The following is a 57,671-nucleotide window of genomic DNA, read 5'->3' on the forward strand; positions in this document are numbered from 1 at the left end:
GCAGATAAAAACAAAGTCGGTGTCGCTGAAAGCGCGTTTTTGTAGGCCGGATAAGGCGGAGCCGCCATCCGGCAATTGTGCCGCGGAGATAATGCCGGATGGCGCGTACCGCTTATCCGGCCTACGGTTTAGGGTTCACCGATAAAACTTATTTCAATAACGGACAATCCGGCGGCAGGCGGCACTGCAACGCATTGGGGAGCACCTCCATACGGAAATGCTCACCGCGCAGCGGTTCGCCGTCGAGGTTAAAGGTCATTTCATGGGGAGCGGTGATCTCAAACCACGCCGAATGACCGTCGATAATATGCGGATTATCCTCCTCCTGCTGGGTCAGCGTAGTGAAGAGGGCAGGGATAATCTCTTCGCCGGTAAAAATCCGCAGCTGCAACTGACCATCATTAATCAGCGCCTCCGGGCAGAGCTGCTGACCGCCGCCAGCCTGGCGACCATTGCCAATGCCGATCACCAGCGCATCGCCTTCCCAGTGAAAATCCTCGCCGCGAATCACGCAATGGTCAGACTTCAGCATATCCATACGCATCAGGCCGTGGATCAGATAGGAGACGCCGCCGAGTGCGGCTTTCAGTTTTTCTGGCGTTTCGCTGGTAATGCGCGTTCCAAAACCGCCCGTCGCCATATTGATAAAGCAGGTCTCATTATTCACTTTCGCAATATCAATCGGCACCGCTTTACCGACAATCGCCAGCTGCAAGGCTTTATCCAGCGCTTCCGGGATGGCGGTACTGGTAGCGAAATCATTAGCGGTGCCAAGGGGCAGAATACCCAGCACCGGTTTATGCTCTCCCGGGCAATTCACCAGCGCGGTAGCTACTTCATTGATGGTGCCATCACCGCCGCCAGCAATCACCGTCGCGACGCCAAGCTGCTGCGCTTCTGCAACATAACGTGCGGCATCGCCTTTTTCCCAGGTGACGCGCACCTGAATATCCATACCTTCATCGCGCAGCAAATTTATCGCTTCGCGCAGCGGCTCGTCACCGGCGCTTTTGCCGTTAAGGATCAATAAGCTTGTGGGAAATGTACTCATTCTCTTCGTCCTGACAAAAAATCCATGACGAAAGTGTATCTCAGGAAAAGCGAAGGCGTGGAAAAAGCAGATAAAGGGAGAAAAAAATAAGCCTGCGTAAGGGAGATTACGCAGGCTAAGGAGGTGGTTCCTGGTACAGCCAGCATTTATGGGTTATGTTTTTTCAGCGGAGTGCATAATAACCGCATTAAACGTGGCGGTGTGTGATCCGATTCTAAGAATCTTCGCACCGTAAGAATAACCCTGCTAAATTACTTTCCGTGCGGGTTTCTGGTTGTCTGACCAGTGAAATTACGCATCAACAGCGCGTACTCCAGAGGCATATCCTGGGGAACCGGCAGCCATACGGTATAACCATCTCCTGGTGCCACAGACATCGCTTCGCCTTTGCCGCTCTCCATCTGCTCCAGCGTAAAGTTGACGTTGCCCTGCGGCGTCATCAATTCAAGGCTGTCGCCAACGGAGAACTTATTTTTCACCCGCACCGCCGCGAGCTCGCCTTTGCGCTCGCCAGTAAACTCGCCGACAAACTGCTGGCGCTCAGAGAGCGAGTAGCCGTAGTCGTAATTCTGGTAATCATCATGGGTATGACGGCGCAGGAAGCCTTCGGTATAGCCGCGGTGCGCCAGCCCTTCCAGCGTCTCCAGCAATGAGGTGTCGAACGGTTTACCCGCTGCGGCATCGTCAATCGCTTTGCGGTAGACCTGCGCGGTGCGTGCGCAGTAGTAGAAGGATTTGGTACGGCCTTCGATTTTAAGTGAGTGCACGCCCATCTGCGTCAGGCGCTCAACGTGGGCAATCGCGCGCAGATCTTTGGAATTCATGATGTAGGTGCCGTGCTCATCTTCAAAGGCGGTCATGTACTCGCCCGGACGCTGCGCCTCCTCAATCATAAACACCTTATCGGTCGGCGCGCCAACGCCGAGGGTCGGCTCAACGTTCTGCACCGGAATTGGCTCGTGAACGTGCACGATATTACCGACCGCGTCTTCTTTTCCTTCCTGGACGTTATACTCCCAGCGGCAGGCGTTGGTGCAGGTGCCCTGGTTTGGATCGCGTTTGTTGATATAGCCCGACAGCAGGCAGCGGCCGGAGTAGGCCATGCACAGCGCGCCATGAACGAAGATCTCCAGCTCCATCTCCGGCACCTGGGCGCGGATTTCGGCAATCTCTTCCAGCGACAGTTCGCGGGAGAGGATCACGCGCGTCAGCCCCATCTGTTGCCAGAACTTCACCGTCGCCCAGTTAACGGCATTCGCCTGCACCGAGAGGTGGATCGGCATCTGCGGGAAGTGTTCACGAACCATCATGATAAGCCCCGGATCGGACATAATCAGCGCGTCCGGCCCCATCTCCACCACCGGTTGCAGATCGCGGATAAAGGTTTTCAGCTTGGCATTGTGCGGCGCGATATTCACCACCACGTAGAACTGCTTACCCAGCGCGTGGGCTTCGTTAATACCGATTTGCAGATTTTCGTGGTTGAATTCGTTATTACGCACGCGCAGCGAGTAGCGCGGCTGGCCTGCGTAAACGGCATCCGCGCCGTAAGCGAAAGCGTAACGCATATTTTTCAGCGTTCCCGCCGGGGAGAGAAGTTCCGGTTTAAACATGATGATCTCATTCTGATGACAGGTCAGATCGCCCCATTCTCATGGGGCGGCAGGGGAGTTCCCCTGAATTTAGGGCGGGAATTGTAGCGCTGCGCGCCGGGGGAGTAAACCGGCGTCTCAGTTGACGCGCAGATAGGTGCCGTCGGCGCTGACGTTATGACCAAAAGCGCAGTTGTCGATGTTGTCGGTCTTCATAGCGAGACTTTTACCATCCGGCGAAAGCGCCAGCGAGATCTTACAGGTGGTGCCTAAATCCGAAATGACGATATCGCCTTTACCCTCTTTCAGCGCCACTTTTTCACTGAACTCGCCGATATTCGGCCCGGAGTAGAGCCCCATCAGACCGTAGTAGGCGCCCTCCCAGTCAGCTTTATAGGTGTCGTTACCCTGCGATGTCAGCTTCAGGATCTGGAAACCACTGCGTCCGGAATATTGCCAGTACTCACCGGCAGGGGAGGTCGGCTTCGGCAGCGCGTCAAGTTTGTCCTGGATGCGCGACAGGTTATATTTCGACTTCTCGTCATCCGGCATGATGGTCAGCCACGCCTGCGCTTTGCGATACTCGCCCTGGCGGATCCAGGTCAGCGCGACGTTATTGTAGGCGGTGGCGATTAGCACATCATTGGGATCATTCTTGCCAAACTCGCACTGCTCAAGCCACGCCGCCTGCTGCTCAAAGGCTTCACGCGCTTTCGGGTAGTTTTTCGCGCTGTAGAAGGTCTCGCCCTGTTTTGCGTAGCCGCTGATTTTGGCGCAGTCAGCCTTAATTTGCGCTTCGGTAATCTCTGCCTGGCAACCGAAGGCCGCGAACATCAGCGCCAGCGCGCCGTAGGTATATTTCCTCACCATCCCTTCCTTATAAAAAGAGTTACGCCAGTTTGCAGGCGTCCGCCTCCCAGCGATAGCCCACGCCGTAGACCGCGCGAATAAAGGATTGCTCCTCGTCCAGCGCTTCCAGTTTGCGACGCAGGTTTTTGATATGACTATCGATAGTGCGGTCGGTCACCACGCGGTAGTCATCATACAGATGATTGAGTAATTGTTCGCGCGAGAAAACTTTACCCGGTTCGCTGGAGAGAGTTTTCAGCAGGCGGAACTCGGCGGGCGTCAAATCGAGCAGCTTGCTGTGCCAGCTCGCCTGGAATCGGCCTTCATCGACAATCAACGGGCTTTCGGCATCAAGCTGCTGCAATTCGCGCTGCGGTTTGCAGCGGCGCAGAATGGTCTTCACCCGCGCCACCACTTCACGCGGGCTGTAGGGTTTGCAGATGTAGTCATCGGCACCGATCTCCAGCCCCAGCAGGCGGTCGATCTCTTCGATCTTGGCGGTCACCATGACAATCGGCACATTGCAGAAGCGGCGGATTTCACGACACAGCGTTAAGCCATCGACGCCAGGCAGCATCAGGTCGAGCAGGATCAGATCCGGCGGCGTCTGGCGCACGTAACTGAGCACCTGATCGCCATGGCTAATCAGCGACGGCGCGTAACTTGCCGCGCGCAGATAGTCGATCAGCAGTTGTCCGAGCTTCGGTTCATCTTCAACGATCAGGATGCGCGGCGTGTTTTCATCAATAGGTAACTCTGTCATACATCTCTCGATTTTTCGCGTTCAAGCGGAAGTTCAACTGTAATGCTAACCCCGCCAAATGGCGAGTGCGCGGCATGGATAGCGCCACCGTGCGCCTCCACAATATTCAGACAGATTGCCAGCCCCAGCCCGGAGCCACCGCTGGCGCGGTTGCGCGAGCCTTCCGTGCGGTAGAAGCGCTCAAACAGGCGCTGCAACTGCTCGTCACTCACCCCAGGGCCGCTGTCGGCAAAGCGCAGCAGCAGGGTGTTATCGCGCGGGATAAGCTGGATAAGCGTTCGCCCGCCGCTGTCGGTGTAGCGCAGGCTGTTCTCCAGCAGGTTATTAAATAGCTGCATTAAGCGATGCGGATCGCCAAACACCGTCGCGCTCTCCGGCAACTCCAGCGACAGCGTCAAATTGCGGCTGGCGAAGCGTTCACGAAACGCGCCAGCGGCTATCTCCACCAGCGAGACGGCATCCACCGATTTTTTCTGATAGGCCAGCGCGCCCTCATCGGACATCGATAGCTGATGCAGATCGTCCACCAGCTTGGTCAGCGTGGCGACCTCGGCCTGCAACGAGGTGACCGACTCGGGGGTAAACTGCCGCACGCCATCCTGAATCGCCTCCAGTTCGCCACGCAGCACCGCCAGCGGCGTGCGCAGCTCATGGGAGATATCGGCCATAAAGTCGCGGCGCATCTGCTGGTTCTTCTCAAGGGTGCTGGCGAGCTGGTTAAAGTCCTGCGCCAGTCGGCCAATCTCATCCTGGCTGCCCGGTTTCACGCGGGTTGAAAAGTCGCCCGAGGCAAGTTTATGCGTACCGTCCACCAGCCGTTTAACCGGGGCCAGCAGCCCGCGCGCCAGCGGGAAGGTGGCAATAGCGGCCAGCAGCGTGGCGAGGCCGACAATCACCCAACTGGTGCGCCGCTGCTGGCGGTCAAAGTTGATATCGGTATTGCGCGTCAGCTTTTTCACCGGCGAGGCGATCACCCAGCCGACGGTGGCATTATTCACTTTTATCTGGCGCTGCGTACCATCCACCGGCACCGGGGAATGTGGGCCGACCAGCACCCGTTTTTGCTGATCCAGCACCCAGAAGCGGGTGCGCCAGCCGTGGGGCGGCATATCCGGGCGATCCGGCGGGCCTGCGTCCTCTTGCGGACCTGGGCCGCGCTCACGATCGGGGCCGCCGGGGCCGGGGCGCCCGTCATCATGCTCATTCTCCCGGTCAAAGGAGCGCAGGATCTGGAAAATCATCCGGTCATTGTGGCGCAGAAATTGCCAGTCGCCGTGCTGGGTATACTGCTCGGCGAGGGTATCCGTCAGCATCTGCAAGCGCAGGTCGTTGCCGCGCTTGATGTAGTTCATAAAGTCATGCTCAAAGCTGATGCGCACCGCCCAGTGGGTAGCGAACAGCAGCAGAATGCAGGTGGTGAGAATGGCGAGAAAGAGTTTGGCCGTGATCCCCGGCCGCCAGAACCTCATGATGTTCTCCTGTTGCGACGGGCAATCACCGCATTTTGGCTGGCGTCATCGGGCACGCGGGCAAAAAGGGCCGCCGGCAGTGCAATAATCACCGCCATCGTCAGATAAGTATAAAGAAAGACCTCGTGCGCCACGCCGCTGTCCGCCGAGAGATTCTGCTGCCCGAAGAGGCCGAGCAGCAGACCGGCGACGCTGACGCCAATACTCATCGAGAGCTGCATAATCATCGACAGCATACTGTTGCCGCCGCTTGCCAGTTCATCGGGCAGATCTTTCAGCGTCAGGGTGTTCATCGACGAGAAGCGCATCGAGTTAATCATCCCCTGGCAGAAGAGCACCACCGGCAGCAGGTAATACCAGCCAAGCAGCGCTGTCGCCATAAACAGCAGGCTGACCAGCGCGAGGCCAATAGTTGAGGCGACCAGCACGCGGCGATAGCCAAAGCGGTTAACCACCTGCACAACGATCCGCTTCATCCCCATGCTGCCGAGCACCATCGGGATCATCATCAGCCCGGCGTGGAACGGTGAAAAGCCGAGGCCGATCTGCAAAAAGACCGGTGTCATAAAGGGCAGCATGCCGCTGCCGATACGTCCGGCGAAGCTCCCTGTAAGCCCTAATGAAAAGCTGCGGGTGCGGAACAGGCGCAAATTAAACAGCGCCCGGTCATTGCCCCTTGCGTGCAGGAGATAGAAGAGGATCGCCGCTGCCCCAACCGCCACCAGACCGCCCAGTTGCCAGAGCGTCAGGCCAAGGCCGCGGCTGCCGTCGAGTGCCAGCGTCAGCGTCGCCATGCCGCCCGCCAGCAGCACGAAACCGGAAAAATCGAAGCGGCGGGTTTGCAGGGTATAGTTCGGCATCAGGCTCAGGGTGGCAATCGCGCCAATAATGCCCACCGGCAGGTTAATCAGGAAGATCCAGTGCCAGGAGGCGTACTCCACCAGAATGCCGCCGAGCGCCGGGCCAAGCAGCGGGCCGACCTGGCCTGGCAGCGTCACAAAGGTCATCGCCGCCATATAGTGGGTGCGCGGCACGATCTTCATCACCGTTAAGCGCCCGACCGGCACCATCATCGCGCCACCAAAGCCCTGCAGCACGCGCGCCAGGATCAGCTGATCGAGCGTGGCGGCCAGCGCGCAAAATAGCGACCCGGCGGTAAAGAGCACAATCGCCACGCAGAAGATATTGCGCACGCCAACCCGGTCAGCCAGCCAGCCGCTGGCAGGCAGCATCACCGCAACGGTCAGCACATAAGAGACCACCACCATATGCATATGCAGCGGGCTCTCGCCGAGGCTTGCCGCCATCGAGGGGAGGGCGGTGTTAACAATGGTGGTATCCAGTGACTGCATAAAGAAGCCAAAGGCGACTATCCATAACTGCCAGCGGATCTGTTTCGGTAACTCATTCATTCACTTACGGGCTCTCTCACTTTGCGACTAAACCGCGCGCGCAGACGATCAAAGAAGAGGTAGACCACCGGCGTGGTATAGAGCGTCAGCAACTGGCTCATCACCAGCCCGCCGACAATGGTGATACCGAGCGGCTGGCGCAACTCTGAGCCATCTCCGCTGGAGATCACCAGCGGCAGGGCACCAAACAGCGCCGCCAGGGTGGTCATCATAATCGGGCGAAAACGCAGCAGGCAGGCCTGGAAAATCGCCTCTTCGGCGCTCAGTTGCCCCTTGCGCTGCGCCTCGAGGGCGAAGTCGACCATCATAATGGCGTTTTTCTTCACAATCCCGATAAGCAGCATAATACCAATCAGCGCAATCAGGCTAAACGGCGCGCCAAACAGCTCCAGCGCCAGCAGTGCGCCAACGCCCGCCGACGGCAGGGTCGACAGAATGGTCAGCGGGTGAACATAGCTCTCATAGAGAATGCCAAGCACGATATAGACCGTGGCGATGGCTGCGAGGATCAGGATCACCTGTGAGTTCATCGTCTCCTGGAACACTTGCGCGGTACCGGCAAAGCTGCCGCGCACGCTGTTCGGCACGCCAAGCTGCGTCATGGTGCGGTCAATCGCCTCGCTGGCCTGCGAGAGCGAGACGCCCGCTGGCAGGTTAAAGGCAATGGTTGAGGCCGCCGACAACCCCTGGTGGTTAACCGACAGCGGCGCATTCGCCGGTTGCCAGTGGGCAAAGTAGGAGAGGGGAATCGACGCGCCCGCATCATTGATGATGTACATCTTATCCAGCGCGCTGACATCCTGGGTGTAGCGCGGGTCGACCTCCATCACCACTTTGTACTGGTTAAGCGGCTGGTAGATGGTGGAGATCTGCCGCTGGCCAAAGGCGTTATTCAGCAGGCTGTTTGCTGCCTGCACGCTGATGCCAAGGCGGGTCATGGTTTCCCGGTCATAGACCAGGTTCATCTCCGCGCCGTTATCCTGCTGGTCCGAGTTAACATCCGCCAGCTCCGGCAGCGCCGCAAACGCTTTGCGGATCTTCGGCTCCCACTCGCGCAGGTCGCTTAAGGAATCTGACAGCAGTGCAAACTGGTAGCTGGCATTGGCCTGGCGGCCGCCGACGCGAATATCCTGCACCGCCATCAAAAAGAGGCTCGCGCCCGGCTCTTTTGCCAGCTTACTGCGCAGGCGGTCAATCACCTCCTGCGCGGTGGCGTGGCGCTGGTCGCGCGATTTGAGGGTGATAAACATCATCCCGCTATTAACCCGCGAGCCGCCGGTGAAGCCGGTGACGTTATCCACCGCTGGATCCTCGCGGATGATCTGCATAAAGTCCTGCAACTTGCCGCGCATCGCCTGGAAGGAGATGCTCTGATCCGCCTGAATACCGCCCATCAGCACGCCGGTATCCTGCTCCGGGAAGAAGGTTTTCGGAATCGAGATATAGAGCCAGATATTGAGCGCGATAGTGCCAAGCAGCACCACGCCAACCAGCCGGGCGTGGTTAAGCACCCATTTCAGCGAGCGGGCATACTGCTGCTGGATGCGGGTTAACAGGCGACCAACGCCTCTCTCCCGCGTACGGCTATGCGGCTTATGGGCTTTGAGCAACCAGCCGCACATCATTGGCGTCAGGGTGAGTGAGATCAGCAGCGAAATGCCAATCGCCACCGACAGCGTAACGGCAAACTCGCGCAGCAACCGCCCCGGCAGCCCGGCCATCAGCAGCAGCGGCAGGAACACTGCCACCAGCGACAGGCTCATCGACAGCACCGTAAAGCCCACTTCCCGCGTCCCTTGCAGCGCCGCCTGCAACGGCTTCATCCCCGCTTCGAGATGGCGGGAGATATTCTCCAGCACCACAATCGCGTCATCGACCACAAAGCCAGTGGCGATAGTCAGCGCCATCAGCGACAGGTTGTTGAGGCTAAAACCGCACAGATACATAGCGGCAAAGGTGCCAACCAGCGACACCGGCACGGCCACCGCCGGGATAAAGGTCGCCCGACCTGAACGCAGAAAGAGGAACACCACCAGGATCACCAGCGCGACGGAGATCACCAGCGTCTGCTCCACCTCCTCCAGCGAGGCGCGGATGGTCGGTGAGCGATCCTGAGCGATTTGCAGGTCAATGGCGGCGGGAATGGTCTTTTGCAGTTCCGGCAGGCGGGCGCGAATGCTGTCCACCGTCTGGATAATATTGGCTTCCGGCAGTTTGCGGACCATCAGCAAAATCGCCGGTTTGGCGTTGGTCATCCCGGCGTTGCGCACATCCTGCACCGAGTTGGTGACCGTGGCGACATCGCTTAAGCGTACCGCAGCGCCATTTTTGTGGTGAATAATCAGCGGCTGGTACTCCGCCGCAGTTTTTAACTCATCATTGGTCTGCACCTGCCAGCGGTGCGAGCCATCCTCCAGCGCGCCCTGCGGTTTGCGCACGTTGGCATTGCTGATGGCCGTGCGCACCGCATCAAGAGAGACGCCCTGGTTAAACAGCGCCTGCGGATTGAGATCGACCCGCACGGCGGGCAGGGAGCTGCCGCCGACATCGACATCGCCGACACCGTCGATTTGCGACAGGGTTTGCGCCAGCTGCGTTGAGGCAAAGTCATACAGCTCACCCTGGGAGTAGGTATCCGAGGTGAGGGTCAGGATCATGATCGGCGCAGCGGAGGGGTTCGCTTTGCGGTAGGTCGGGCGGCTCGGCATGCCGCTCGGCAGCAGGCTCTGCGCGGCGTTGATTGCCGCCTGCACATCGCGCGCCGCGCCGTTGATATCGCGGTCGAAATTGAACTCAAGAATAATGCGCGTACTGCCAAGCGAGCTGGAGGAGGTCATCTCGCTCACTCCGGCAATGCGTCCCAGCGAGCGCTCAAGCGGCGTAGCGACCGACGAGGCCATAGTCTCCGGCGAAGCGCCGGGCAGCGAAGCGCTGACCATGATCACCGGAAAATCAACCTGTGGCAGCGGGGCGACCGGCAGCAGCCGGAAGCCGAGAATGCCGCACAGGGTGATGGCGAGCGAAATCAGGATCGTCGCCACCGGGCGGTAAATGAAGAGGGCGAAGAACTTCACTTACGCCTCCTCTTCACGCTGCGGAAAGCGCTTTTTCGCCGCCAGCGCCAGGCGGTCGAAGAGCAGATAGATCACCGGCGTGGTAAACAGCGTCAGCACCTGGCTCACCAGCAGGCCGCCGACCATGCCGATCCCCAGCGGGCGACGCAGCTCTGCGCCAACGCCGGTGCTGAGCATCAGCGGCAGCGCGCCGAGCAGCGCCGCCAGGGTGGTCATCAGGATCGGGCGAAAACGCAGCAGGCAGGCCTGGAAGATGGCATCGCGCGGCGACATGCCCGCTTCGCGCTCGGCGGCGAGGGCGAAGTCGATCATCATGATGGCGTTCTTCTTCACAATGCCGATCAGCAAGATGATGCCGATAATGGCGATCACATCCAGCTCGCTGCCGGAGATCATCAGCGCCAGCAGCGCGCCGACGCCCGCCGTTGGCAGCGTCGAGAGGATGGTTATCGGGTGGATAAAGCTCTCATACAGCACGCCGAGTACGATATACATCGCCGCTATCGCCGCAACAATCAGCCAGATGGTGCTGCCGAGCGCCGCCTGGAACGCCAGCGTGCTGCCCTGGAATTCGGTGCGGATATCGGTCGGGAAGTGGAGGGTTTTTTCGCTCTCCTGCACCGCGTCAACCGCATCGCCCAGCGAGTAACCGTCGGCGACGTTAAAGGAGATGGTGGTCGACGGGAACTGATCGAGATGGTTGATGCTTAACGGCGCATAGCGCTGCTCGATTTTGGCAATCGACGACAGCGGCACCACGCCGCCATCGCTGCTGGTCAGGCGAATATTATCCAGCCCCGCCAGACCCGGCGTCTGCGTGGTGTCATGCTCCAGCACTACCCGGTACTGGTTCGCCTGAGTGTAGATGGTGGAGATCAGGCGCTGACCAAAGGCGTTGTAGAGGGCGTTATCGACATCCGCCATGCTGATACCGAGGCGGCTGGCGCTGTCGCGATCCACGTTGACATAGGCCACCAGCCCTTTGTCCTGCCAGTCGCTGCTGACATCCGCCAGCTGCGGCATCGCCTGCAATTTACTCACCAGCTGCGGTACCCAGGTGCTGAGCGCCTCAAGGGAGTTTGCCTGCAGGGTGAACTGATACTGGGTGCGGCTGACGGTCGTATCAATGGTCAGATCCTGCGTCGGTTGCAGGTAGAGCGACATACCCGGCACATTGCCCGCCGCCTGCTGCAACCGCTCGATCACCGGCTGAACGCGATCGTCGCGCTCATCAAGTGGTTTGAGGTTGATCTGCAACCGCGCGCTGTTCAGGGAGGGGTTGGTGCCGTCAACGCCGACGAAAGCGGTGAGGCTCTCCACGGCCGGATCGCGCAGGATAATATCCGCCACCTGCCGCTGGCGCTCCGCCATGCTGGCAAAGGAGGCGGATTGCGGTGCCTGCAACGTGCCCTGAATGATGCCGTTGTCCTGGATTGGGAAGAAGCCTTTCGGAATAAAGATCCACAGCATCACCGACAGCAGCAGCGTGCCGAGGGCGACGCCAAGCGTCAGCCACGGGTGATTAAGCACCCGGCTCAGCAGACGACCGTAACCGGCAATCACCCGCTCAAAAAAGCGCTCCGAGGCGCGGGAGAAGCGGTTCTGCTTGCGCAGAGATTCCGCGCTCAGCATGCGCGCGCACATCATCGGCGTTAAGGTCAGCGACACCACAGCGGAGATAAGAATGGCAATCGCCAGCGTGACGGCAAACTCGCGGAACAGCCGCCCAACGATATCGCCCATAAACAGCAGCGGGATCAGCACCGCAATCAGCGAGAAGGTGAGCGAGATGATGGTAAAGCCGATCTCGCCTGCGCCTTTCAGCGCCGCATTCAGCGGTTTTTCGCCCTTTTCGATATAGCGCGAGATGTTTTCGATCACCACAATCGCATCATCGACGACAAAGCCGGTGGCGATGGTCAGCGCCATCAGCGTCAGGTTATTGATGGAGAAATCGAGAAACACCATCGCCGCAAAGGTGCCAATCAGCGACAGCGGCACCGCAACGGCGGGGATAATCGTCGCCGGAATATTGCGCAGGAAGAGGTAGATAATCATCACCACCAGCGCAATCGCCAGCATCAGCTCAAACTGCGTGTCGCTTACCGAGGCGCGGATATTGTTGGTGCGATCCGAGAGGACTTTCACGCTGACAGATTTCGGCAGGCTCTCGGTAAGCTGCGGCAGCAGGGCACGGATGTTATCGGCGGTATCGATAATGTTTGCGCCCGGCTGGCGCTGCACATTCATCACAATCGCCTGCTGTTTATTCGCCCACGCGCCGAGCCAGCTGTTCTCTGCACCCTGTTCAACGGTGGCGATATCGCCGAGGCGGATCGGCGCGCCGTTCTGGTAAGCGATAATCAGCTTGCGGTACTCCTCGGCGGACTGCATCTGGTCATTGGCCGAGAGGGTGACGGCGCGGGTCGGGCCATCAAGGCTACCCTTCGCCGAGTTGACGTTAGCGTTACTGATGGCGGTGCGCACGGTTTCACTGGTTAACCCCAGCCCGGCAATCGCCTGCGCGTTGAGTTTGACGCGCACCGCCGGACGCTGACCGCCGGAGAGCGTTACCAGCCCGACGCCGGAGACCTGGGAAATCTTCTGCGCCACGCGCGTTTCCACCATATCCTCCACCCGCGTCATCGGCATGGCGGAAGAGGTGACCGCCAGCGTCATGATCGGCGGGTCGGCGGGGTTCACTTTGTTGTAGACCGGCGGGTTCGGTAAGTCCGAAGGCAGCAGGCTGTTGGCGGCGTTCATTGCCGCCTGCACTTCTTGTTCGGCGACATCCAGCGGCAGGCTCAGCTGGAATTGCAGCGTAACCACTGAGGCACCGCCGGAGCTCTGCGAAGACATCTGCTTTAAGCCCGACATCTGGCCAAACTGGCGCTCAAGCGGCGCGGTAATCGCCGAGGTCACCACATCCGGGCTGGCGCCAGGGTAGAGCGTCACCACCTGAATGGTTGGATAATCCACTTCCGGCAGCGCCGACACGGGCAGAAAACGGTAGCCGATGATCCCGGCCAGCAGGATCGCCACCATCAACAGCGTGGTGGCGACCGGACGCAGAATAAAGAGACGCGAAGGGCCACCCGTCCGGCCCGGCGGTAACAGCTGCATCAGCCTTGTGCTCCTTTCGCCGGACGTTCACGCTTCGCGGGCAGGGTTTCTGCGTTGCTGGCGTCAACCACTTCGACCTGCGCGCCCTCTGTCAGACGGTCGATACCGTCGGTGACGACGCGATCGCCTGCCGATAACCCGGCGCTAATCACCACTTTCTGGCTGTCCTGGATGCCTGGCGTTACCGTGTGTTTGCTGACCTTGTTCTTATCGTTCAGCACCCAGACGAAGTTACCTTCATTACCCATTTGCAGCGCTGCGGCAGGGATCACCACCGCATCCTGCTGGGTGGCGACCAGCATACGGGCGTTAACAAATTGATTCGGGAAGAGGGCGTCGTTCTGGTTGTCGAAACGCGCTTTCAGCTTGATGGTGCCGGTAGTGGCGTCGATCTGGTTATCCAGGCTCAACAACGTACCGCTGCTGAGCTTCTGCTTATTGGTGCGATCCCAGGCTTCCACCACCAGTTTCTGCGCATTTTTCTGCGCCTGCACAACAGTCGCGATGTCGCTCTCCGGCAGGGTAAAGATGAGATCGATAGGGTGGGTCTGCGTCAGCACCACAATACCGGTGGTATCGCTACTGCTAATTTGGTTGCCAACATCGACCTGCTTCAGGCCGACGCGTCCGCTAACGGGCGCGGTGATGCGGCTCCACTCCAGCTGCAACTGGGCGCTGGCGACGGAGGCTTCATCCGCTTTTACCGTGCCTTCGGATTCGCTGACCAGCGCCTGCTGGGCATCAAGATCCTGGCGAGAGACGAGGCTGGTTTTCGCCAGTTGCTGGTAGCGGGCAAGATCGCGGCGGGCGTTGGCAAGGGTTGCTTTATCTTTCGCCAGCTGGCCCTGCGCCTGCGCCAGCGCGACGTTGAATTCGCTGGGGTCAATCTCCGCCAGCAGATCGCCAGCGTTAACCTGTTGCCCCTCCTGGAAATGGATCGCCTTAAGCTGACCCGAGACGCGGCTGCGCACGGTAACGGTATTCGCTGCGGTGATGGTGCCGAGGCCGGAGAGATAGCGCGGAACGGATTCGCTGGTGGCGGTGGCAGCCTGCACTGGTGGCAGCGCGCCGCGCATGCCGTGACGTCCGCCGCCCGCAGGCGCTTTTTGCCCGCTTGCCGTGGTGGTTGAGGGGGTGTGCGCAAAATAGTACCAGGCCGCACCTGCCAGTGCGATGACCAGTGCCGCGACAACGGTGCGGCGAAAAGTGACTCGTCCTTTCATCGTTATAGGTATCTCTTTAAATCGAATGGCGAAGTAATAGTAGTGTAGTCACCCTGAAGCGCAGAATAATGGAGGAAAAATGAAACACTGTCTGGAAACGTAGTCACGACAGATAATTTGCGTTAGGGAGATTTTGTAGCAGAAAGCGTGCCGGGTGAAGCCACCCGGCAGATAATCAACGGAAGACGACCTGCGCCCAGCGGGCCAGCCCGGCGGTCACCGAGCCGAAGTCATCACCGCCGGCAATGGTGATGCCGGGCAGCGTTTCCGCCAGCGCTTTTTTGATAATCGGTGAACGGGCGCTACCGCCGGTTAAGTAGATCACATCCGGCGTCTCATTACTGGTTGCCAGCGCCAGCTGCACCTGCTCAATAATGCGCTGTAACGGCTGGTTAAGGGCATTTTCCAGCCCCTGCTGATCGATAGCGGTGACGAGGCTGTCGCTGATAAACGGCAGTGAAGCGGTCACCTGCTGCGTGTCGGAGAGGGCGATTTTGCTCTCTTCCGCGCTGCGCACCAGCCGGTAGCCGAGGCGCTGTTTCCACACTTTCACCAGCAGAGCGACCTTTTCGGCGTCGCGCGCATCACGCAGCAGGTCGTTTAACAGGCGGCCATTTGCCGTGCTGTAAAACTCCGTCTGGGCAGGAACATCGTTGATCGCCACCGCGTTCCACCACGGCAGGATCGGCAGCGCAATGCCTTTTTCCGTCTGTCCGCCCATGCCGAGCAGCGGCATCAGGTTTTTGAACGCCAGCGCGATATCAAGATCGTTCCCGCCAACGCGGCAGCCGCTGTGGCCGAGCAGGCTGGCGCTGCGATCCGCTTTCTCGCGCCACTGCGGACCCATCAGGATCAGCGAGCAGTCGGTGGTACCGCCGCCGATGTCGACCACCAGCACGCGCTTCTCTTCATTTAATGTCGCTTCAAAATCGAGGCCAGCGGCAACCGGTTCGAACTGGAACACCACCTCTTCGAAGCCTGCACGCGTTGCGGCGCGCTCAAGGATGCCCTGTGCCTGGGCGTTAGCCTCATCGCCGCCGAGCCCCTGGAAGTTGATCGGCCGGCCAATCACCGCCTGGCGAATTGCCTCCGGCAACTGGCTCTCTGCCTGCTTGCGGATATGCAGCATCATGGCGCAGACCAGATCCTCAAACAGCGCGATCTGCTGCGGCTTCAGGCCGCTGGCACCGAGAAACGACTTCGGTGATTTAACGAAGTAGACTTCCTCCGGATCGCTCACATACTGGCGCAGTGAGGCGAGACCGAACTGGACGCTGGCGGCGTTGACCTCAATGTCCTCTTCGCGGTTGAAGCTAACCGCCCGGCGCAGCAGCGCCTGGGTTTCACTCCCCGTTGCCGGAACCTGATGGTGGCGATAGAGCCACTCGCTCACCGCTTCGCGCGTCGGAGCGCAGAGCATCGACGGCAGCAAGGTGCTGTTATTTTCCATGGTCAGCAGCTGTGGCGCGTTATCGCGCATCACCGCTACCGAGCAGTTTGCCGTACCGTAGTCAAAACCAATAAACACCGTGCAATCCCCATGCCTGTGAAGAAGGGGGGCGACTTTAGCGGAATGCGTGCAGGGCGACAACCGGAATATGAAAGCAAGGCGAAAATTCCCTGAGTTGTTATGCTTTTAGCATTATCAGCGGAGAGATGGTATGTACACACTGCACTGGCAGCCGCCCTATGACTGGGCGTGGATGTTGAGTTTCTTAGGCGCGCGCGCCGTGGCGGGCGTGGAGGTGGTGAGCGAGTCGCGCTATGTGCGCTCCTGTGCCTTTGGCGGCCATCGCGGGATTATTACCGCCGAGCCGGATGAGACAAGCGCGACGCTGAAGGTCACTTTAAGTGAGGGGCTTGAACCGGTTGCTGAACACTGTTTGCAGCGGCTGGAGAGGTTATTTGATCTCTCCTGCGAGCCGGAGCGTATCAATACGCGGCTTGGCGATCTCGCCGCCGCGCGCCCTGGCCTGCGGCTGCCCGGCTCGATCGATCCCTTCGAACAGGCGGTGCGCGCGGTGCTCGGGCAACTGGTGAGCGTGGCGATGGCGGCAAAGCTGACGGCGAAAGTCGCGCATCGTTATGGCGAAGTGATGGAGGAGGCACCGGGCTTTATCACCTTTCCCACTGCACAGCAGATTGCCGCCGCCGATGCACAGGTGCTGAAAAGCCTTGGGATGCCGCTAAAGCGCGCCCAGGCGCTGATTACCCTTGCCGAGGCTGCCTGCGACGGCACCTTTCCACTCCAGAGGCCAGATGATGTGGAGCAGGGGGTGAAAGCGCTAATGAACTATCCGGGGATTGGGCGCTGGACGGCGAACTACTTTGCGCTGCGCGGCTGGCAGGCGAAAGATATCTTCTTAGCGGATGATTATGCGATTAAGCAGCGTTTCGCCGGGATGACGCCCGCGCAGACGCGCCGTTATGCCGAGCGCTGGCAGCCGTTTCGCTCTTACGCGCTGTTGCATATCTGGTTTACGCAGGCGTGGTCGCCCGAGCCGTAATGCAATGCCCGATGGCGCTTCGCTTATCGGGCCTACGGGAAGTGTGCATACGGTTGCGGGACGGGGTTTTGTAGGCCGGATAAGGCGTAGCCGCCATCCGGCAGTTAGTTGATGGCGAAATAACTGGTGTTGAGCATCAAATCGAGCGGGTGCGCCTGGGAGATGGTATCGCCATAAATCAGGTCAATGCCGATCCCTGAGAGGGTATCCATCATCATCGGCTGATGCGTCGGCCCGGCAATGCTCTTCAGCCCAAGGCGCTGCGCATGCCCCTGAATAATGGTCACCATCATCTCATCCATCAAATTGCCGTGCACGTTAGAGACCAGCTCCGGCTCCAGCAGCAGATAATCAGCCATATGTGGTGTAATGCGCTCGAAAACATCGAGATCGTGCCCGACACGGCTGAGGATAATGCGACACCCTGCATGGCGCAGACGTCTGAGGTTTTCAATCCGGGCATGGCCTTCGCGCACCAGCGCATCTGCCGGGATCACCAGATGCAGCAGACGCCCCGGCATCGGGCCACTCTCAAGCATAGATAACAGTTCATCCACCAGGCTACTGCTTGCCAGACCGTGCACGGAGAGGGGCAGGGCGACGCCCAGCCCTTTGGCGGTGATGGCGGCGGCATGCTTATTGAAAAACTCATGGAAGACACGCTGGTCGAGGGCGCGAATCAGCTCCGGCTCGTGGAGCCCGGCGCGAAACGCGTGCTCCTCCATCACTTCCCCTTCGCTGGTCCACAAGCGCAAAGAGAGCAACCAGAAGTTGCACGCTTCCGGCACCCGCGGCGAGGCGACGCCGCGCGCAATCATTAACAGATGATTCTCTTTGATGATGCGCCACTGCTCCTCCAGCGACATCATCGAGCGCTCATGCTGCATCAGCCCCTGCTTCGGTTCATAGACCGTCACCCGACCGCGACCGCTGTGCTTCGAGGCATAACAGGCGATATCGGCCTGCGACATCACCTCGGAAGCCTGATGGTTATACTCATCGATAATCGTGATCCCGGCGCTGGCGCCGATGCGGTGCTCGCGCCCCTCCCAGCTAAAGCGATAATCATTGATCGCTTGAATCATACGACCAGCGATATAACGCGCGCTTTCGACATTACACTCCGGCAGCAGCAGGCCAAACTCATCGCCGCCCAGGCGGGCAAGAATATCCGTTGAGCGCAGCAGGCTGAGCATCAGCGTTGAGATCTCGCGCAGCAGCGTATCGCCAGCGGCATGCCCGGCGCTGTCATTGACCGCTTTAAAGCGGTCGAGATCGATAAACACCAGCGCATGACGTTGATGGTACTCCTGCACCGTCGACAGCAGGCGTTTGAGGTTCGCCTCGAAACTGACGCGGTTCGCCAGGTGGGTGAGGGCATCGTGCGAGGCGCTGTAGCTCAGCTGGCGCAGCATTTTGCGCGACTCCGTCACATCCTGGATAACCAGCACCGAGCCGATATTCTGCCCATCGAGGGTGCTGAGCGGGGTGATGGTGTAGTGAATGTCGAAGCTGCCGCCCGCGCGGCAGTGCAATACCACGTCCTGTTCAATATCCGTGCGTGACATATCGCCGCTGTGAATATTTTCCAGTACCGGGCCGCTATCGCCAAAAGTGATGTGCAGCACCTTCAGCAGAGGCTGACCCATGGCGCTCTCCTGCGACCAGCCGCTCATCTTCTCGGCGACCGGGTTCATAAAGGTGACTTTCATTTCGACATCGGTACAGAGCACCGCTTCGCCGATGGAGTCGAGAGTGATATGCAGCCGCTCCTTCTCCTGATAAAGCGCTTCGTTAAGCTGCTTTACCTCCGTCATATCCATACTGACGCCGAGCAGCCGTTCGACCTCGCCCTGCTTATTGAGCACGCGGTTGGCCAGCGAGCGAATATGGCGGATACCGTCTGTCACGGCAATGCGGAACTCAAGCTTGAATGCGATGCGCGACGCCAGCGCGTCACGGATCACCCGCTCGGTTTCCGGGCGGTCTTCCGGCACAATCCTTTCGTACCACAGCTGCCAGGTTGGTTTGAGATGCGCAGGCACTTCATACATCTCGAACATCCGTTTATCCCAACTGATGATGTCCGGCTCCAGCTCCCACTCCCAGATACCGATGCCGCCCGCTTCATTAGCGAGGGTGATGCGCTCCATCAGCCGTCTGTTGACCCATTCGGTCTGCTTGAGGTCGTTAATATCTTCAACCTGGGCAATAAAGTAGAGCGGAGTGCCGTTGGCGTGACGCACCACCGAGACCGCCAGCAGCCCCCACACCAGGTCGCCGTTGCGCGTGTAGTAACGTTTTTCCATCGAATAGCTGGCAATTTCGCCGCGCGACAGCTGCTGCAACTGGGCCATATCCCGGGCCAGATCTTCCGGCCAGGTGAGCTGCTGGAAGGTCATCAGACGCAGCTCCTCCTGGCTGTAGCCGAGAAACTGGCACAGGGCTTTGTTAGCCTGTAACCACTGGCCATCGGTACCGACCAGCGCCATGCCAATCGCCGAATACTCCATGGCGTTACGAAAACGCGCCTCGCTCTCGATGATGTGCTTGCGCTCGGTGCGAAAGGCGTACATCACCATGGTCATGACATGCACCGGCAAAAGGATCATCAAAAAAGGCAGCCACGGCGCATTTATCATCACGCCGCTTTTCGGCGAGTTCACGATGTTAGGATCGATAGCGAGCACCAGCGACGCCACCATTACCGTTGCAAGGTAAATTAAGAAGGCCTCCATGCGCGGCAGACGCACCGCGCTCCACATCAACAGCACAATCACGGCGGTGAAGGGCCACGGCAGATAGTGCAGCGCCAGCCAGCTCAGCAGCAGCGTCAGGGCCAGGGTGACCAGGCTTTCCAGCAGGAGTTTGGGGTTACGATGGCGCAGCAGATAGTGGGGTTTGAAGAGCAGACCGAGCGGCACCAGCGCCAGCGCACCGATCGCTTCCGATAACATCCAGATAATAAAGGTGCGCAGCAGATTATCCGTCGGTACCAGCAGGCAAATCAGCACGCCGCCAATCAGCGGCGGTATCAGCACGCTGCCAATGGCAAGGCGTAACCAGTCGGCAAGATTTTTAAGCGGATTATAGGAAGGCAGCAGTTTGCGCAGCAGGATCGCGCCTGCAACGGCTTCAACAATATTGACCAGCGTATAACGCAAATCGACAAACGACGGCGAAAAGAGCGTAATGGTGGCAGCGACATTACCCAGCGCGCAGGCGAGGGCGATGCCCGGCCACATCTTGCCGGCATGGCGGTAAAAGGCCACGGTCATGATCGCGGTGGGGAACCAGAGCGGCGCAATGATGGTGCCAAATCGAATCAGCTCAAGGGAGAAGAGCGTGAAGATAAAAGAGAGCAGTCCAAGACTTATTAGCCGCAGCACGGGATGTGGTGTGGTAACCAAAACGTGTTGGTATTGTTTTTTCATTACCGCTTTATCCGCAACCCTGTGCCGTCCGACACGGCGGCCGACGAATGAAATGAGAATTTCGGATTATGCTAGTACAAACAATTTACAATTCCTATGGCGTGCGCTCATAAATTGACATCATAGGGTTATTAATTACTTAGTGAATGCATAAAACGCGCCCGGTGCGTCATTTTTACCCACCTTGCTGAGAAAAAAAGCGCGCAGATTGGCGAAAAATGCCGCCATTTTTGCTTATCGCCCAGAGCCGCGCTTTCGACTGGTATCGCGGCGGTGAAATCCCTATAATTGCCGCGTTTGACGCCAAGGCGTCTTCCTTCCTTTACATCCAGGTTAATCAGGTCCCTAAATTTATGACTGATCAGTCACATCAGTGCGTCATCATCGGCATCGCCGGCGCATCTGCTTCAGGTAAAAGTCTTATTGCCAGTACGCTTTACCGCGAGTTACGCGAGCAGGTGGGTGATGAACACATTGGCGTTATTCCCGAAGACAGCTACTACAAAGATCAAAGCCATCTGTCGATGGAAGAGCGTGTTAAAACCAACTATGACCATCCGAGCGCGATGGATCACAGTCTGTTATTCCAGCATCTTCAGTCGCTTAAACGCGGCGAATCCATTGAATTACCGGTCTACAGCTATGTTGAGCATACCCGCACCGCAGAGACCATTCGTATCGAAGCCAAAAAAGTCATCATTCTGGAAGGGATCCTGCTGCTGACCGACTCACGCCTGCGCGATGAGATGAACTTCTCTATTTTTGTCGATACGCCGCTGGATATCTGCCTGATGCGCCGCATCAAACGTGACGTGAATGAGCGCGGGCGTTCGATGGATTCGGTGATGGCGCAGTATCAGAAAACCGTGCGTCCGATGTTCCTGCAATTTATCGAACCCTCCAAGCAGTATGCCGACATCATCGTGCCGCGCGGCGGCAAGAACCGTATCGCTATCGACATTCTGAAAGCCAAAATCAGCCAATTTTTTGAATAATACATGTTAGGCTGTCAAACTCAGTGTTAACTACCCGTCCCCTGAGGCTTTTTCAGGGGCGTGTCGCACCAAAGGAGAATGTGCCATGCGTCTTTGTGACCGCGATATCGAAGCCTGGATGAATGAGGGCCGACTCGCAATTAACCCGCGTCCGCCGGTAGAACGAATTAATGGCGCGACGGTGGATGTCCGTCTGGGCAACAAATTCCGCACATTCAGTGGTCATACCGCAGCATTTATCGATCTGAGCGGGCCGAAACAGGAAGTGACCGCCGCCCTCGATCGGGTGATGAGCGATGAGATTGTCCTCGCCGATGGCGAAGCCTTTTTCCTCCATCCGGGCGAGCTGGCGCTGGCAGTGACCTATGAGTCCGTTACCCTGCCTGCGGATCTGGTTGGCTGGCTCGATGGCCGCTCGTCGCTGGCGCGATTAGGGCTGATGGTGCACGTTACCGCGCACCGTATCGATCCCGGCTGGTCTGGCTGCATCGTGCTGGAGTTCTATAATTCAGGAAAACTGCCGCTGGCTCTGCGCCCCGGCATGCTGATCGGCGCGCTGAGCTTCGAGCCGCTCTCTGGCCCGGCCGAGCGCCCATACAACCGCCGCGAAGATGCGAAGTATCGCGATCAGCAGGGCGCGGTTGCCAGCCGTATCGATAAAGACTGAGCAAGTTATCTCTGCAGAGGACGCCATGAGAAGAGTGTTAACCACGCTGATGATTCTGTTGGTCGTGCTGATTGCCGGCCTGTCAGCGTTGGTGTTGCTGGTCAACCCCAACGATTTCCGTGCTTATATGGTGCGGCAGGTTGAAGCGCGTAGCGGCTATCACTTACAGCTTGATGGCCCCTTGCGCTGGCACGTCTGGCCGCAGCTCAGCATTCTCTCAGGGCGCATGACGTTAACCGCGCCGGGCGCGCAGACGCCGGTAGTTAAAGCAGACAATATGCGTCTCGACGTCAATCTCATACCTCTTCTCTCCCATCAGTTGCATGTTAAGCAGGTGATGCTAAAAGGCGCGGTGATCCAGCTGACGCCCGAAACCCAGGCCAAAGTGGATAAAGACGCGCCTGTCGCACCACGTGAAAACACGCTTCCGCAGGCGGAAGAGGATCGCGGCTGGTCCTGGGATATCGGCAGTCTGCAGGTAGCGGACAGCGTGCTGGTGTTACAGCATGAGAACGATGAGCAGATGACGGTGCGCGATATCCGGCTGCAGATGGAGCAGGACGATCAGCACCAGGCGGCGCTGGAGTTCTCCGGGCGCATAAACCGTAATCAACGTGATTTAACCCTGGCGCTGCGCGCGAATCTCGACGCGCGCGACTATCCACACAACCTCTCTGCGGTGGTGGATAGCGTCAAGTGGCAGCTGCGCGGTGGCGATGTGCCATCGCAAGGTATCGAAGGTGAAGGCGAGTTGCAGGCGCAGTGGCAGGGCGACCAGCAACGCCTGGCGCTAAGCGCGCTGAAGCTGCGCGCCAATGACAGTGTTCTTACCGGGCATGGCAGCGTGACTTTTGGCACCCTGCCGGTGTGGGCGCTGGATTTGCAGTTCGATAATCTCAATCTCGATAATCTGCTGCCGCCGCAAAATAGCGCAGCGGATAGCAGCGCACCGGATCAACAGGGCCAGGCGCAAAGCCGTCCGCCGCGTCCGGTGATCGCTAACAGCGCCGATGTGCCGCATTTTAATGGCCTGCGTGATTTCACCGCCCAGGTGGGGATAACCGCAAAAGCCGTGCGCTGGCGCGGGATGCAGTTTGCCGATGTCAGCGGCCAGTTCAACAATGACGCTGGCCTGCTCTCCATTCCGACCCTGCAGGGCAAAATGGGCGCCGGGCAGATCTCTCTTCCGGGGCAACTGGATGTGCGTCGCGATGCATCGCGGGCGGTGTTCCAGCCGCGCCTCGACAATGTTGAGATTGGCGACATTCTGAAAGCCTTTAATTATCCCATCGCGCTTACCGGCAGCCTCTCAATGGCGGGCGATTTCTCCGGCCCGAGTATTGATGCTGAAGAGTTTCGCCGTCTGTGGCAGGGCGAGGCGCACGTTGAGCTGAAAAATAGCCGCATGGAAGGGCTCAACTTCCAGCAGCTGGTGCAGCAGGCAGTGGCGCGCAGCACCGATGTGCAGACGCAGGAAAAATATGATACGGCGACGCGGCTCGATAGTTTCAGCAGCGATCTGGCGCTGAAAGCGGGGCAGATGACGCTGAGTAACATGCAGGGCAACTCGCCGCTTATTGCCCTCACCGGTGAAGGCAAAATGGATCTGGTGAAAGAGCAGGCGGATACCCGCTTTAATATTCAGGTGCTGGGCGGCTGGCAAGGGGAGAGCGAGCTTATCGACTTCCTGAAAACGACGCCAATTCCGCTGCGTGTTTATGGGCCGTGGCAGGCGCTCAACTACACCCTGCAGGTGGATCAGCTGCTGCGTAAGCATCTGCAGGATGAGGCGAAACGCCGCCTGAGCGACTGGGCCGATCGCAACAAGGATAAACAGAGTAGCAAAGATGTGAAAAAGCTGCTCGATAAGATGTGAGTGTAGCGCCATCGGGCGACATGCCTGATGGCGGCTACGCCTTATCAGGCCTACGGCGATGGTGCAGGGTGAAACGCCTGATGGCGGCTACGCCTTATCAGGCCTACGACGATGATGCAGGGTGAAATGCCTGATGGCGGCTACGCCTTATCAGGCCTGCGGCGTTGGTGCAGGGTGAAATGCCTGATGGCGGCTACGCCTTATCAGGCCTACGGCGATGTTGCAGGGTGAAATGCCTGATGGCGGCTGCGCCTTATCAGGCCTACGGGCGTTATGAGGGTATTAAAGAACGCCTTCTAAGGCCAGGTGCTGGAGCAGCATAATGGTTTTGCCATCGGCAATCTCTCCGCTGCGGATAGCGGCCAGCGCGTCGGTAAAGGTCATCTCTACCACTTCAATATCTTCTCCTTCCTCGATCAGACCACCGCCGTTACCGGTACGGCGGCTCTCGTCATATTCGGCGATAAAAAAGTGCAGCTTCTCACTGACCGAGCCAGGGCTCATCCAGGCTTCGAATACCTTTTCGACCCGCTCAAGACGGTAGCCGGTCTCCTCTTCAGCCTCCTGCTTTATGCGCGTCTCCGCATCCAGCTCATCCAGCAGCCCGGCGGCGGCTTCCAGTAAAAAACCTGCATGATTGTTCACGAACAGCGGTAAGCGAAACTGCCGGGTTAGGATCACGCTACGTTTACTGCGGTTGTATAACAGGATCGTTGCGCCATTGCCGCGGTCATACACCTCCCGGCTTTGACGCTGCCACTCCCCGTTGCGGCGGCGAAAGTCGAAAGTGTATTTCGTCAGCTTTCCCCAATCCTGCGACAGCGGGATCGCCGTGATAATGCGTGCTTGTGCCTGTTCTGTTTGCATGGATGCTCCTTTGTGCGTTTTCAGGCATCATATCGCGCGCAATCGTGCATAAACAAGAGATTTCGTGCAGCGCATCGTCAGCGAAGGCCTTGGCAATCCATGTAAAAGCGAGGAAGAAAAGAGGGGAGGGGTGAGCCGGGGCGAACCCCGGCTGGTTTACACTTCGTAATCCGGAGAGATATCGCTTGCCGTCGGGATAAGCTGCACTTTCTGCACCCGGTGACTCTCGACCTCGAGGGTTTTGAGGCGGAAATCGCCAATCGTCACCTCTTCACCAGGCGCGGGAATACGCTGCAGATGCTCCATCAGCAGGCCGGCGATGGTGTGGTAATCGCGTTTATCATCCAGCGGCAGCGGCACATACTGCACCAGATCTTCCAGCGGCATATGGCCGTTAGCGGTCCAGCTGCCGTCGCTGTTTTTCTGGATATCATGGCGGGCGTCAATCTCCTCCACTTCGTTGGGCAGGTTACCGGCGATGGTCTCCATCACATCACTTAATGTCACCACCCCTTCGACCGAGCCGAACTCATCGACCACGAAAGCGAAGTGGGTACGGGCATTGCGGAACTGTTCCAGCGCCTGCAACAGCGGCAGCCCCTCAGGGAAGACCAGCGGCTGGCGCACCAGCACGCGCAGATCCAGCGGTTCGCCATGCAGGGACTGCTGCAACAGATCGAGAATATGCACCACGCCGAGCAGCGACTCCTCCTGCTCGCCGCCGGTCACCACAATGCGGGTGTGCTGGTTTTTATCCAGCAGGGCGCGCACCTCCGCTTCCGGCGCGTTGAGATCGATATGTTCGATATCGTGACGCGAGGTCATGATGCTGCTCACCGTGCGCTGATTGAGGTTCAGCACGCGCTCAATCATCCGCCGCTCCTGCGGATTGAAAATCTGCGCATCGTCGCTGTCGCGCAGCATCGAGGCGGTTTGCGCATCCAGCTCCGCGTCCTCTTTACGCCCGCTGAGCAGGCGCATCACGGCTTCGGTGGTGCGCTGGCGCAGCGTATGGTTGGCAAACAGGAAACGGCGGCGGTTAAAGATAGCCAGCTGATTGAGGGACTCAATCATTACCGAGAAGCCAATCGCCGCATAGAGATAGCCTTTCGGGATATGGAAGCCAAAGCCTTCCGCTACCAGGCTAAAGCCAATCATCAGCAGGAAGCTGAGACAGAGGATGACAATAGTCGGGTGATTATTGACGAAGCGGGTGAGGGCTTTGCTCGCCAGCAGCATCAGTGAGATGGCGATAATGACCGCGGCCATCATCACCGCCAGATGATCGACCATGCCGACGGCGGTGATCACCGAGTCGAGAGAGAAGACCGCGTCGAGCACCACGATTTGCGCGACCACCGCCCAGAATTTTGCACCGCGCCGCTGGCTGGGGTTGTCACTGTCTTTCCCTTCAAGCCGCTCGTTCAGCTCTACCGTGGCTTTAAACAGCAGGAACAGGCCGCCGAACAGCATGATGAGATCGCGGGCGCTAAAGCTTAAACCGCGCACGGTGAAGAGCGGTTGCGTGAGCGTCACCAGCCACGAAATGGAGGCCAGTAGCACCAGGCGCATCAGCATAGCAAGGATTAAACCCGTCACGCGGGCGCGGTCGCGCTCTGCAGGGGGAAGTTTTTCCGCCAGGATGGCGATAAAGACCAGGTTATCGATACCGAGCACTAACTCAATGACCACCAGTGTGATCAGCCCGGCCCAGATTGATGGATCAGCAATCCACTCCATTGTTAGCGTAAAACCTTATATAAGTTGAGCGTTGTGAAGAGGAGATCATGGGTAACTTTCCGCATGAATGCAATGCCGCCTGCGATTAATCTTATTTAATAAGATATTTAAGAGTTATTTAATTACATTCCCGCACGGTGATTATGTTTATTTGTTGCTGTTTAAGGTGCGAATTTAGGAACTATCGTATGGGGCGGGCTGTATCCCTATGTTGTCAATATAAGTTAATTCCTAAAAACCTGAAAACCCGACGTTAATATTATTCTTAAAAAAGCTTCTGTCAGGAGATGCCGCCTTGCCTGCCTTAGGCTTAGCTGCAACAATTCCATCGGCATCTTTCAAATATACCTGCGATGTTAATTTCCGCGTTGTTATTCGATGCGGAAAAGGATACCCGCCGTATTTAGTGCGCGCCGCAGCTGGCGCCCTGACGAGGATGTAAAGGATGACTATCAACGACATATCGATGATCAGTGCATTGGTAACTGGAAGCCAGGGGCGGTAGCATGCCTGTTGGCATGACTGCAGCCGGATTATTCTGTAATGTCATGGGGTTGGATAAATGCTTTTTAGGACTGATGCTAGTTATATTCCTGGTGAATTAACTGCATTCTGATTCTGTGTACTGCTTGAGCGCTTATTTAAATCGCACAGGATAATTACTCTGCCATAGTGATAATTAATCAATGATGAAATCTAAAATGAAATTGATGCCATTATTGGTGTCCATAAGCTTAATGAGTGGCTGCACCGTATTCCCGGGTAGCAATATGTCAACATCGGGAAAGGACGTGATTAAACAGCAGGATGCTGACTTTGATTTAGACAGTATGGTGAACGTTTATCCATTGACCCCGCGTCTGATTGAGCAGTTACGCCCACGCGTAAACGTTGCTCAACCTAACATGTCGCTGGATCAAGAGATCTCCTCTTATGAATACCGCGTTGGTCCAGGCGACGTCCTGAGCGTCACTGTGTGGGATCACCCGGAATTGACCACCCCTGCCGGTCAGTATCGCAGCTCCAGCGATACCGGTAACTGGGTGCAGCCGGATGGCACCATGTTCTACCCCTATATCGGCAAAGTCCGCGTGGTGGGTAAAACCCTGGCCGAAATACGTAGTGATATTACCAGCCGCTTAGCGACCTATATTGCCGACCCGCAGGTGGACGTTAATATCGCCGCGTTCCGCTCGCAAAAAGCCTATGTCTCTGGCCAGGTTAATAAATCAGGCCAGCAGGCGATCACCAACGTGCCGCTGACCGTGCTTGACGCGATCAACGCCGCGGGCGGTCTGACCGATCTTGCCGACTGGCGCAACGTCGTGCTGACCCACAAAGGCAAAGAGGAGCGCATCTCTCTGCAGGCGCTGATGCAAAACGGCGACCTCAGCCAGAACCGTCTGCTCTATCCGGGCGACATTCTGTTTGTTCCGCGCAATGACGATCTGAAAGTGTTCGTGATGGGCGAAGTGAAAAAACAGAGCACCCTCAAAATGGACTTCAGCGGCATGACGCTGACCGAAGCGCTTGGCCAGGCAGAAGGTCTCGACCTGACCTCCTCCAACGCCAGCGGTATCTTCGTCATCCGTCCGATCAAGAACGGCGAGGGCGGTCGCGGCAACAAGATTGCCAACATCTACCAGCTTGATATGTCGGATGCCACGTCGCTGGTGATGGCCACCAACTTCCGCCTCCAGCCTTATGACGTTGTTTATGTCACCACCGCACCGGTATCGCGTTGGAACCGTCTTATCAACCAGTTGCTGCCAACCATCAGTGGCGTTCGCTACATGACGGATACGGCCAAAGATATTCATACGTGGTAACAGGCATGTTCAACAAAATTCTGGTGGTTTGTGTGGGGAACATTTGTCGTTCCCCGACAGCAGAGCGGCTACTGAAAAAATACCACCCCGGGCTCACGGTTGAGTCCGCCGGGTTGGGCGCACTGGTCGGGCACAGCGCAGATGCCAACGCCACGGCCGTGGCGGCAGATAACCAACTCTCGCTGGATGGGCATGTCGCACGCCAGATCTCCGGGAAATTGTGTCGCGAATTCGATCTGATTCTGGTCATGGAGAAGCGACACATCTCCCGCTTGTGCGAACTTACCCCCGAGATGCGTGGAAAGGTCATGTTGTTTGGCCACTGGGATAACGAACGGGAGATCCCCGATCCGTATCGCAAAAGTCGCGAAGCTTTTGAAGCCGTTTACACCTTACTTGACCAGTCTGCCCGCCTTTGGGCGCAGGCATTGCAAGCTCAGCAGGGATAATAATGACAGAGAAAACACACCATTCGCATTCTGCTACGTCGGCAGTGGGCAATGACGAAATCGATATTGGCCGTCTGCTCGGCACAATCATTGAGGCTCGCTGGTGGGTGCTGGGCATTACCGCGCTATTTGCCCTCGCCGCGCTCGTTTACTGCATGTTCGCCACGCCCATTTACAGCGCCGATGCGCTGGTGCAGATCGAGCAGAATACCGGCAGTTCGCTGGTGCAGGATATTAACAGCGCGCTGAGTAACAAACCGCCGGCGTCAGAAGCGGAAATTCAGCTGATCCAGTCCCGCCTGGTGCTGGGCAAAACCGTTGACGATCTCGACCTCGACATCTCGGTGGTGAAAAACACCTTCCCGCTGTTTGGTGCTGGCTGGGATCGCCTGATGGGACGGCAGAATGAGACCGTCAAAGTCACCTCATTCGAACTGCCGAAAGGGTGGGCGGATCAGACCTTCACTCTTAAAGTGCTGAGCCCGAAAACTTATCTGCTGAGCAGCGACGGCGGGTTTGAAGCGCGCGGTGAAGTGGGCAAACCGTTGAGTAAAGAGGGCGTCACCATGATGGTGAGCGCTATTCAGGCCTCTGACGACAGCGAGTTTACCGTCACCAAGTTCTCGACCCTTGGCATGATCAACAATCTGCAAAACAACCTGACGGTTGTGGAGAACGGTAAAGACACCGGCGTGCTGAGCCTCAGCTACACCGGCGAAGATCGCGATCAGATCCGTGCCATTCTCAACAGCATCACCCGCAACTACCTTGAGCAGAATATTGAGCGCAAATCAGAAGAGGCGGCAAAAAGCCTGATCTTCCTTGATAAGCAGCTGCCGGAAGTGCGTCACAACCTCGATGTCGCGGAAGATAAGCTCAACGCCTATCGCCAGACGAAAGACTCCGTCGACCTGCCGCTCGAAGCCAAATCTGTGCTCGACTCGGTGGTCAACATTGATGCGCAGTTGAACGAACTGACCTTCAAAGAAGCGGAGATCTCCAAGCTCTACACCAAAGCGCACCCGGCGTACCGCACGCTGCTGGAGAAACGCCAGGCGCTGGAAGATGAGAAGGCGAAGCTCAATAAACGCATTACGGCCATGCCGCAGACGCAGCAGGAAATTGTGCGCCTGACCCGCGACGTTGAATCTGGTCAGCAGGTCTATATGCAACTGCTGAACAAACAGCAGGAGCTGCGTATCACTCAGGCGAGCACCGTGGGCGATGTGCGCATCGTTGACCCGGCAATCACCCAGCCTGGCGTGCTGAAGCCGAAAAAAGCGCTGATTATTCTCGGCAGCATTATTTTCGGTCTGATTATCTCCGTCGTTGGCGTGCTGCTGCGTTCCCTCTTCAACCGCGGTATCGAAAGCCCGCAGGTGCTGGAAGAGCACGGTATCAGCGTCTATGCCAGCATCCCGCTCTCCGAGTGGCAGAAGGAGCGTGATAACGCGCAAGTCGCCAAAGGCTCACGCCGCTTCAAGCAGAGCCAACTGCTGGCAGTGGGTAACCCGACCGACCTGGCGATTGAAGCGGTTCGCAGCCTGCGCACCAGTCTCCACTTCGCCATGATGCAGGCCAACAACAATGTGTTGATGATGACCGGGGTCAGCCCCTCCATCGGTAAAACCTTTGTCTGTGCCAACCTTGCGGCGGTTATCAGCCAGACCAACAAGCGCGTGCTGCTGATCGACTGTGATATGCGTAAAGGCTACACCCACGAACTGCTGGGTACCGACAATATCAACGGTCTGTCAGATGTGCTGGCAGGGAAGGGCACCATCGAGAGCTGCGCGAAGCCGACCTCTATCAGCAACTTCGACCTGGTTCCGCGCGGTCAGGTGCCGCCTAACCCTTCTGAGCTGCTGATGAGCGAACGTTTTACCCAGCTGGTTGATTGGGCGAGCAAAAACTACGATCTGGTGCTGATCGATACCCCGCCAATCCTCGCGGTGACCGATGCGGCCGTAGTAGGTCGCCACGCGGGCACCACGCTGATGGTGGCGCGTTACGCGGTCAACACCCTGAAAGAGATCCAGACCAGCCTGAGCCGCTTCGAGCAGAACGGTATCCAGGTGAAAGGCGTCATCCTGAACTCCATCTTCCGCCGCGCAACCGGCTATCAGGATTACGGCTACTACGAGTACGAATACAAGTCCGACTCGAAATAACAAGACTTATACCTCTACCCTCAGCGTGCTTCGCCCTTCCCCTTAACGGGGGGAGGGCGTAAGCGAGGGCGAAAAGCGGCATGTTGAACGCATTAGGGATCGCATCATGAGCACAACAGCAAACCCATTAATTTCAATTTATATGCCTACCTGGAACCGTCAGCAGCTGGCCATTCGCGCCATTAAATCGGTGCTGCGCCAGGATTACCCGCACTGGGAAATGATCATCGTTGATGACTGCTCCGCGTCGTTCGATCAGCTGCAGCAGTTTGTTGACGAGCTGGGTGACCCGCGCGTCAGCTATACGCGCAACGACTTCAACTCCGGTGCCTGCGCCGTGCGCAACCAGGCTATTCTGCAGGCGCGCGGTCAATACATTACCGGTATCGATGATGATGATGAGTGGACGCCAAACCGCTTATCGGTCTTCCTCGCCCATAAACATCTGCTTAATACCCGCGCGTTTCTCTATGCCAATGATTATGTGTGCCAGGGCGAAGTCTACGCGCAGCCGGCGAGCCTGCCGCTCTACCCGAAATCGCCGTTCTCCCGCAAACTCTTCTATAAACGTAATATCGTCGGCAACCAGGTCTTTACCTGGGCGTGGCGGTTTAAAGAGTCACTGTTTGATACCCAACTGAAAGCCGCCCAGGATTACGACATCTTCCTGCGCATGGTGACCGAGTATGGCGAGCCGTTCAAAATTGAAGAGGCGACGCAGATCCTGCATATCAACCACGGCGAGATGCAGATCACCTCTTCACCGAAGAAGTTCTCCGGCTACTTCCACTTCTATCGCAAGCACAAAGATAAGTTCGACCGTGCCAGCAAGAAGTATCAACTCTTCACCCTCTACCAGATCCGCAACAAGCGGATGAACTGGCGCACGCTGTTGACGCTCTTTTCCGTGCGCAACGGCAAACGTCTGGCTGATGGGCTGCGGGGTAAATAATGCGACTGGAAGATTTTCGCGCAAACCACTGGAATTTGCGCCCGTGCTGCATGGTTGCCGCCTACCGTATCGCGCACTTCTGCTCGGTGTGGCGCAAGAAGCATGTGATTAACAATATCTGGGCCGCGCCGGTCATTCTGCTCTACCGCTTTATCACCGAATGCCTGTTTGGCTATGAGATCCAGGCGGCAGCAACTATCGGTCGACGTTTTACCATTCACCACGGTTATGCAGTGGTGATTAATAAAAATGTCGTCGCGGGTGATGATTTTACCATTCGCCATGGTGTGACCATCGGCAACCGTGGCGCCGACAGCCTGGCCTGCCCGGTCATCGGCAACGGCGTTGAGCTGGGGGCGAATGTGGTGATGATTGGCGATATCATCATTGGCAACAATGTCACCATCGGCGCAGGCAGCGTGGTGCTCGACAGTGTGCCGGACAACGCGCTGGTGGTGGGTGAAAAAGCGCGCGTGAAGGTGATTAAATGAATATTTTGCAGTTTAACGTACGCCTCGCAGAGGGCGGTGCTGCGGGTGTTGCGCTGGATCTCCACCAGCGGGCACTGCAGCAGGGTTATCAGTCGCGCTTTATTTATGGCTACGGTAAAGGCGGCAAAAAGAGTGTCAGCCATGACAACTATCAGAACGTCTATAAACAGACGCCGCGTCTGACCTCGATTGCCAACCTGGCGCTGTTCCGCCTCTTTAACCGCGATGTTTTTGGCAATCTCAATAATCTCTATCGCAACATTACCCGCAGCGAAGGGCCACTGGTGCTCCATTTTCATGTCATGCACAGCTACTGGCTCAACCTTGAGGATCTGGTGGCGTTCTGCCAGCGCGTGAAAGCGCACAAACCGGACGTCACCTTCGTCTGGACGCTGCACGACCACTGGAGCGTCACCGGCCGCTGCGCCTTTACCGATGGCTGCGAAGGGTGGAAAACCAACTGCCAGAAGTGCCCGACGCTGAGCAACTATCCGCCGGTCAAAATCGATCGCGCGCATCAGTTAGTGGGCCGCAAGCGCCAGCTGTTTAACACCATGCTGTCACTGGGTTGTCAGTTTATCTCCCCAAGCCAGCATGTGGCTGACGCCTTTAACAGTCTGTATGGCGCTGGCCGTTGCCAGATTATCAACAACGGTATTGATGTCGCGACAGAAGAGATCCTCGCCCAGCTCGCGCCGGTCAAAGTGACGCAGGGAAAACCGAAGATCGCTATCGTCGCCCACGATTTACGCTACGACGGTAAAACCAACCAACAGCTGGTGCGCGACATTATGGCGCTTGAAGATCGCGTCGAGCTGCACACCTTCGGCAAATTTTCCCCGTTTGAGGGGCCGCAGGTGGTTAACCACGGCTTTCTGACCGATAAGCGTAAATTGATGAGCGAGCTCAATGAGATGGATGCGCTGGTCTTTAGTTCGCGCGTCGATAACTATCCGCTGATCCTCTGCGAAGCCCTCTCTATTGGCGTGCCGGTGATCGCCACCCACAGCGATGCGGCGCGGGAAGTGCTGCAAAAGTCGGGCGGTAAGACCTTCAGTGAAGAGGAGGTGCTGCCGCTGGTGCAGTGCCATAAAGCAGAAATCGCCCAGGCGGTGTTTGGCGAGAGCCTCGACGCGTTTCGCGCGCGCAGCCGCCAGGCCTATAGCGGTCATCAGATGCTGGAGGAGTATGTCTCGTTCTATCAGAGTCTGTAGCTATCTGCTGCTGCCGTTGATCTACCTTCTGGTCAACGTGAAATTATTCCAGCTCGGTGAGAGCTTCCCGATCACGATTGTGACGTTTTTACCGGTGATGCTGCTGCTCTACGTTGAGCGCATTAACCTGAAAAAATTGATGTTAGCGCTGCTGCTCGGTGCAGGATTAACGCTCTTCAACTTTATTTTTGGTAAGTCACTGGATGCCAGCAAATATGTCACGTCGACAATGCTGTTTGTTTACATTGTGATCATTATTGGCATGGTATGGAGTATTCGCTTCAAAACGATCTCGCCGCATAACTACCGAAAGATTTTGAGATTTTTCTATATGGTGGTGGCATTAATTGTCACGCTGGCCGCAATGGAGATGGCTCAGATCATTCTTACTGGCGGCAGTAGTTTGATGGAAATAATTTCGAAATATCTTATTTACAGCAACAGTTACGTGCTGAATTTTATCAAGTTCGGCGGTAAGCGAACCACGGCGCTCTATTTCGAACCGGCATTCTTCGCTCTGGCGTTAATCTCAATTTGGCTCAGCATCAAACAGTTTGGTATCAAAACGCCGAAGACCGATGCTATGATTCTGGCAGGGATAGTTCTCTCAGGATCGTTCTCCGGGGTAATGACATTTATCATGTTTTACCTGCTGGAATGGGCGTTCCAGTATCTCAATAAAGAGGCGATTCAGAAGAAATTACCGCTGGCAATTATTTCACTTGCGGTGTTTGTCGTGGGCCTCGTATTTGCTTTTCCTTATATTGCAACGCGTATTGGCGATTTGGGAACGGAAGGCTCCTCCTCTTATTACCGAATTATCGGTCCGCTTGTGATGGTTGGATATTCGCTGACCAATATTGATGGCGTAGTAAGATTCGGCTCACTTTATGAATATGTCGCATCATTCGGAATCTTTAACGGTGCAGACGTCGGGAAAACAATAGACAATGGGTTGTATCTGCTGATCATTTATTTTTCATGGTTAGCGGTAATACTGACCGGATGGTACATGTTTAAAGTCGCTAAAATGACGATGAATGCTTTTGGCAACAATCAGAATTTTCGCGTTCAACTTTTCTTGTTTACCCCGATCTCGTTGTTTTTTACGGGGTCAATTTTTAGTCCGGAATATGCATTTTTAATTGTTTGTCCATTTATTCTTCGTAAAGCGTTGAATATTGTCAGTTCATGAGAAGGTGGGTCACATGCTGCTTAGTGTTATTACTGTCGCGTTTCGCAATTATGAAGGTGTGATGAAGACCTGGCAGTCGCTGGCTCACCTGGCGAAAGCGCAAGATATCGAGTTCGAGTGGATCGTGGTTGACGGCGGTTCACAGGACGGCACTGAGGATTTTCTGAAAAGCCTCAATGGACAATATAATTTACGTTTCATAAGCGAACGCGATAAAGGTATTTACGATGCCATGAATAAAGGCATTGATATGGCCTCCGGACGCTTTGCGATATTTCTTAATTCTGGCGATATTTTCCATGAAGAGATCGTCGACGTTGTTCGCCAGTTAAGCGAAGCGAAAGAGACCGCGATGTATATCGGCGATGCGCTGCTTGATTTCGGCGATGGCAGCAAGCTGCGTCGCAATGCGAAAAGCGGCTGGTATATTTATCACAGCCTGCCGGCCAGCCACCAGGCCATCTTTTTCCCGGTGCACGGGTTAAAAACGTACCCCTACGATCTGCAATTTAAAGTCTCATCCGATTACGCGTTAGCGGCCAGAATGTTTAAAGCGGGCTTTCCGTTTAAGCGTCTGAAAGGGCTGGTATCTGAATTTTCGATGGGCGGTGTATCCACTTCTAATAATCTCGAATTATGTCAAGACGCCCGTAAAGTTCAGCGCATGATATTACACGTTCCGGGCTTCTGGGCAGAATTATCCTATATGTTGCGTTTACGGACGACGGGTAAAGCAAAGGCTTTATATAACAAAGCGTAACGCCCGGACATAAGGAAAGAATATGCAAGATTTAAACGGATTCTCCGTGCCGAAAGGCTTTCGGGGCGGGAACGCTATTAAGGTTCAACTGTGGTGGGCGGTGCAGGCAACATTATTTGCCTGGTCTCCGCAGGTGCTTTATCGCTGGCGCGCCTTCTTATTACGCCTGTTCGGCGCGAAGGTGGGAAAAGGCGTAGTGATTCGACCTTCGGTCAAAATTACCTACCCATGGAAATTAACCCTGGGTGATTACAGCTGGGTGGGGGATGACGCGGTGTTATATACGCTCGGCGACATCACCATCGGCGCAAATTCTGTGGTGTCACAGAAGTGTTATTTGTGCACCGGCAGTCACGACTATATGAGCGCGCATTTCGATATCAACGCGACGCCCATTGTGATTGGCGAGAAGTGCTGGCTGGCGACGGATGTGTTTGTTGCTCCCGGCGTTTCTATCGGCGACGGCACGGTCGTCGGTGCGCGCAGCAGTGTTTTTAAATCGCTACCGGCAAATGCGATTTGTCGGGGCAATCCCGCAGTGGTAACGCGCGAACGCGTTGAAAAGGTAACTCCCTAACAGGGAACATTGAGGAAAATAAATTATGTCTAAAGTCGCTCTCATCACCGGCGTTACCGGGCAAGATGGCTCTTATCTGGCAGAACTGCTTCTGGAAAAGGGTTACGAAGTTCACGGCATCAAACGCCGCGCTTCCTCTTTCAATACTGAGCGTGTTGATCACATTTATCAGGATCCGCACACAAGCAACCCGAAATTCCACCTGCACTACGGCGATCTGACCGATACGTCCAACCTGACCCGTATCCTGCAGGAAGTGCAGCCGGATGAAGTGTACAACCTGGGCGCGATGAGCCACGTTGCGGTCTCCTTCGAATCCCCGGAATACACCGCTGATGTCGACGCCATGGGTACGCTGCGTCTGCTGGAAGCGATCCGCTTCCTGGGTCTGGAGAAGAAAACCCGTTTCTATCAGGCATCCACCTCTGAGCTGTATGGCCTGGTGCAGGAAACCCCGCAGAAAGAGACCACGCCGTTCTACCCGCGCTCTCCGTATGCCGTTGCCAAACTGTACGCTTACTGGATCACCGTGAACTACCGTGAATCCTACGGCATGTACGCCTGTAACGGCATCCTGTTCAACCACGAATCCCCGCGTCGCGGCGAAACCTTCGTGACCCGTAAAATCACCCGCGCGATCGCCAACATCGCTCAGGGCCTGGAATCCTGCCTCTACCTCGGCAACATGGACTCCCTGCGTGACTGGGGTCATGCCAAAGACTACGTGAAAATGCAGTGGATGATGCTGCAGCAGGAACAGCCGGAAGACTTCGTTATCGCGACCGGCGTGCAGTACTCCGTACGTCAGTTCGTTGAAATGGCTGCCGCTCAGCTCGGTATCAAACTGCGCTTCGAAGGCACTGGCGTCGAAGAGAAGGGTATCGTTGTTTCCGTAACTGGCCACGATGCGCCGGGCGTGAAACCGGGTGATGTGATTGTTGCCGTTGACCCGCGTTACTTCCGTCCTGCTGAAGTGGAAACCCTGCTGGGCGACCCGACCAAAGCGCACGAAAAACTGGGCTGGAAACCGGAAACTACCCTGCAGGAGATGGTCTCCGAAATGGTGGCAAAAGATCTGGAAGCAGCGAAAAAACACTCACTGCTTAAGGCCCACGGTTACGAGGTTGCCATCGCGCTGGAGTCCTGAGCATGACCAAACAACGTGTTTTTGTGGCTGGCCATCGCGGGATGGTGGGGTCAGCCATCGTACGGCAGCTCGAACAGCGTGCGGATATCGAACTGGTGCTGCGCTCCCGCGAAGAGCTGAACCTGTTGGATGCCGCGGCGGTGGACGCGTTTTTCGCCAGCGAACGTATTGACCAGGTCTACCTGGCAGCAGCGAAAGTGGGCGGTATTGTGGCGAACAATACCTACCCGGCGGACTTCATCTACGAAAATATGATGATTGAGAGCAACATCATTCACTCGGCGCACAAGCACGACGTGAACAAGCTGTTGTTCCTCGGTTCGTCCTGCATCTACCCGAAACTGGCGAAGCAGCCGATTGCTGAAAGCGAGCTGCTGCAAGGGACGCTGGAGCCGACGAACGAGCCGTACGCGATTGCCAAAATCGCCGGGATCAAACTGTGCGAATCGTACAACCGCCAGTATGACCGCGATTACCGCTCGGTGATGCCGACCAACCTGTATGGCCCGCACGACAACTTCCACCCGAGCAACTCGCACGTTATTCCTGCGCTGCTGCGTCGTTTCCACGAAGCGACCCAGGAGAATGCGGCAGACGTGGTGGTGTGGGGTAGCGGTACGCCGATGCGTGAATTCCTCCACGTGGATGATATGGCAGCTGCCAGCATTCATGTGCAGGAGCTGGCGCGCGAAGTGTGGCAGGAGAATACCGAACCGATGCTGTCGCACATCAACGTCGGTACCGGCGTTGACTGCACCATTCGCGAACTGGCGCAGACGGTTGCAAGCGTTGTGGGCTACAAAGGCCGCGTGGTGTTTGACGCCACCAAGCCGGACGGCACGCCGCGTAAGCTGCTGGACGTGACCCGTTTGCATCAACTGGGCTGGTATCACGAGATCTCACTGGAAGCGGGGCTGGCAAGCACCTACCAGTGGTTCCTTGAAAACCAGCACCGGTTCCGGGGGTAAGCATGTTTTTAAGTCATGAAGATTTTGCCACGGTGGTGCGTTCCACCCCGCTGATCTCCATCGATCTGATCGTGGAGAACTCACGCGGCGAGTTCTTACTCGGCAAACGCACTAACCGTCCGGCCCAGGGATACTGGTTCGTGCCGGGCGGACGCGTGCAAAAGGACGAGCCGCTGGCAGCCGCTTTCGAGCGGCTGACTCAGGCGGAACTGGGACTGCGCCTGCCGATGTCGGCAGGTGAGTTTTACGGCGTCTGGCAGCACTTCTATGACGATAACTTCTCCGGCCCCGATTTTACGACCCACTACATCGTGCTTGGCTTCCGTCTGCGCGTGGACGAGGAGACCCTCGCCCTGCCAACGGAGCAGCACGATGACTATCGCTGGGTTTCGCCGGAGGCGTTGATTGCCGACCCGCTGGTGCATGACAACAGCCGCGCCTATTTCCTTGACGCGCAGGGAGTGCCGGGCTTATGAAAATCCTGGTTTATGGCATCAACTATTCGCCGGAACTGACCGGGATCGGTAAGTACACCGGCGAAATGGTGGAGTGGATGGCCCGTCAGGGCCATGACGTTCGCGTCATCACTGCGCCGCCGTACTACCCGGAGTGGAAAGTCGGGCACCCTTACAGTGCCTGGCGCTGGCGTAAAGAGCAGGGTGCCGCCACGGTGTGGCGCTGCCCGCTCTACGTGCCGAAGCAGCCGTCGACCATCAAGCGTCTGCTGCACTTAGGCAGCTTTGCCGTCAGCAGCTTTTTCCCGCTGATGGCCCAGCGCAGCTGGAAGCCGGATCGCATCATCGGTGTGGTGCCGACGCTGTTTTGCACGCCGGGCATGCGCCTGCTGGCAAAACTGAGCGGCGCGCGCACGCTGCTGCATATTCAGGATTATGAAGTGGACGCCATGCTCGGGTTAGGCATGGCGGGCAAAGGTAAAGGCGGCCTGGTGGCAAAACTGGCGGCCGCGTTTGAACGCAGCAATCTGCATAACGTTGACAACGTCTCCACCATCTCCCGCTCGATGATGAACAAAGCGCGTGAGAAGGGCGTGTCAGCTGACAAGATTATCTTCTTCCCGAACTGGTCCGAAGTGGCGCGTTTTCGTGATGTCGACGCGGCAAGCGTTGCGCAGTTACGCCGCGACCTCGGTCTGCCGGATGACAAAAAAATCATTCTTTACTCCGGCAATATTGGTGAGAAGCAGGGATTAGAAAATGTGATTGAAGCCGCTGCGCGACTGAAGGGCCATCCGTGGCTGTTCGCCATCGTCGGGCAGGGCGGGGGCAAAGCGCGGCTGGAGAAAATGGTCAGCGAGCGCGGCCTCGACAATGTGAAATTCTTCCCGTTGCAGCCTTATGAAGCGCTGCCGGCGCTGCTCACGCTTGGCGATTGCCACCTGGTTATCCAGAAGCGCGGCGCGGCGGATGCGGTATTGCCCTCCAAGCTGACCAACATTCTGGCGGTGGGCGGCAATGCGGTGATCACCGCCGAAGAGAGTACCGAACTTGGCCAGCTCTGCCTGAATGAGCCTGGCATTGCGGTCTGCGTCGAACCGGAATCGGTCGATGCGCTGACCTCGGGCATTGAACGCGCGTTAGCGCTGCCCACAAACAACACGGTGGCACGTGAATATGCCGAACGCACGCTCGAAAAAGAGAACGTGTTAAGCCAGTTTATTGCAGATATCAGCCCGGAGAAATCCGCGACGCCCGCAGCCGCCCACGATGGCGCGGCGCATGAGGCGCGCCTCAATTTCGACGGCAATGGGGATAAATCATGAGTCAAACGCAACTCTATCCGGTCGTAATGGCCGGTGGCTCCGGCAGCCGTCTGTGGCCGCTTTCCCGCGTGCTTTACCCTAAACAGTTTCTCTGCCTGAAGGGCGATCTCACCATGTTGCAGACTACCGTCTGCCGCCTGAACGGCGTTGAGTGTGAAAGCCCGGTGGTGATTTGTAACGAGCAGCACCGTTTTATCGTCGCAGAACAGCTGCGCCAGCTTAACAAGCTGACGGAGAACATCATTCTTGAACCGGCAGGCCGCAACACCGCACCGGCGATCGCGCTGGCGGCGCTGGCGGTCAAACGCCACAACCCGGATAGCGATCCGCTGATGCTGGTGCTGGCAGCGGACCACGTTATTCAGGATGAAGAGGCGTTCCGTACTTCAGTACGTAATGCCATGCCGTATGCCGAGGCGGGCAAACTGGTCACCTTCGGCATCGTGCCGGATATGCCCGAAACCGGTTACGGCTACATCCGCCGCGGCGAAGTCAGCCCAGGACAGGTTGATACTGTGGCGTTTGAAGTGGCGCAGTTTGTTGAAAAACCGAACCTGGAAACCGCGCAGGGGTATGTCGCCAGCGGCGAATACTACTGGAACAGCGGCATGTTCCTGTTCAGCGCCGGTCGCTACCTGGAAGAGCTGCAAAAATATCGTCCGGACATTCTCGAAGCCTGTGAAAAGGCGATGGATGCCACCGACCCGGATATGGACTTTATCCGCGTCGATGAAGAGGCGTTCCTCGCCTGCCCGGAAGAGTCTATCGACTACGCGGTGATGGAGCGCACTGCCGATGCGGTGGTGGTGCCGATGGACGCAGGCTGGAGCGATGTTGGCTCCTGGTCTTCGCTGTGGGAGATCAGCCAGCAGACGCCGGAAGGCAACGTGCACCACGGCGATGTGATCAGCCACAAAACCGAAAACAGCTACGTCTATGCCGAATCCGGTCTCGTGACCACCGTTGGCGTAAAAGATTTAGTGGTGGTGCAGACCAAAGACGCGGTGCTGATTGCCGACCGTAATGCGGTGCAGGACGTGAAAAAGGTGGTCGAGAAGATCAAAGCCGAAGGGCGTCACGAGCACCATATTCACCGCGAAGTCTACCGCCCTTGGGGCAAATATGACTCCATCGACGCAGGCGATCGCTACCAGGTGAAACGCATCACCGTGAAACCGGGCGAGGGGCTGTCGGTACAGATGCACCACCACCGCGCCGAGCACTGGGTGGTGGTTGCCGGTACGGCAAAAGTCACCATCGATGATGAAGTCAAACTGCTGGGCGAAAACGAATCTATCTACATTCCGCTCGGCGCGCGCCACTGCCTGGAAAACCCGGGCAAGATCCCTCTCGACCTGATTGAGGTACGCTCCGGTTCGTACCTGGAAGAGGATGACATTGTGCGCTTCGCCGATCGTTACGGGCGGATTTAACGCCCGTTGCCGGCCCGCCGCGCGCGGGTTCGGCCAGAACAACTATTGATAACATTTATGTGGCCAGTTGCGGTCAAGGCTGACTGTTGCCTGAAGAAGAGGTAATGATGGAAAAATTAACCTGTTTTAAAGCTTACGATATTCGCGGAAAGCTGGGCGAAGAACTCAATGAAGATATAGCCTGGCGTATTGGCCGCGCCTACGGGGAGTACCTGAAGCCGCAGACCATTGTGCTCGGCGGTGATGTGCGTCAGACCAGCGAAGCGCTGAAGCTGGCGTTAGCCAAAGGCTTGCAGGACGCGGGCGTTGATGTGCTGGATATCGGCCTGTCAGGTACCGAAGAGATCTATTTCGCCACCTTCCATCTCGGCGTTGACGGCGGTATTGAAGTGACCGCCAGCCACAACCCGATGGATTATAACGGCATGAAACTGGTGCGCAAAGGCGCGCGCCCCATCAGCGGCGACACTGGCCTGCGTGACGTGCAGCGTCTGGCAGAAGCCAACGACTTCCCGCCGGTTAACCCGGATAAACGCGGCAGCTACAAGCAAATCTCCCTGCGCGATGACTATATCGACCATCTGCTCGGCTACATCAACACCGCTAACCTCAAACCGCTGAAACTGGTGATCAACTCCGGTAACGGCGCCGCAGGTCCGGTGATCGACGCCATTGAAGCACGTTTCAAGGCGCTGAATGTGCCGGTGAGCTTTATCAAAGTGCACAACGAGCCGGATGGCACCTTCCCGCATGGTATTCCTAACCCGCTGCTGCCGGAGTGCCGCGACGATACCCGCAACGCGGTGATTGAGCATCAGGCGGATATGGGCATCGCCTTTGACGGTGACTTCGACCGCTGCTTCCTGTTCGACGATAAGGGCCAGTTTATTGAGGGCTACTACATTGTTGGCCTGCTGGCAGAAGCGTTCCTCGAAAAACACCCGGGCGCGAAAATCATTCACGATCCGCGTCTCTCCTGGAACACCGTTGATGTGGTTGGCCGCGCAGGCGGTACGCCGGTGATGTCAAAAACCGGCCACGCTTTCATCAAAGAGCGCATGCGCGAAGAGGACGCCATTTACGGCGGCGAGATGAGCGCGCACCACTACTTCCGCGATTTCGCCTACTGCGACAGCGGCATGATCCCGTGGCTGCTGGTTACTGAGCTACTGTGCCTGAAAGGCAAAACCCTGGCCGAGCTGGTGGGCGATCGCATGGTGGCCTTCCCGGCGAGCGGCGAGATCAACAGCAAGCTGGCCGATCCGGTTAGCGCCATCAAACGCGTTGAAGATCGCTACGCGCCGGACGCGCTGGAGGTGGATTACACCGACGGCATCAGCATCGCCTTTGCCGACTGGCGCTTTAACCTGCGCTCCTCCAATACCGAGCCGGTGGTGCGTCTGAATGTCGAATCCCGACACGACGTGGCGTTGATGGAGGCGCGAACGCAGGAAATTCTGGCGCTGTTGAATCAGTAACTCTTAGTCGTTCTCCTCCCCATGAGGGGAGGAGGGCAAACAGGCAGGTACAACGATGACAAATCTAAAAAAGCGCGACCGGGCCAAAACGAATGCATCGTTAATCTCTATCGTGCAGCGATTCTCAGACATCACCATTATGTTCGCTGGGTTGTGGCTGGTGTGCAAAGTCAATGCGTTGCCATTTTTCTACATGCATCTGCTGATGGCGCTGACCACGCTGGTTGTATTCCAGATGATCGGCGGCATGACCGATTTCTACCGCTCCTGGCGCGGCGTCAGAATGATGACCGAACTGACGCTGCTGTTGCAGAACTGGACGCTAAGTATCATCTTCAGCGCCGGTTTGATGTCGTTCAACACAGACTTTGATAACACCTTCTCGCTCTATTTCACCTGGTATCTGTTAACCAGCCTCGGCCTGATGTTTAGCCGGGCGGTGATCCGCTTCGGTGCTGGCTGGCTGCGTAATCTTGGGTATAACACCCGTCGCGTTGCCGTGGCGGGCGATATGCCGATGGGGCAGGCGCTGCTCGACGGTTTTCGCAACGAGCCGTGGCTGGGCTTCGATGTGGTCGGGGTCTATTACGATCCGAAACCGGGCGGCATTGATACCGGCTGGGCGGGCAACCTCGAACAACTGGTTGAAGATGCCCGCAGCGGCAAGATCCATAACGTCTACATTGCAATGTCGATGAATGACGCCGTCTGCATCAAAAAACTGGTGCGCGATCTCGCGGATACCACCTGTTCGGTGATCCTGATCCCGGATGTCTTCACCTTCAACATCCTGCATTCACGCATTGAAGAGGTGAATGGCGTGCCGATTGTGCCGCTGTATGACACGCCGCTCTCCGGGGTCAACCGCATCCTGAAACGCCTGGAAGACATTGTGCTCTCGTCGCTGATTCTGCTGCTGATTTCGCCGGTGCTGCTGGCTATCTCCGTGGCGGTGAAGATGAGTTCGCCAGGGCCGATCATTTTCCGCCAGACGCGCTACGGCATGGATGGTAAGCCGATCAAAGTGTGGAAGTTCCGCTCAATGAAGGTGATGGAGAATGACAAAGTAGTGACTCAGGCGACGCAGAACGATCCGCGTGTCACCAAAGTGGGCAGCTTCCTGCGCCGCACCTCCCTTGATGAGCTGCCGCAGTTTATCAATGTGCTCACCGGCGGGATGTCGATTGTTGGCCCGCGTCCGCATGCGGTGGCGCATAACGAGCAGTATCGTGCGCTGATTGAGGGCTACATGCTGCGTCATAAAGTGAAACCGGGCATTACCGGCTGGGCGCAGATTAACGGCTGGCGCGGCGAGACCGACACGCTGGAAAAAATGGAAAAACGCATTGAGTTCGATCTGGAGTACATCCGCGAATGGAGCCTGTGGTTCGATATCAAGATCGTTTTTCTGACCATCTTTAAAGGCTTTGTGAACAAAGCGGCGTATTAAGGAAAGGTCATGAGCCTGAGAGAAAAAACCATCAGCGGAGCAAAGTGGTCAGCCATGGCCACTCTGACCATTATCGGTCTGGGGCTGGTGCAGATGACGGTGCTGGCACGCATTATCGATAATCACCAGTTCGGTCTGCTGACCGTCTCGCTGGTGATTATCGCGCTGGCGGATACGCTGTCGGATTTTGGTATCGCTAACTCGATTATTCAGCGCAAAGAGATCAGTCACCTCGAGCTGACCACGCTTTACTGGCTCAACGTCGGGCTGGGGATTGTGGTCTGCATCGCGGTCTTCTCCTTAAGCAACATGATTGCTGACGTGCTGAACAACCCGGATCTGGCACCGCTGATCAAAACCCTGTCGGTGGCGTTTGTGGTGATCCCGCACGGGCAACAGTTCCGCGCGCTGATGCAAAAAGAGCTGGAGTTCAACAAGATTGGCGCGATTGAAACCCTGTCGGTGATGGCGGGCTTCAGCTTTACGGTGATCAGCGCCTTCTTCTGGCCGCTGGCGATGACCGCGATCCTCGGTTATCTGGTCAACAGCGCCGTGCGTACGCTGCTGTTCGGCTACTTTGGCCGCAAGATCTACCGCCCCGGTCTGCACTTCTCCCTTGCTTCCGTCAGCTCCAACCTGCGTTTTGGCGCGTGGCTGACCGCAGACAGCATCATCAACTACGTGAACACTAACCTCTCCACGCTGGTGTTGGCGCGTATCCTCGGTGCGAGCGTCGCCGGGGGTTACAACCTTGCCTACAACGTGGCGGTAGTGCCGCCGATGAAGCTCAACCCGATCATTACCCGCGTGCTCTTCCCGGCGTTCGCCAAGATCCAGGATGACACCGAGAAGCTGCGCCTGAACTTCTACAAGCTGCTGTCGGTGGTGGGGATTATCAACTTCCCAATCCTGCTCGGGCTGATGGTGGTGTCGAATAACTTTGTGCCGCTGGTGTTTGGCGAGAAGTGGAACAGCATCATTCCGATCCTGCAACTGCTGTGCATCGTTGGTCTGCTGCGCGCGGTCGGTAACCCGATCGGTTCGCTGCTGATGGCGAAAGCAAGAGTCGATATCAGCTTTAAATTCAACGTCTTTAAAACGTTTCTCTTTATTCCGGCGATCATTATTGGCGGCCATATGGCTGGTGCGCTGGGCGTTACGCTTGGCTTCCTGCTGGTGCAGATTATCAACACCATTCTGAGCTACTTCGTGATGATTAAACCGGTGCTCGGCTCGAGCTACCGCCAGTACATCCTCAGCCTGTGGCTGCCGTTCTACCTGTCGCTGCCGACGCTGGTGGTCAGTTATGGCCTCGGCCTGGCGCTGAACGGCCATCTGCCGCTTGCCGCCATGCTGGCGATTCAGGTTGCTGCGGGTGCCATCGCCTTCGCCATTATGCTGATTTTGTCGCGTAACTCGCTGGTGGTGGAGATGAAGCGTCAGTTTTGCCGCAACGAGAAATTGAAAACACTGCTTCGCGCAGGATAAGAAACCTTATTGAACCCCTTTATGAGGTCGTTATGAAATTATTGATCCTTGGCAATCACACATGCGGCAACCGTGGTGACAGCGCAATTTTACGTGGATTGTTGGACGCTATTGCCCGCCTGAATCCTGAGGCGGAAGTGGATGTAATGAGCCGCTATCCGGTCAGCTCCTCCTGGTTACTCAATCGCCCGGTGATGGGCGACCCGCTCTACAGCCAGATGAAAGCGCATAACAACGCCGCTGGCCTGATGGGGCGTGTGAAGAAAGTGCTGCGCCGTCGCTACCAGCACCAGGTGCTGCTCTCCCGCGTGACCGATACCGGCAAACTGCGCAATATCGCCATCGCTCAGGGGTTTACCGATTTTGTGCGCCGTCTGGCGGATTACGATGCGATTATCCAGGTTGGCGGCTCTTTCTTTGTCGATCTCTACGGTGTGCCGCAGTTTGAACATGCGCTCTGCACCTTTATGGCGAAAAAGCCGCTGTATATGATTGGTCACAGCGTCGGGCCCTTCCAGAACGACGACTTCAACAAGCTGGCAAACTACGTCTTCGGCCATTGCGATGCGCTGATCCTGCGCGAGCATGTCAGCCTCAATCTGATGAAGCAGAGCGGCATCACCACCGATAAAGTGGAGCAGGGCGTCGATACCGCCTGGCTGGTGGATCACCATCAGGAGGATTTCACCGCCAGCTATGCCGTTCAGCACTGGCTGGACCTGGCGGCAAAAGAGAAGACCGTTGCCATTACCCTGCGTGAACTGGCGCCATTTGATAAACGTCTTGGCACCACCCAGCAGGCGTATGAAAAGGCCTTTGCGGATGTCGTCAACCGCGTGATTGACGCAGGCTATCAGGTGATTGCGCTCTCTACCTGTACCGGTATCGACAGCTATAACAAAGATGACCGTATGGTGGCGCTTAACCTGCGCCAGCATATTCAGGATCCTTCCCGCTACCACGTGGTGATGGATGAGCTGAACGATCTGGAGATGGGCAAAATCCTCGCCGCGTGCGATTTAACCATCGGCACGCGCCTGCACTCAGCGATCATCTCCATGAACTTCGGCACGCCTGCCATTGCCATTAACTACGAACACAAGTCAGCGGGGATCATGCAGCAGCTCGGCATGCCGGAGATGGCGGTGGATATTCGCCATCTGCTTGACGGTTCGCTGGCGTCAATGGCGGCAGATACGCTGGGCCAGCTACCGGCGATCAACGCACGGCTGGCAATGGCGGTGGCGGCCGAGCGCGAGCAGGGCATCAAGATGGTGCAATCGGTGCTCGAGCGCGTGCAGGGGGTGAAATGAAAGTCGGCTTCTTTTTGCTGAAATTTCCTCTCTCGTCCGAAACGTTTGTGCTCAACCAGATTGTTGCCTTTATCAATATGGGATTTGAGGTTGAGATCGTCGCCCTGCACAAGGGCGATATGAACAATACTCACGCCGCTTACACTGAATATAAGCTGGCGGAGAAGACGCACTGGCTGCTGGCGGAGCCGGAAGGGAAACTGGCGAAGCTGGGCTATCGCGGGCAGGCCATCGCCCGCGGCATGTTTAAGCCGTCGACCTGGAAAGCGCTCAACCTCTCCCGTTACGGTGATGAGTCGCGCAACCTGATCCTGCCGGCGATTTGTGGTCTGGCGCCGCAAACTTTTACCGCAGATGTTTTTATCGCCCACTTTGGCCCGGCGGGCGTTACTGCGGCGAAACTGCGCGAACTTGGCGTGCTGAAAGGCAAGATAGCCACCGTCTTTCACGGGATCGATATCTCGCACCGCGATGTGCTTACGCACTACACCCCGGAGTATCAGCAGCTCTTTAAGCGCGGTGATTTGATGCTGCCGATAAGTGATCTGTGGGCCGGGCGACTGCTCACCATGGGCTGTCCGCAGAATAAGATTGCCGTTTCGCGTATGGGCGTCGATATGACGCGCTTTAGCCTGCGCGAGGTGAAATCGCCTGGCCGTCCATTGCAAATTATCTCTGTTGCGCGTTTAACGGAGAAAAAGGGGCTGCACGTCGCCATCGAAGCCTGCCGCTTGTTGAAAGCGCGCGGTGTGGCTTTCAAATACCGCATCCTGGGCATCGGCCCCTGGGAGCGCCGTCTGCGCACCCTGATCGAGCAGTTCCAGCTTGAGGATGTGATTGAGATGCCCGGCTTTAAGCCAAGCCATGAAGTAAAAGCGCTGCTTGATGAGGCGGATGTCTTTCTACTCCCCTCCATTACCGGCACCGATGGCGATATGGAAGGTATCCCGGTCGCGCTGATGGAGGCGATGGCCGTTGGCATCCCCGTGGTCTCGACCGTTCACAGCGGTATTCCGGAACTGATCGACGCCGGACGATCCGGCTGGCTGGTGCCGGAAAACGACGCCGAAGCGCTGGCTGAACGTCTGGCCTCCTTTGGTCAGATGGCGAGTGAGGAGCTTACGCCGGTGGTGACCCGCGCCCGGGAGAAAGTTGAAACGGACTTTAATCAAACGATTATCAACCAGCAACTGGCCAGTCTGCTGCAAACGCTTTGATGAGAGGCTTTATGACTGCGAAACGACGCTCAACCGCGCTGACGCGCCGATCCTTCCTGACCGCCAGCTCCGCGCTGGCGGCGCTTCCCTTGCTGCATATGCCTGCCGCGCGCGCCCTTGGGCGCAGTGACACGGTAAAGTTAAGCGATTACAACCACAATGACTGGCCGGCTGCGCTCAATAAGGCCTTTGCCGACGCGCAGACGGTGGAGGTTCCTGCCGGGCTGGTGTGCGAAAACATCAATACCGGTATTTTCATTCCCGCCGGGAAAACGCTGCTGGTGCGCGGGGCGTTAAAAGGCAGCGGACGCGGGCGTCTTGTCCTACAAGATGGCAGTAAGGTTATCGGCGAGCAGGGCGGCAGCCTCTATAACGTTATGCTGGATGTACGCGGCTCAGACTGCACCATTAAAGGTGTCAGCATGAGTGGTTATGGCCCGGTAATGCAGATCTATATTGGCGGTAAAGAGAAGCGCGTGATGCGCAATCTGGTGATTGATAACATCAACATCAGCAAAGCTAACTACGGCATTTTACGCCAGGGCTTCCATAACCAGCTGGATGGCGCGCGCATTACCCATAGCCGTTTTAGCGATCTGCAGGGCGATGCCATTGAGTGGAACGTGGCAATCAATGACCGCAATATCCTTATCTCCGATCATGTGATCGACAATATTAACTGCACCAACGGCAAAATTAACTGGGGGATTGGCATCGGGTTAGCGGGCAGCACCTATGACAATAACTACCCGGAAGATCAGTCGGTGAAAAACTTTGTCGTGGCAAATATCACCGGCAGTAATTGCCGCCAGCTGGTACACGTGGAAAACGGTAAACATTTTGTTATTCGCAATATCAAAGCGAAAAACATTACGCCAGATTTCAGTAAAAAAGCGGGGATTGATAACGCCACGGTGGCTATTTATGGCTGTGATAATTTCGTTATCGATAATGTCACCATGGAAAATAGTGCCGGCATGCTGATTGGTTACGGCGTGATCAAAGGCGATTATTTATCCATCCCGCAAAATTTCAAACTTAACGATATTCAGCAGGATAACAGCAGCAGTAAATATAAGCTGCGCGGTATCCAGGTCTCCTCCGGTAACGCGACCTCGTTTGTCGCCATCACCAACATCAAGATGCAGCAGGCTACCCTTGAGCTGCACAATAAACCGCAGCACCTCTTCTTGCGCAATATTCACATTACGCAGGATGCGTCCGTAGGTCCGGCGCTGAAGCTCAACTTCGACCTGCGCAAAGATGTGCGCGGTCGTTTTACGGCGAAAAATGAGACCCTGCTGTCGATGGCGAATATTCACGCAGTAAATGAGAAGGGACAAAGCTCCGTTGATATCGATCGTGTCGATCAGCACACCGTAAATGTCGAAAATTTAAACTTCCGCTTACCCGCTAAACGGTCATAAGCCTCTTTTGAGGCTTTTGCGAGGAATCCTGGAGATTAAACCGGGGCGTTAGGATTACATCTGTTGTCATGAGGGAGCATCACTCGTCGCCATTTTCATACCTGTTTGCCATGAACGCACTGGCGAAAACAGGTCAAGGGTTTATAATTCATCAATAATTTATAGGTGGAAGAAATAATGGTTAATTTAAAGGCAGTTATTCCGGTAGCCGGACTTGGGATGCATATGCTTCCCGCTACAAAAGCGATTCCAAAAGAGATGCTGCCGATTGTCGACAAGCCGATGATTCAATACATTGTCGACGAGATTGTCGCCGCGGGGATCAAAGAGATTGTTCTGGTCACCCACTCGTCAAAAAACGCGGTAGAAAACCACTTCGACACCTCCTACGAGCTTGAAGCGCTGCTTGAACAGCGCGTTAAGCGCCAGCTGCTGGCGGAAGTGCAGTCCATCTGCCCGCCGGGCGTTACTATCATGAACGTGCGTCAGGCGCAGCCGCTGGGCCTTGGCCACTCCATTCTCTGCGCGCGTCCGATTGTGGGTGACAATCCGTTTATCGTCGTCCTGCCAGATATCGTGCTGGACACGGCAACTGCCGATCCGCTGCGTTACAACCTCGCCGCAATGGTGGCGCGTTTTGGCGAAACCGGCCGCAGCCAGGTGCTGGCAAAACGTATGAAGGGCGATCTCTCTGAGTACTCGGTTATCCAGACCAAAGAGCCGCTGGACAGCGAAGGCAAGGTAAGCCGCATCGTGCAGTTTATTGAGAAGCCGGACCAGCCGCAGACGCTGGATTCCGATCTGATGGCAGTAGGGCGCTATGTGCTCTCTGCGGATATCTGGGCGGAGCTGGAAAACACCGAGCCGGGTGCCTGGGGACGTATTCAGCTGACTGATGCTATCGCCCGTCTGGCGGAGAAACAGTCCGTTGATGCCATGCTGATGACCGGCGATAGCTACGATTGCGGTAAGAAGATGGGTTACATGCAGGCGTTTGTGAACTATGGCCTGCGCAACCTGAAAGAAGGTCAGAAATTCCGCGATAGTATTCAGAAATTGCTGGCGCAATAATCAAATAAATTAATCCGGTGCTTTATGCCTGATTAACAGGGCAGTAAAGAGTGACGTTGAGAGAGTTTGCTCTCAGGTTATTCTTACTGCCTTTTTTTGTTTCTATCTAAAAATAAACAATTAAAAAAGGTAGTTATGTGGATTTTTTAAGCTTTTAGTCTACAGATTTTCCCTTGTTTCTATGGCTGTTTCAGCGGAGAATAGCCGCTTAGCATTTTGTGCCCAGCGCAGCGGGAATGACGCGTGTGTAGGGCCCTGACAATAATTAATGTTGACTGTCCCACACAGCGTTCGGGTAGCTGAAAGCCTGGGGCGGTAGCGTGCCTTTTATTTGCTCACGCTTCTTCCATTACCCGCCGATCGCGTTCTAAACATTGCAAAGCAAGTACGGATAATTCTCGTGAAAATACTGGTCACCGGTGGTGCAGGCTTTATTGGCTCTGCAGTTGTGCGTCATATTGTTAATAACACTCAGGATCATGTGGTTAATGTTGATAAATTAACCTATGCCGGAAATCTGCAATCATTAGCAGAAGTTGATAAGAGCGCCCGTTATGCGTTTGAGCATGCAGACATCTGTGATGGCGCAGCGATGGCGCGTATTTTCGCTGAACATCAACCTGATGCAGTGATGCACCTGGCCGCAGAGAGCCATGTAGACCGTTCCATTACCGGCCCGGCCGCCTTTATCGAAACCAATATTATGGGTACTTACGTTCTGCTCGAAGCAGCCCGTCAATATTGGGCGCAACTGGATGAGGTACGTAAAGCCGCGTTTCGCTTCCACCACATCTCGACTGACGAGGTTTATGGCGATCTGCCGCATCCGGATGAAGTTGCCGCTGGCGAAGCGCTGCCGCTTTTCACCGAAACCACCGCCTACGCACCGAGCAGCCCTTACTCTGCTTCCAAAGCCTCTAGCGACCATCTGGTGCGCGCATGGCGCAGGACCTATGGCTTCCCTACCATTGTGACGAACTGCTCTAACAATTACGGTCCATTCCACTTCCCTGAAAAACTGATTCCGCTGGTGATCCTCAACGCGCTTGAAGGTAAGCCGCTGCCAATTTATGGCAAAGGCGACCAGATCCGTGACTGGCTTTATGTGGAGGATCATGCCCGTGCGCTCTATACGGTAGTGACCGAGGGTCTTGCGGGTGAAACCTATAACATCGGTGGCCATAACGAAAAACAGAACCTTGATGTGGTACACACCATCTGCGATCTGCTTGACGAAATCGTGCCGAAAGCCAGTTCCTACCGCGATCAGATTACCTATGTAACTGACCGTCCGGGCCACGATCGCCGTTACGCGATTGACGCAGATAAAATCAGCCGCGAACTAGGCTGGAAGCCGCAGGAAACCTTTGAAAGCGGTATTCGTAAAACGGTTGAGTGGTATTTAGCCAATACCGCATGGGTTGAAAATGTGAAGAGCGGTGCTTACCAGTCCTGGATCGAGCAAAACTACGGGGAACGCAGCCAATGAATATTCTGCTGTTTGGCAAAAACGGACAAGTTGGCTGGGAACTTCAACGCGCCCTTGCACCCCTTGGCAATGTCACTGCGCTGGATTTCCAGTCAAAAGAGTATTGCGGCGACTTCTCTAATCCAGAAGGTGTGGCTGAGACGGTCCGCCGTATCAAGCCCGATGTGATCGTCAATGCTGCTGCTCATACGGCAGTTGATAAAGCAGAGTCTGAAGTCGAGTTTGCTTCGCTGCTTAACGCGAAAAGTGTCGAGGCGATTGCTCGAGAAGCGGCAAAGATCGATGCGTGGGTTGTACACTACTCAACGGATTACGTTTTTCCCGGCAACGGTGATAAGCCGTGGGTTGAAACGGATAGCACCGCGCCCCTGAACGTCTACGGTCAAACAAAACTGGATGGTGAAAACGCGCTGCGTGCAAATTGCCCGAAGCATCTGATTTTTCGCACCAGCTGGGTCTATGCCGGTAAAGGCAACAACTTCGCAAAAACAATGCTTAATCTGGCGAAAACGCGTCAGGAACTTTCCATTATCAACGATCAGTTCGGTGCTCCGACGGGCGCCGAACTGCTTGCTGACTGCACCGCGCATGCTATTCGCACTGCGCTGACGGATCCACAAGTAGCGGGTCTGTATCATCTGGTCGCAGGCGGTGAGACGTGCTGGCACGACTATGCCGCACTGGTTTTCGCTGAAGCCCGTGAAGCAGGCATCGAGCTCGCTCTCACAAAATTAAACCCTGTAGCGACCGAGAGTTTCCCAACGCCCGCGAAACGACCGCACAATTCAAGGCTGAATACCGAGAAGTTTCAGCGCACTTTTGGCCTGGTTCTCCCGCACTGGGAACAGGGCGTAAAAAGAATGTTGGCAGAGTTGTTCACTACAACAGCTCTTTAACTCATTGTTTGAGATAGCGAAATGAAAACACGGAAAGGTATTATTCTGGCAGGTGGTTCTGGTACACGTCTTTATCCGGTCACCATGGCTGTCAGTAAGCAATTGCTGCCAATTTACGACAAACCGATGATTTACTACCCGCTCTCCACCCTGATGCTGGCGGGCATTCGCGATGTGCTGATTATCAGTACGCCGCAAGATACGCCCCGCTTTGAACAGCTGCTGGGTGACGGTAGCCAGTGGGGCTTGAACCTGCAATATAAAGTGCAGCCGAGCCCGGATGGGCTTGCGCAGGCATTTATTATTGGCGAAGAGTTTATTGGCAACGATGCTTGTGCGTTGGTACTTGGCGATAATATTTTTTACGGACACGATCTGCCGAAACTCCTGGAGAGCGCGGTTAATCAGGAAAGTGGCGCAACGGTGTTCGCTTACCACGTTAACGATCCCGAACGCTATGGCGTGGTGGAGTTTAACTCTGAAGGCACCGCTATCAGCCTGGAAGAGAAGCCGACAGAACCGAAAAGTAACTATGCTGTCACCGGTCTCTACTTCTATGATAATGACGTCGTTGAGATGGCAAAAAGCCTGAAACCTTCGGCGCGTGGCGAACTTGAAATTACCGATATCAACCGTCTTTATTTAGAGCAGGGCAGGTTGTCAGTTGCGATGATGGGCCGTGGTTATGCGTGGCTGGATACCGGAACGCATCAAAGCCTGATTGAGGCCAGCAACTTCATTGCGACGATTGAAGAACGTCAGGGCCTAAAAGTTTCTTGCCCTGAAGAGATCGCTTTTCGCCAGGGATTTATTGATGAGAATAAATTGAGAGAACTGGCCGCTCCGCTTAATAAAAATAACTACGGCAAGTATTTAATGAAATTAGCGAATAAAAAAGTATAGTCTATGTTGATAAAAAATGCTCTGATAAGGAATAGCACATTTAACCTTGCCGGATATGTTATACCAACTCTGATTGCTATTCCTGCTTTGGGTTTTATTGCAAGAGCGCTAGGTCCTGAGTTGTTTGGTATATATACACTTGCAATGGCGCTAGTAGGTTATGCCAGTATTTTTGATTTTGGGCTAACCAGGGCTATTATCCGCGAGATAGCGCTATATAAAGATGATCAAAATGAAAAAAACAGAATAATCTCGACGTCGACATTGTTTCTGGCCGGCATAAGTGTATTTCTGTCTTTGTTAATTTATTTTAAAATTGATACGGTTATTGCTTTTATTAACGTATCTGACAGTTATAAAGTAGATGCAAAGCACGCGCTTGAAATATTATTATTCGCTATTCCCTTATTTATCCTCAATCAGCTATGGGTTTCAATACTTGAGGGTGAAGAAAAGTTTGGCGTATTAAATATTCAGAAAACCATATCAAACACCTTTATAGTAGGGTTGCCTGCGGTTTTAGTATATTACAATGTCAGCCTTGTCTCTGCTGTCTCAGGTTTGATTGCTGGTAGGTTCATTTCATTTGTAATATCTTTCCTGGTATTACGAAAAGATATAGTTGCAGCGGGCCTGGCTTTTCATCCAAAAGTATTTAAACGTCTGGTCTATTTTGGTGGCTGGATGACTGTAAGTAATATAATAAGCCCAATGATGGTTTATTTTGACCGTTTTATTATATCTTACATTTTGGGTGCGAAGAACGTAGGCTACTATACCGCGCCTGCTGAAATCATTTCGCGGATGAGTATTGTACCCACTTCCATTTCAAGAGCGGTATTCCCAAGGTTAAGTGGTTTATCAGATATAGCTAAGTTTAAAAAAGAACTTAAATTCTCGTATTTGATAATGGCTTTAATCTGTGTTCCCTTAGTAGCATTTTGCTTGATTTTCTCTGGGAAGATAATGTATTACTGGTTAGGGCCCCAATATTTTATAAAATCTTCTGAAATATTTTTTATTCTGTTAACGGGCTTTTTGTTCAATTCATTAGCGCAGATCCCGTTTTCAGCTATTCAGTCGCTAGGAAAATCTAAAATAACAGCATTATTACATTGCGCTGAAGTTATCCCATACTTTCTCGTTCTGTACGCACTCACAAGTCATTACGGATTGATTGGTACAGCATACGCATGGTCCATCAGAGTCATAATCGATTTTTTTGCTTTGTTTTTTATTTCTGCAATGTTAAATAAAAGACATTGATACACAACGGAGTTTTCGTGAATATTCAAGAAACAAAACTGCAAGGTTTGTTTGTTATCGAACCTACAATTTATCAAGACGAACGTGGTTTCTTTTTTGAAAGCTATAATGAAAGAAAGTTTATTGAGGCAACAGGCAAAAAAGTAGATTTCGTTCAGGATAATCATTCACAATCGACACGAGGAGTCTTACGCGGGCTACATTTTCAGAATGAACCTCATGCGCAAGGTAAACTGGTGAGATGTATCCGCGGAGAAGTATACGACGTTGCCGTTGATATACGGCCTGATTCGACTACCTTTGGGCAATGGTTTGGGGCAACGCTGTCTGCCAGCAATAAAAAGCAACTTTGGATACCAGAAGGTTTTGCTCACGGTTTTCTTACATTGAGCGACGAAGCTGAGTTTTGTTATAAAACAACCAACTTTTATAATCCTGTGAGTGAAGGCTGTATCATCTGGAATGATAAGGATCTAAACATTACTTGGCCATTAGATTGCGAACCCGTTGTATCTCACAAAGATCAAATGGGAAATACATTCGCTGATTTAATGCTAAACAGGAAATGATAAAGGGTATAATGTGGCAACAATTAACAAGTTTGCTTCTCTTTTTATTGCATTTTCGCTTTTTTTATTTCTTATCGATGTGGTTCTGCTGGGTTCTGGCGCATGGAGCATCAATATTGTAGGGCTTTCTTTAAGGAAAGTAGAATATGCAATATTGCTGGGCATGGTACTTATTACAATAAATAATTCTCGTGCCTATGTTTACTTGTGCGCTATCATTGTTTTTTGCGCAGTGTTTGGCGTAATAGTTCCACTACTTAATGATGTAAAGTTAGAGTACGCGACGACTGAGCTGCTTTCATTATTTGGAATAATGTTATGTCCACTTATTGTGCAAAATAACTATATTTCGACAAACTGGCTAAAAATAAGACGATTGTTGTTAATTTTGTGCATAATAAGTGCCTTTTTTCACATTGCCATTTGGCTTATCGGACTTTCCGGTTCTGCCTCTATTAACAGTGTGAAGTTCTTTTTAATGAAGATATTAACTGCAGGGGATGCTGGTGCAATCGATAATATTATTATCGCTGACACCCCCGATGGTTTATTTAGAGTATTACTCCCCAGTAGCTCTTTGCTGGTTATAGGGTTTTATCTGTCATTACAAAAGTTATTACACGATCGCAGGCTCAGGGATTATGTGATGGTATTTGTTATGGCTCTGGCTCTTTTCAGTACCTGGACCCGTGCACTCTACTTATCACCTATTTTAATTGTGTTGGGATTGCTCATCTATAAATTATGTCCATTGTCACTAAAACTCGGTGGGTTTGGAACATTTTCTCTCATCACATTTTTGATAGTCTTGTTTGTCCTTGTTTCTGGTGCCATGGTGCACCCAGATGTTTTAGTGCTTCTGGGCATTGCAAGCGACACAAGTGATGGTGTCAGATTCGAACAGGTAGCATGGATATTAGACACATTTTTATCGCACCCTATTTTTGGCACCGGGCTCGGCGGAAGTGCAACCCATGTTCGTTCAGTGATTGCACCATGGACCTATGAGATGAGCTTACTGGCTTTAATCATGAAAATAGGCATTGTGGGTTGCGTTTCTTTTATAATAATTAGCGCAGCGCAAATTCCCTATTTCTTTGCTAACTTTTTCAACGGTAGACGGTTGCCAGCACAAAAGGTGGTATGGCTGTTATTTTCTCTATCCATCTTGATCATGTTCTCTACAAACCCGTTTATGCTATCTTTCCCCGGTGTGACTCTAACATTCTTTATTCTGGGTGAATTGAATTATTTAAAAAATGAGTATAACAATGAATACATTAGTTAGGGCTGTTATAGTTATTTGCTTCAACCCAATGGAAAGTAAAATTAAAAACTTAATTAATAAAGTTAGCGGTGAAGGGACCGTTGTTTATATCGCGAATAATGGCGGCATGAGTGTTGAACTCATTGATTCGCTCAAAAGCGAGGGGGTTGAAGTTATCACCTTTGATGAAAATCTGGGGTTAGGGAAAGCGATTAACGAAATTGCAGAA

General features: G+C 55.3%; 45 protein-coding genes (1 of these 45 running past the window's edge). 32 read left to right on the plus strand and 13 right to left on the minus strand.

What is annotated here, in order from left to right; all coding sequences use genetic code 11:
- Positions 1-148: 148 nt before the first annotated feature.
- The 10 genes from yegS to yegD form a co-directional block, all read right to left on the minus strand.
- Positions 149-1,051: a lipid kinase YegS gene (gene yegS, locus IAE50_RS13310; RefSeq protein WP_200133820.1), complete on the minus strand. Its 903-nt coding sequence runs from the start codon at positions 1,049-1,051 to the stop codon at positions 149-151.
- 251 nt (positions 1,052-1,302) lie between these two features.
- Positions 1,303-2,664 carry a tRNA 5-hydroxyuridine modification protein YegQ gene (gene yegQ / locus IAE50_RS13315; protein WP_200133821.1) on the minus strand — a complete coding sequence of 454 codons (1,362 nt, stop codon included), beginning with the start codon at positions 2,662-2,664 and terminating at the stop codon, positions 1,303-1,305.
- 117 nt (positions 2,665-2,781) lie between these two features.
- Entirely contained in the window at positions 2,782-3,513 is a 732-nt protein-coding gene (locus IAE50_RS13320; protein WP_094420982.1) for a tetratricopeptide repeat protein, read from the minus strand.
- Positions 3,514-3,532: 19 nt separating this feature from the next.
- On the minus strand, positions 3,533-4,255 hold the full coding sequence (gene baeR / locus IAE50_RS13325) for a two-component system response regulator BaeR (protein ID WP_023479172.1): 723 nt from the start codon (positions 4,253-4,255) through the stop codon (positions 3,533-3,535).
- Positions 4,252-5,724 carry a two-component system sensor histidine kinase BaeS gene (baeS, locus tag IAE50_RS13330; RefSeq protein ID WP_094420980.1) on the minus strand — a complete coding sequence of 491 codons (1,473 nt, stop codon included), beginning with the start codon at positions 5,722-5,724 and terminating at the stop codon, positions 4,252-4,254. Before baeS ends, baeR begins: the two co-directional genes overlap by 4 nt.
- Complete coding sequence (locus IAE50_RS13335) at positions 5,721-7,136, minus strand: MFS transporter (protein ID WP_200580454.1); 1,416 nt, start codon at positions 7,134-7,136, stop codon at positions 5,721-5,723. The genes baeS and IAE50_RS13335 overlap by 4 nt, the downstream gene beginning before the upstream one ends.
- A complete protein-coding gene (gene mdtC / locus IAE50_RS13340) occupies positions 7,133-10,210 on the minus strand; it encodes a multidrug efflux RND transporter permease subunit MdtC (protein WP_200580455.1) in 3,078 nt (1,025 codons plus the stop codon). The genes IAE50_RS13335 and mdtC overlap by 4 nt, the downstream gene beginning before the upstream one ends.
- A complete protein-coding gene (locus tag IAE50_RS13345) occupies positions 10,211-13,333 on the minus strand; it encodes an MdtB/MuxB family multidrug efflux RND transporter permease subunit (protein WP_200133825.1) in 3,123 nt (1,040 codons plus the stop codon).
- Positions 13,333-14,556 (minus strand): MdtA/MuxA family multidrug efflux RND transporter periplasmic adaptor subunit, encoded by a 1,224-nt coding sequence (locus IAE50_RS13350; protein ID WP_200580456.1) that lies wholly within the window; start codon positions 14,554-14,556, stop codon positions 13,333-13,335. The genes IAE50_RS13345 and IAE50_RS13350 overlap by 1 nt, the downstream gene beginning before the upstream one ends.
- A 175-nt stretch (positions 14,557-14,731) precedes the next feature.
- On the minus strand, positions 14,732-16,084 hold the full coding sequence (gene yegD / locus IAE50_RS13355; RefSeq protein ID WP_200580457.1) for a molecular chaperone: 1,353 nt from the start codon (positions 16,082-16,084) through the stop codon (positions 14,732-14,734).
- 133 nt (positions 16,085-16,217) lie between these two features.
- Between yegD and alkA the strand changes: the two genes are divergently transcribed.
- On the plus strand, positions 16,218-17,063 hold the full coding sequence (alkA, locus tag IAE50_RS13360; RefSeq protein ID WP_128482613.1) for a DNA-3-methyladenine glycosylase 2: 846 nt from the start codon (positions 16,218-16,220) through the stop codon (positions 17,061-17,063).
- Between the two features lie 104 nt (positions 17,064-17,167).
- Here alkA and IAE50_RS13365 read toward each other — a convergent pair whose 3' ends face one another.
- A complete protein-coding gene (locus IAE50_RS13365) occupies positions 17,168-20,497 on the minus strand; it encodes a diguanylate cyclase (protein ID WP_200580458.1) in 3,330 nt (1,109 codons plus the stop codon).
- 353 nt (positions 20,498-20,850) lie between these two features.
- Between IAE50_RS13365 and udk the strand changes: the two genes are divergently transcribed.
- The 3 genes from udk to asmA all read left to right on the plus strand — a co-directional run bounded on the left by udk (position 20,851) and on the right by asmA (position 24,035).
- A complete protein-coding gene (udk, locus tag IAE50_RS13370) occupies positions 20,851-21,492 on the plus strand; it encodes a uridine kinase (RefSeq protein WP_023479149.1) in 642 nt (213 codons plus the stop codon).
- Positions 21,493-21,577: 85 nt separating this feature from the next.
- A complete protein-coding gene (gene dcd, locus IAE50_RS13375) occupies positions 21,578-22,159 on the plus strand; it encodes a dCTP deaminase (RefSeq protein ID WP_023479188.1) in 582 nt (193 codons plus the stop codon).
- 25 nt (positions 22,160-22,184) lie between these two features.
- Positions 22,185-24,035 carry an outer membrane assembly protein AsmA gene (gene asmA / locus IAE50_RS13380; protein ID WP_200580459.1) on the plus strand — a complete coding sequence of 617 codons (1,851 nt, stop codon included), beginning with the start codon at positions 22,185-22,187 and terminating at the stop codon, positions 24,033-24,035.
- A 282-nt stretch (positions 24,036-24,317) separates the two neighbouring features.
- Here asmA and IAE50_RS13385 read toward each other — a convergent pair whose 3' ends face one another.
- Together IAE50_RS13385 and IAE50_RS13390 are read right to left on the minus strand one after the other, a co-directional pair.
- Positions 24,318-24,902, minus strand: a complete 585-nt coding sequence (locus IAE50_RS13385) for an NUDIX domain-containing protein (protein WP_200580460.1) — start codon at positions 24,900-24,902, stop codon at positions 24,318-24,320.
- A gap of 156 nt (positions 24,903-25,058) precedes the next feature.
- Complete coding sequence (locus IAE50_RS13390; RefSeq protein WP_042712831.1) at positions 25,059-26,642, minus strand: TerC family protein; 1,584 nt, start codon at positions 26,640-26,642, stop codon at positions 25,059-25,061.
- A 686-nt stretch (positions 26,643-27,328) separates the two neighbouring features.
- On the opposite strand from IAE50_RS13390, the gene IAE50_RS13395 reads away from it, so the two are divergent.
- The 28 genes from IAE50_RS13395 to IAE50_RS13530 all read left to right on the plus strand — a co-directional run.
- Positions 27,329-28,471, plus strand: a complete 1,143-nt coding sequence (locus IAE50_RS13395; RefSeq protein ID WP_023479113.1) for a polysaccharide export protein — start codon at positions 27,329-27,331, stop codon at positions 28,469-28,471.
- A 5-nt stretch (positions 28,472-28,476) separates the two neighbouring features.
- Positions 28,477-28,920, plus strand: a complete 444-nt coding sequence (gene wzb, locus IAE50_RS13400; protein WP_023479231.1) for a low molecular weight protein-tyrosine-phosphatase Wzb — start codon at positions 28,477-28,479, stop codon at positions 28,918-28,920.
- A 2-nt stretch (positions 28,921-28,922) separates the two neighbouring features.
- Positions 28,923-31,091 carry a tyrosine-protein kinase Wzc gene (gene wzc / locus IAE50_RS13405; protein WP_200580461.1) on the plus strand — a complete coding sequence of 723 codons (2,169 nt, stop codon included), beginning with the start codon at positions 28,923-28,925 and terminating at the stop codon, positions 31,089-31,091.
- A gap of 106 nt (positions 31,092-31,197) precedes the next feature.
- A complete protein-coding gene (gene wcaA, locus IAE50_RS13410; RefSeq protein WP_054803228.1) occupies positions 31,198-32,043 on the plus strand; it encodes a colanic acid biosynthesis glycosyltransferase WcaA in 846 nt (281 codons plus the stop codon).
- Complete coding sequence (gene wcaB, locus IAE50_RS13415) at positions 32,043-32,534, plus strand: colanic acid biosynthesis acetyltransferase WcaB (protein WP_200580462.1); 492 nt, start codon at positions 32,043-32,045, stop codon at positions 32,532-32,534. The genes wcaA and wcaB overlap by 1 nt, the downstream gene beginning before the upstream one ends.
- Positions 32,531-33,748, plus strand: coding sequence for a colanic acid biosynthesis glycosyltransferase WcaC (gene wcaC / locus IAE50_RS13420; RefSeq protein ID WP_200580463.1), 1,218 nt, complete (start codon positions 32,531-32,533; stop codon positions 33,746-33,748). Before wcaB ends, wcaC begins: the two co-directional genes overlap by 4 nt.
- Positions 33,723-34,943, plus strand: coding sequence for a colanic acid polymerase WcaD (wcaD, locus tag IAE50_RS13425; protein WP_200580464.1), 1,221 nt, complete (start codon positions 33,723-33,725; stop codon positions 34,941-34,943). Before wcaC ends, wcaD begins: the two co-directional genes overlap by 26 nt.
- Before the next feature lie 13 nt (positions 34,944-34,956).
- Positions 34,957-35,703 (plus strand): colanic acid biosynthesis glycosyltransferase WcaE, encoded by a 747-nt coding sequence (gene wcaE / locus IAE50_RS13430; protein WP_023479138.1) that lies wholly within the window; start codon positions 34,957-34,959, stop codon positions 35,701-35,703.
- Between the two features lie 22 nt (positions 35,704-35,725).
- On the plus strand, positions 35,726-36,280 hold the full coding sequence (wcaF, locus tag IAE50_RS13435; protein WP_042712841.1) for a colanic acid biosynthesis acetyltransferase WcaF: 555 nt from the start codon (positions 35,726-35,728) through the stop codon (positions 36,278-36,280).
- A gap of 25 nt (positions 36,281-36,305) precedes the next feature.
- A complete protein-coding gene (gene gmd, locus IAE50_RS13440) occupies positions 36,306-37,427 on the plus strand; it encodes a GDP-mannose 4,6-dehydratase (RefSeq protein WP_023479093.1) in 1,122 nt (373 codons plus the stop codon).
- Positions 37,428-37,429: 2 nt separating this feature from the next.
- Positions 37,430-38,395, plus strand: a complete 966-nt coding sequence (locus IAE50_RS13445) for a GDP-L-fucose synthase (RefSeq protein ID WP_023479152.1) — start codon at positions 37,430-37,432, stop codon at positions 38,393-38,395.
- 2 nt (positions 38,396-38,397) lie between these two features.
- Positions 38,398-38,871: a GDP-mannose mannosyl hydrolase gene (locus IAE50_RS13450; protein WP_023479130.1), complete on the plus strand. Its 474-nt coding sequence runs from the start codon at positions 38,398-38,400 to the stop codon at positions 38,869-38,871.
- Entirely contained in the window at positions 38,868-40,175 is a 1,308-nt protein-coding gene (gene wcaI, locus IAE50_RS13455; RefSeq protein ID WP_023479230.1) for a colanic acid biosynthesis fucosyltransferase WcaI, read from the plus strand. The genes IAE50_RS13450 and wcaI overlap by 4 nt, the downstream gene beginning before the upstream one ends.
- Positions 40,172-41,608 carry a mannose-1-phosphate guanyltransferase gene (cpsB, locus tag IAE50_RS13460; RefSeq protein WP_054803225.1) on the plus strand — a complete coding sequence of 479 codons (1,437 nt, stop codon included), beginning with the start codon at positions 40,172-40,174 and terminating at the stop codon, positions 41,606-41,608. The genes wcaI and cpsB overlap by 4 nt, the downstream gene beginning before the upstream one ends.
- Before the next feature lie 107 nt (positions 41,609-41,715).
- Positions 41,716-43,086: a colanic acid biosynthesis phosphomannomutase CpsG gene (gene cpsG / locus IAE50_RS13465; RefSeq protein WP_139568106.1), complete on the plus strand. Its 1,371-nt coding sequence runs from the start codon at positions 41,716-41,718 to the stop codon at positions 43,084-43,086.
- 55 nt (positions 43,087-43,141) lie between these two features.
- Entirely contained in the window at positions 43,142-44,536 is a 1,395-nt protein-coding gene (gene wcaJ / locus IAE50_RS13470) for an undecaprenyl-phosphate glucose phosphotransferase (RefSeq protein WP_023479218.1), read from the plus strand.
- Between the two features lie 9 nt (positions 44,537-44,545).
- A complete protein-coding gene (gene wzxC, locus IAE50_RS13475; protein ID WP_200580465.1) occupies positions 44,546-46,024 on the plus strand; it encodes a colanic acid undecaprenyl disphosphate flippase WzxC in 1,479 nt (492 codons plus the stop codon).
- 32 nt (positions 46,025-46,056) lie between these two features.
- Positions 46,057-47,337: a colanic acid biosynthesis pyruvyl transferase WcaK gene (wcaK, locus tag IAE50_RS13480; protein WP_200580466.1), complete on the plus strand. Its 1,281-nt coding sequence runs from the start codon at positions 46,057-46,059 to the stop codon at positions 47,335-47,337.
- On the plus strand, positions 47,334-48,554 hold the full coding sequence (gene wcaL / locus IAE50_RS13485; protein WP_200580467.1) for a colanic acid biosynthesis glycosyltransferase WcaL: 1,221 nt from the start codon (positions 47,334-47,336) through the stop codon (positions 48,552-48,554). Before wcaK ends, wcaL begins: the two co-directional genes overlap by 4 nt.
- Positions 48,555-48,565: 11 nt before the next feature.
- A complete protein-coding gene (wcaM, locus tag IAE50_RS13490; protein WP_200580468.1) occupies positions 48,566-49,981 on the plus strand; it encodes a colanic acid biosynthesis protein WcaM in 1,416 nt (471 codons plus the stop codon).
- 177 nt (positions 49,982-50,158) lie between these two features.
- Positions 50,159-51,052 carry a GalU regulator GalF gene (gene galF, locus IAE50_RS13495; RefSeq protein ID WP_094420942.1) on the plus strand — a complete coding sequence of 298 codons (894 nt, stop codon included), beginning with the start codon at positions 50,159-50,161 and terminating at the stop codon, positions 51,050-51,052.
- Positions 51,053-51,452: 400 nt separating this feature from the next.
- On the plus strand, positions 51,453-52,541 hold the full coding sequence (gene rfbB / locus IAE50_RS13500; protein WP_200580469.1) for a dTDP-glucose 4,6-dehydratase: 1,089 nt from the start codon (positions 51,453-51,455) through the stop codon (positions 52,539-52,541).
- Positions 52,538-53,437 carry a dTDP-4-dehydrorhamnose reductase gene (rfbD, locus tag IAE50_RS13505; protein ID WP_139568098.1) on the plus strand — a complete coding sequence of 300 codons (900 nt, stop codon included), beginning with the start codon at positions 52,538-52,540 and terminating at the stop codon, positions 53,435-53,437. The genes rfbB and rfbD overlap by 4 nt, the downstream gene beginning before the upstream one ends.
- Before the next feature lie 21 nt (positions 53,438-53,458).
- A complete protein-coding gene (gene rfbA, locus IAE50_RS13510) occupies positions 53,459-54,340 on the plus strand; it encodes a glucose-1-phosphate thymidylyltransferase RfbA (RefSeq protein WP_139568097.1) in 882 nt (293 codons plus the stop codon).
- Positions 54,341-54,343: 3 nt separating this feature from the next.
- A complete protein-coding gene (locus tag IAE50_RS13515) occupies positions 54,344-55,606 on the plus strand; it encodes a flippase (RefSeq protein WP_200133844.1) in 1,263 nt (420 codons plus the stop codon).
- A gap of 17 nt (positions 55,607-55,623) precedes the next feature.
- Entirely contained in the window at positions 55,624-56,175 is a 552-nt protein-coding gene (gene rfbC, locus IAE50_RS13520; RefSeq protein ID WP_139568095.1) for a dTDP-4-dehydrorhamnose 3,5-epimerase, read from the plus strand.
- A 13-nt stretch (positions 56,176-56,188) separates the two neighbouring features.
- On the plus strand, positions 56,189-57,463 hold the full coding sequence (locus IAE50_RS13525; RefSeq protein ID WP_200133845.1) for a hypothetical protein: 1,275 nt from the start codon (positions 56,189-56,191) through the stop codon (positions 57,461-57,463).
- On the plus strand, positions 57,447-57,671 hold the 5' portion of the coding sequence (locus IAE50_RS13530; RefSeq protein ID WP_200133846.1) for a glycosyltransferase family 2 protein. Its footprint extends 630 nt past the window's final position; the window shows 225 of its 855 coding nt (coding positions 1-225); the start codon lies at positions 57,447-57,449; the stop codon falls past the right edge of the window. Before IAE50_RS13525 ends, IAE50_RS13530 begins: the two co-directional genes overlap by 17 nt.

This window comes from Kosakonia sp. S42 (assembly GCF_016624785.1).
Taxonomy (GTDB): Bacteria; Pseudomonadota; Gammaproteobacteria; order Enterobacterales; family Enterobacteriaceae; genus Kosakonia; species Kosakonia cowanii.

Bases quoted from the DNA above. Each gene is read 5' to 3' on its own strand.
- yegS (WP_200133820.1), bottom strand. From the start codon at position 1,051: ATGAGTACATTTCCCACAAGCTTATTGATCCTTAACGGCAAAAGCGCC.
- yegQ (WP_200133821.1), bottom strand. From the start codon at position 2,664: ATGTTTAAACCGGAACTTCTCTCCCCGGCGGGAACGCTGAAAAATATG.
- IAE50_RS13320 (WP_094420982.1), bottom strand. From the start codon at position 3,513: ATGGTGAGGAAATATACCTACGGCGCGCTGGCGCTGATGTTCGCGGCC.
- baeR (WP_023479172.1), bottom strand. From the start codon at position 4,255: ATGACAGAGTTACCTATTGATGAAAACACGCCGCGCATCCTGATCGTT.
- baeS (WP_094420980.1), bottom strand. From the start codon at position 5,724: ATGAGGTTCTGGCGGCCGGGGATCACGGCCAAACTCTTTCTCGCCATT.
- IAE50_RS13335 (WP_200580454.1), bottom strand. From the start codon at position 7,136: ATGAATGAGTTACCGAAACAGATCCGCTGGCAGTTATGGATAGTCGCC.
- IAE50_RS13345 (WP_200133825.1), bottom strand. From the start codon at position 13,333: ATGCAGCTGTTACCGCCGGGCCGGACGGGTGGCCCTTCGCGTCTCTTT.
- IAE50_RS13350 (WP_200580456.1), bottom strand. From the start codon at position 14,556: ATGAAAGGACGAGTCACTTTTCGCCGCACCGTTGTCGCGGCACTGGTC.
- alkA (WP_128482613.1), top strand. From the start codon at position 16,218: ATGTACACACTGCACTGGCAGCCGCCCTATGACTGGGCGTGGATGTTG.
- IAE50_RS13365 (WP_200580458.1), bottom strand. From the start codon at position 20,497: ATGAAAAAACAATACCAACACGTTTTGGTTACCACACCACATCCCGTG.
- udk (WP_023479149.1), top strand. From the start codon at position 20,851: ATGACTGATCAGTCACATCAGTGCGTCATCATCGGCATCGCCGGCGCA.
- dcd (WP_023479188.1), top strand. From the start codon at position 21,578: ATGCGTCTTTGTGACCGCGATATCGAAGCCTGGATGAATGAGGGCCGA.
- asmA (WP_200580459.1), top strand. From the start codon at position 22,185: ATGAGAAGAGTGTTAACCACGCTGATGATTCTGTTGGTCGTGCTGATT.
- IAE50_RS13385 (WP_200580460.1), bottom strand. From the start codon at position 24,902: ATGCAAACAGAACAGGCACAAGCACGCATTATCACGGCGATCCCGCTG.
- IAE50_RS13390 (WP_042712831.1), bottom strand. From the start codon at position 26,642: ATGGAGTGGATTGCTGATCCATCAATCTGGGCCGGGCTGATCACACTG.
- IAE50_RS13395 (WP_023479113.1), top strand. From the start codon at position 27,329: ATGATGAAATCTAAAATGAAATTGATGCCATTATTGGTGTCCATAAGC.
- wzb (WP_023479231.1), top strand. From the start codon at position 28,477: ATGTTCAACAAAATTCTGGTGGTTTGTGTGGGGAACATTTGTCGTTCC.
- wzc (WP_200580461.1), top strand. From the start codon at position 28,923: ATGACAGAGAAAACACACCATTCGCATTCTGCTACGTCGGCAGTGGGC.
- wcaA (WP_054803228.1), top strand. From the start codon at position 31,198: ATGAGCACAACAGCAAACCCATTAATTTCAATTTATATGCCTACCTGG.
- wcaB (WP_200580462.1), top strand. From the start codon at position 32,043: ATGCGACTGGAAGATTTTCGCGCAAACCACTGGAATTTGCGCCCGTGC.
- wcaC (WP_200580463.1), top strand. From the start codon at position 32,531: ATGAATATTTTGCAGTTTAACGTACGCCTCGCAGAGGGCGGTGCTGCG.
- wcaD (WP_200580464.1), top strand. From the start codon at position 33,723: ATGTCTCGTTCTATCAGAGTCTGTAGCTATCTGCTGCTGCCGTTGATC.
- wcaE (WP_023479138.1), top strand. From the start codon at position 34,957: ATGCTGCTTAGTGTTATTACTGTCGCGTTTCGCAATTATGAAGGTGTG.
- wcaF (WP_042712841.1), top strand. From the start codon at position 35,726: ATGCAAGATTTAAACGGATTCTCCGTGCCGAAAGGCTTTCGGGGCGGG.
- gmd (WP_023479093.1), top strand. From the start codon at position 36,306: ATGTCTAAAGTCGCTCTCATCACCGGCGTTACCGGGCAAGATGGCTCT.
- IAE50_RS13445 (WP_023479152.1), top strand. From the start codon at position 37,430: ATGACCAAACAACGTGTTTTTGTGGCTGGCCATCGCGGGATGGTGGGG.
- IAE50_RS13450 (WP_023479130.1), top strand. From the start codon at position 38,398: ATGTTTTTAAGTCATGAAGATTTTGCCACGGTGGTGCGTTCCACCCCG.
- wcaI (WP_023479230.1), top strand. From the start codon at position 38,868: ATGAAAATCCTGGTTTATGGCATCAACTATTCGCCGGAACTGACCGGG.
- cpsB (WP_054803225.1), top strand. From the start codon at position 40,172: ATGAGTCAAACGCAACTCTATCCGGTCGTAATGGCCGGTGGCTCCGGC.
- cpsG (WP_139568106.1), top strand. From the start codon at position 41,716: ATGGAAAAATTAACCTGTTTTAAAGCTTACGATATTCGCGGAAAGCTG.
- wcaJ (WP_023479218.1), top strand. From the start codon at position 43,142: ATGACAAATCTAAAAAAGCGCGACCGGGCCAAAACGAATGCATCGTTA.
- wzxC (WP_200580465.1), top strand. From the start codon at position 44,546: ATGAGCCTGAGAGAAAAAACCATCAGCGGAGCAAAGTGGTCAGCCATG.
- wcaK (WP_200580466.1), top strand. From the start codon at position 46,057: ATGAAATTATTGATCCTTGGCAATCACACATGCGGCAACCGTGGTGAC.
- wcaL (WP_200580467.1), top strand. From the start codon at position 47,334: ATGAAAGTCGGCTTCTTTTTGCTGAAATTTCCTCTCTCGTCCGAAACG.
- wcaM (WP_200580468.1), top strand. From the start codon at position 48,566: ATGACTGCGAAACGACGCTCAACCGCGCTGACGCGCCGATCCTTCCTG.
- galF (WP_094420942.1), top strand. From the start codon at position 50,159: ATGGTTAATTTAAAGGCAGTTATTCCGGTAGCCGGACTTGGGATGCAT.
- rfbD (WP_139568098.1), top strand. From the start codon at position 52,538: ATGAATATTCTGCTGTTTGGCAAAAACGGACAAGTTGGCTGGGAACTT.
- rfbA (WP_139568097.1), top strand. From the start codon at position 53,459: ATGAAAACACGGAAAGGTATTATTCTGGCAGGTGGTTCTGGTACACGT.
- IAE50_RS13515 (WP_200133844.1), top strand. From the start codon at position 54,344: ATGTTGATAAAAAATGCTCTGATAAGGAATAGCACATTTAACCTTGCC.